At 40.6% G+C, this 44,266-nt stretch carries 43 protein-coding genes, 3 tRNA genes, 2 pseudogenes and 2 riboswitches; of the genes and pseudogenes, 37 read left to right on the top strand and 11 right to left on the bottom strand.

The features are described from left to right. Together AC4E92_RS06220 and AC4E92_RS06215 are read left to right on the top strand one after the other, a co-directional pair. Positions 1-336: phosphopantothenoylcysteine decarboxylase domain-containing protein (locus AC4E92_RS06220; protein WP_490239731.1), on the top strand; the 336-nt coding region annotated here is incomplete at its 5' end. Then, on the top strand, positions 272-1,474 hold the full coding sequence (locus AC4E92_RS06215; RefSeq protein ID WP_490239730.1) for a L,D-transpeptidase family protein: 1,203 nt from the start codon (positions 272-274) through the stop codon (positions 1,472-1,474). The genes AC4E92_RS06220 and AC4E92_RS06215, both read left to right, overlap by 65 nt. Here the strand turns inward: AC4E92_RS06215 and AC4E92_RS06210 are convergent. Continuing rightward, positions 1,471-1,839 carry a S1 RNA-binding domain-containing protein gene (locus AC4E92_RS06210; protein ID WP_490239729.1) on the bottom strand — a complete coding sequence of 123 codons (369 nt, stop codon included), beginning with the start codon at positions 1,837-1,839 and terminating at the stop codon, positions 1,471-1,473. The two genes, AC4E92_RS06215 and AC4E92_RS06210, sit on opposite strands and share 4 nt — an antisense overlap. Positions 1,840-1,871: 32 nt before the next feature. Then, positions 1,872-2,087, bottom strand: coding sequence for a 50S ribosomal protein L31 (gene rpmE, locus AC4E92_RS06205; protein ID WP_490239728.1), 216 nt, complete (start codon positions 2,085-2,087; stop codon positions 1,872-1,874). Between the two features lie 213 nt (positions 2,088-2,300). Between rpmE and AC4E92_RS06200 the strand changes: the two genes are divergently transcribed. Next, a tRNA-Pro gene (locus AC4E92_RS06200) sits at positions 2,301-2,378 on the top strand. A 74-nt stretch (positions 2,379-2,452) separates the two neighbouring features. Beyond that, positions 2,453-2,528: transfer RNA gene (locus AC4E92_RS06195), tRNA-Glu, on the top strand. 211 nt (positions 2,529-2,739) lie between these two features. On the opposite strand, the gene AC4E92_RS06190 is transcribed toward AC4E92_RS06195, so the two are convergent. Then, complete coding sequence (locus tag AC4E92_RS06190) at positions 2,740-4,047, bottom strand: alpha/beta hydrolase family protein (protein ID WP_490239727.1); 1,308 nt, start codon at positions 4,045-4,047, stop codon at positions 2,740-2,742. Positions 4,048-4,338: 291 nt separating this feature from the next. Between AC4E92_RS06190 and AC4E92_RS06185 the strand changes: the two genes are divergently transcribed. Genes AC4E92_RS06185 through AC4E92_RS06175 form a run of 3 tightly spaced genes read left to right on the top strand, consistent with a single transcriptional unit; the run spans position 4,339 to position 7,390 of the window. Next, positions 4,339-5,604, top strand: coding sequence for an ABC transporter substrate-binding protein (locus AC4E92_RS06185; protein ID WP_490239726.1), 1,266 nt, complete (start codon positions 4,339-4,341; stop codon positions 5,602-5,604). A 44-nt stretch (positions 5,605-5,648) separates the two neighbouring features. After that, on the top strand, positions 5,649-6,542 hold the full coding sequence (locus AC4E92_RS06180) for a carbohydrate ABC transporter permease (protein WP_490239725.1): 894 nt from the start codon (positions 5,649-5,651) through the stop codon (positions 6,540-6,542). 8 nt (positions 6,543-6,550) lie between these two features. Further along, positions 6,551-7,390 carry a carbohydrate ABC transporter permease gene (locus AC4E92_RS06175; RefSeq protein ID WP_490239724.1) on the top strand — a complete coding sequence of 280 codons (840 nt, stop codon included), beginning with the start codon at positions 6,551-6,553 and terminating at the stop codon, positions 7,388-7,390. A 10-nt stretch (positions 7,391-7,400) separates the two neighbouring features. On the opposite strand, the gene AC4E92_RS06170 is transcribed toward AC4E92_RS06175, so the two are convergent. From AC4E92_RS06170 to AC4E92_RS06150, 5 genes are all read right to left on the bottom strand, one after another. After that, positions 7,401-7,919, bottom strand: coding sequence for a hypothetical protein (locus tag AC4E92_RS06170; protein ID WP_490239723.1), 519 nt, complete (start codon positions 7,917-7,919; stop codon positions 7,401-7,403). A 31-nt stretch (positions 7,920-7,950) separates the two neighbouring features. Continuing rightward, entirely contained in the window at positions 7,951-8,466 is a 516-nt protein-coding gene (locus tag AC4E92_RS06165; RefSeq protein WP_490239722.1) for a chromate transporter, read from the bottom strand. 1 nt (position 8,467) lies between these two features. Then, positions 8,468-9,001, bottom strand: coding sequence for a chromate transporter (locus AC4E92_RS06160; protein ID WP_490239721.1), 534 nt, complete (start codon positions 8,999-9,001; stop codon positions 8,468-8,470). Between the two features lie 318 nt (positions 9,002-9,319). After that, on the bottom strand, positions 9,320-10,453 hold the full coding sequence (locus AC4E92_RS06155; RefSeq protein ID WP_490239720.1) for a lysoplasmalogenase: 1,134 nt from the start codon (positions 10,451-10,453) through the stop codon (positions 9,320-9,322). A gap of 82 nt (positions 10,454-10,535) precedes the next feature. Continuing rightward, a tRNA-Met gene (locus tag AC4E92_RS06150) sits at positions 10,536-10,612 on the bottom strand. A gap of 133 nt (positions 10,613-10,745) precedes the next feature. Here AC4E92_RS06150 and AC4E92_RS06145 point away from each other — a divergent pair. The 9 genes from AC4E92_RS06145 to argF all read left to right on the top strand — a co-directional run bounded on the left by AC4E92_RS06145 (position 10,746) and on the right by argF (position 20,601). After that, positions 10,746-11,093: a cupin domain-containing protein gene (locus AC4E92_RS06145; protein WP_490239719.1), complete on the top strand. Its 348-nt coding sequence runs from the start codon at positions 10,746-10,748 to the stop codon at positions 11,091-11,093. Between the two features lie 59 nt (positions 11,094-11,152). Next, positions 11,153-13,159, top strand: coding sequence for a methyl-accepting chemotaxis protein (locus AC4E92_RS06140; protein WP_490239718.1), 2,007 nt, complete (start codon positions 11,153-11,155; stop codon positions 13,157-13,159). 151 nt (positions 13,160-13,310) lie between these two features. Next, positions 13,311-14,504 (top strand): metallophosphoesterase family protein, encoded by a 1,194-nt coding sequence (locus AC4E92_RS06135; RefSeq protein WP_490239717.1) that lies wholly within the window; start codon positions 13,311-13,313, stop codon positions 14,502-14,504. A gap of 10 nt (positions 14,505-14,514) precedes the next feature. Beyond that, positions 14,515-16,149 carry an arginine--tRNA ligase gene (argS, locus tag AC4E92_RS06130; RefSeq protein WP_490239716.1) on the top strand — a complete coding sequence of 545 codons (1,635 nt, stop codon included), beginning with the start codon at positions 14,515-14,517 and terminating at the stop codon, positions 16,147-16,149. A gap of 4 nt (positions 16,150-16,153) precedes the next feature. Continuing rightward, positions 16,154-16,648 carry a hypothetical protein gene (locus AC4E92_RS06125; protein WP_490239715.1) on the top strand — a complete coding sequence of 165 codons (495 nt, stop codon included), beginning with the start codon at positions 16,154-16,156 and terminating at the stop codon, positions 16,646-16,648. Continuing rightward, positions 16,587-17,879 (top strand): adenylosuccinate lyase, encoded by a 1,293-nt coding sequence (gene purB, locus AC4E92_RS06120; RefSeq protein ID WP_490239714.1) that lies wholly within the window; start codon positions 16,587-16,589, stop codon positions 17,877-17,879. Before AC4E92_RS06125 ends, purB begins: the two co-directional genes overlap by 62 nt. Positions 17,880-17,911: 32 nt before the next feature. After that, positions 17,912-19,114: an adenylosuccinate synthase gene (locus AC4E92_RS06115; RefSeq protein ID WP_490239713.1), complete on the top strand. Its 1,203-nt coding sequence runs from the start codon at positions 17,912-17,914 to the stop codon at positions 19,112-19,114. 13 nt (positions 19,115-19,127) lie between these two features. Then, entirely contained in the window at positions 19,128-19,646 is a 519-nt protein-coding gene (locus AC4E92_RS06110; protein WP_490239712.1) for a nitroreductase family protein, read from the top strand. 13 nt (positions 19,647-19,659) lie between these two features. Further along, positions 19,660-20,601 carry an ornithine carbamoyltransferase gene (gene argF / locus AC4E92_RS06105; RefSeq protein WP_490239711.1) on the top strand — a complete coding sequence of 314 codons (942 nt, stop codon included), beginning with the start codon at positions 19,660-19,662 and terminating at the stop codon, positions 20,599-20,601. 42 nt (positions 20,602-20,643) lie between these two features. On the opposite strand, the gene AC4E92_RS06100 is transcribed toward argF, so the two are convergent. Both AC4E92_RS06100 and AC4E92_RS06095 read right to left on the bottom strand, forming a co-directional pair. Next, positions 20,644-20,847 carry a cold-shock protein gene (locus AC4E92_RS06100; RefSeq protein ID WP_490239710.1) on the bottom strand — a complete coding sequence of 68 codons (204 nt, stop codon included), beginning with the start codon at positions 20,845-20,847 and terminating at the stop codon, positions 20,644-20,646. Between the two features lie 123 nt (positions 20,848-20,970). Beyond that, a complete protein-coding gene (locus AC4E92_RS06095) occupies positions 20,971-22,131 on the bottom strand; it encodes a MalY/PatB family protein (protein WP_490239709.1) in 1,161 nt (386 codons plus the stop codon). 211 nt (positions 22,132-22,342) lie between these two features. Between AC4E92_RS06095 and AC4E92_RS06090 the strand changes: the two genes are divergently transcribed. The 13 genes and pseudogenes from AC4E92_RS06090 (at position 22,343) to AC4E92_RS06030 (ending at position 37,319) form a co-directional block, all read left to right on the top strand. Beyond that, positions 22,343-23,392 (top strand): GntR family transcriptional regulator, encoded by a 1,050-nt coding sequence (locus AC4E92_RS06090; protein WP_490239708.1) that lies wholly within the window; start codon positions 22,343-22,345, stop codon positions 23,390-23,392. A gap of 26 nt (positions 23,393-23,418) precedes the next feature. Continuing rightward, on the top strand, positions 23,419-24,744 hold the full coding sequence (locus tag AC4E92_RS06085; RefSeq protein WP_490239707.1) for an extracellular solute-binding protein: 1,326 nt from the start codon (positions 23,419-23,421) through the stop codon (positions 24,742-24,744). 44 nt (positions 24,745-24,788) lie between these two features. Further along, positions 24,789-25,691 (top strand): carbohydrate ABC transporter permease, encoded by a 903-nt coding sequence (locus AC4E92_RS06080; protein WP_490239706.1) that lies wholly within the window; start codon positions 24,789-24,791, stop codon positions 25,689-25,691. Further along, a complete protein-coding gene (locus AC4E92_RS06075; RefSeq protein WP_490239705.1) occupies positions 25,666-26,487 on the top strand; it encodes a carbohydrate ABC transporter permease in 822 nt (273 codons plus the stop codon). The genes AC4E92_RS06080 and AC4E92_RS06075 overlap by 26 nt, the downstream gene beginning before the upstream one ends. A 13-nt stretch (positions 26,488-26,500) precedes the next feature. Continuing rightward, entirely contained in the window at positions 26,501-27,574 is a 1,074-nt protein-coding gene (locus tag AC4E92_RS06070; RefSeq protein WP_490239704.1) for an ABC transporter ATP-binding protein, read from the top strand. After that, complete coding sequence (locus AC4E92_RS06065) at positions 27,561-28,811, top strand: CehA/McbA family metallohydrolase (protein ID WP_490239703.1); 1,251 nt, start codon at positions 27,561-27,563, stop codon at positions 28,809-28,811. The genes AC4E92_RS06070 and AC4E92_RS06065 overlap by 14 nt, the downstream gene beginning before the upstream one ends. A 2-nt stretch (positions 28,812-28,813) precedes the next feature. Next, positions 28,814-31,309 (top strand): glycoside hydrolase family 38 N-terminal domain-containing protein, encoded by a 2,496-nt coding sequence (locus tag AC4E92_RS06060; protein ID WP_490239702.1) that lies wholly within the window; start codon positions 28,814-28,816, stop codon positions 31,307-31,309. Then, positions 31,310-31,462: pseudogene (locus tag AC4E92_RS06055) on the top strand (methyl-accepting chemotaxis protein); the annotation flags it as partial. Between the two features lie 301 nt (positions 31,463-31,763). Beyond that, on the top strand, positions 31,764-33,008 hold the full coding sequence (locus AC4E92_RS06050) for a sensor domain-containing diguanylate cyclase (RefSeq protein ID WP_490239701.1): 1,245 nt from the start codon (positions 31,764-31,766) through the stop codon (positions 33,006-33,008). After that, positions 33,007-33,068: riboswitch (Fluoride riboswitch) on the top strand. Its footprint overlaps the gene before it by 2 nt. A gap of 23 nt (positions 33,069-33,091) precedes the next feature. Continuing rightward, on the top strand, positions 33,092-33,802 hold the full coding sequence (locus AC4E92_RS06045) for a DUF6062 family protein (RefSeq protein WP_490239700.1): 711 nt from the start codon (positions 33,092-33,094) through the stop codon (positions 33,800-33,802). Continuing rightward, positions 33,769-34,716 (top strand): AAA family ATPase, encoded by a 948-nt coding sequence (locus AC4E92_RS06040; RefSeq protein WP_490239699.1) that lies wholly within the window; start codon positions 33,769-33,771, stop codon positions 34,714-34,716. Before AC4E92_RS06045 ends, AC4E92_RS06040 begins: the two co-directional genes overlap by 34 nt. Continuing rightward, positions 34,706-35,986, top strand: coding sequence for a DUF58 domain-containing protein (locus AC4E92_RS06035; protein ID WP_490239698.1), 1,281 nt, complete (start codon positions 34,706-34,708; stop codon positions 35,984-35,986). Before AC4E92_RS06040 ends, AC4E92_RS06035 begins: the two co-directional genes overlap by 11 nt. Continuing rightward, positions 35,967-37,319, top strand: a complete 1,353-nt coding sequence (locus AC4E92_RS06030) for a hypothetical protein (protein ID WP_490239697.1) — start codon at positions 35,967-35,969, stop codon at positions 37,317-37,319. Before AC4E92_RS06035 ends, AC4E92_RS06030 begins: the two co-directional genes overlap by 20 nt. Before the next feature lie 11 nt (positions 37,320-37,330). On the opposite strand, the gene AC4E92_RS06025 is transcribed toward AC4E92_RS06030, so the two are convergent. Further along, positions 37,331-38,167: a VIT1/CCC1 transporter family protein gene (locus tag AC4E92_RS06025; protein ID WP_490239696.1), complete on the bottom strand. Its 837-nt coding sequence runs from the start codon at positions 38,165-38,167 to the stop codon at positions 37,331-37,333. Positions 38,168-38,271: 104 nt separating this feature from the next. Here AC4E92_RS06025 and AC4E92_RS06020 point away from each other — a divergent pair, with 104 nt between their 5' ends. The 8 genes and pseudogenes from AC4E92_RS06020 to AC4E92_RS05985 form a co-directional block, all read left to right on the top strand. Continuing rightward, on the top strand, positions 38,272-38,613 hold the full coding sequence (locus AC4E92_RS06020) for a ferritin family protein (RefSeq protein ID WP_490239695.1): 342 nt from the start codon (positions 38,272-38,274) through the stop codon (positions 38,611-38,613). A 1-nt stretch (position 38,614) separates the two neighbouring features. Then, complete coding sequence (locus tag AC4E92_RS06015) at positions 38,615-39,403, top strand: family 1 encapsulin nanocompartment shell protein (RefSeq protein WP_490239694.1); 789 nt, start codon at positions 38,615-38,617, stop codon at positions 39,401-39,403. Positions 39,404-39,502: 99 nt separating this feature from the next. Then, positions 39,503-39,605: riboswitch (purine riboswitch) on the top strand. Between the two features lie 46 nt (positions 39,606-39,651). Next, positions 39,652-40,119 (top strand): 5-(carboxyamino)imidazole ribonucleotide mutase, encoded by a 468-nt coding sequence (gene purE, locus AC4E92_RS06010; RefSeq protein ID WP_490239693.1) that lies wholly within the window; start codon positions 39,652-39,654, stop codon positions 40,117-40,119. 12 nt (positions 40,120-40,131) lie between these two features. Continuing rightward, a complete protein-coding gene (gene purC / locus AC4E92_RS06005) occupies positions 40,132-40,836 on the top strand; it encodes a phosphoribosylaminoimidazolesuccinocarboxamide synthase (protein ID WP_490239692.1) in 705 nt (234 codons plus the stop codon). A gap of 10 nt (positions 40,837-40,846) precedes the next feature. Then, positions 40,847-41,101 (top strand): phosphoribosylformylglycinamidine synthase subunit PurS, encoded by a 255-nt coding sequence (gene purS / locus AC4E92_RS06000; protein ID WP_490239691.1) that lies wholly within the window; start codon positions 40,847-40,849, stop codon positions 41,099-41,101. Next, positions 41,098-41,802: a phosphoribosylformylglycinamidine synthase subunit PurQ gene (gene purQ / locus AC4E92_RS05995; protein WP_490239690.1), complete on the top strand. Its 705-nt coding sequence runs from the start codon at positions 41,098-41,100 to the stop codon at positions 41,800-41,802. The genes purS and purQ overlap by 4 nt, the downstream gene beginning before the upstream one ends. After that, complete coding sequence (gene purL / locus AC4E92_RS05990; protein ID WP_490239689.1) at positions 41,789-43,963, top strand: phosphoribosylformylglycinamidine synthase subunit PurL; 2,175 nt, start codon at positions 41,789-41,791, stop codon at positions 43,961-43,963. The genes purQ and purL overlap by 14 nt, the downstream gene beginning before the upstream one ends. Continuing rightward, positions 43,963-44,266: pseudogene (locus AC4E92_RS05985) on the top strand (amidophosphoribosyltransferase); the annotation flags it as partial. The gene purL and the pseudogene AC4E92_RS05985, both read left to right, overlap by 1 nt.

Here is a 44,266-nt window from a genome sequence, read left to right as displayed (position 1 = left end):
AGCGAGAGTAAAATAAAAAAGAACTCAGAGCAGTTGAGCATACCTTTGAAAAAAACTGTCGATATTTTGAAATATCTGGGAGAGAGAAAGCAAAACAAAATTCTTGTCGGGTTTGCCGTTGAAACAGAGTCCATCGAAGAATACGCTCAGGAAAAACTGAAAAAAAAGAACCTTGATATGATAGTCGCAAACAGGGTCGAAGCAATGGGAAGTGATCAAAACAGCGTGATCATTTTCAAGAAAGACGGGACGGTAAAGAGAGTTGGGACCGATGAAAAGAGTCGTATTGCTCTTGCTATTCTTCTTGAACTTGCTGAGCTTTGGAATAGACCATGAACTGTCGGTACTGTCTTTTGAAAACGAAAGACTCTCATTATTTGTAAAACCTCTGTATTCTACATCAGATTCATTCAAGGGTTATATTCTCACTCAAACTGGGCACAGACTGCCAGTGGAAAGCTCAAAGCAGGTTATAACCTTCGACGTATCGAGAACAGACTGGATCGTACCAGAAGTTTTTGGACAGAACATCTTGCAAAACATCATGAAAGGTACAGATCCATCTATCCTGCGAGTATCTTCATACAGAGCCCAGCCGGAAATTTCTCTGTTCACCGATATTGAAAACAACAAAAGATTGTATGTTATTATAAAGAGTCCCAAAGATTGGAAACTGAAGAACTGTCAACTGCAAAATGCCTCGTTCAGATCTTTCACCTACTCAGATATTCTCTATCTCTATACCGATGACAAACTCAAAGATGGTATAGACAAAATCACTTTCGAATTTGAATTGCCCTATGGATTGAAAAAGAAAGTACAGAGAGATATTTTCATTCTTGCAGGGGTCGCCAATTTTCTCAGGGGGAATACCGCTCCTTTTGTCATAGAACAGGTTCCACCTTATCAACACACCGTCAAGCCCGGCGAAACTTTATGGGAAATAGCCAACAATTACAAACTGAGAATGGCAGATCTTGAAATTGTAAACGGCTTGGAAGATTCGAATAAATTGATCGCCGGCACTGTTCTGAAATTAGCCAGAGTGAAATTCAACAGCTCTTTGACAACAATAGTCATAAACACATTGACAGCGCGCCTTGCACTGTACTACAACCAGATCCTGATCAAAACCTTTCCTGCTGCAATTGGAAAAAGCGACACGACACCACCTGGAATCTACTGGATCACAAAAAAGGAAGTAGATCCCGCACTTTACTGGTATGGAGAGTATATACCGCCACGTTCACCTATAAACGGTCTGGGAACGAGATTTTTGCAGCTTTCGGATCCAACATATGGCATCCACGGTACAACAAAACCATGGGAGATCGGAAAGAGAATCTCCCATGGTTGTGTGCGCTTGCTCAATCAAGACGTAGAAACTCTGGATGCTTTAATAGACATTGGAACCAAAGTAATTGTAGTCAGAAACACAGAACCGTTTCCAGAGAAACTTGAGGATCTTCTTTAGAACCTCCCACCCTTTTTCTCGACCCTTTTGCGGTACTCCGCCATTTTTCTTTCGCTTTCCTTCATGAATTTTGCGAGTTTCTTCTCAAACTCGGCTTTGCTTGTTCCTTTTTGATCCTCTGAACCCTTTTCCGGTCCTTTTTGTTCCTTCAAAGACAGTTCCCACTTGCCATCCTTAGTTTTGCCGATGACCCTTGCGGTTACTTCCTGACCCTGCTTGAGAAAATCCTCGACGTTTTTCACGTACTGGTTGGCTATCTTGGAAATGTGAATAAAACCTGCTTCTCCACTCTCGAGTGTAACCATTGCACCAAACTTTGTAATTTGAGTTACTTTGCTCTTCACAACATCTCCGACCTTTGTCACAAAATGCCCCTCCTTGAAGAATGTATTGCTCTTCAGTATTGTTTGTCTTTATACTTGCGGCGGAATTTTTCTATTCTACCTTCCGTGTCTATTACCAGGCTTGCACCAGACAGACCTTTGTACAATGGGTGGCAATTTGAACACACATCAATCCTGACATTTTCACGAGTTGTATAAAATTTGTGTTCTGCGCCACAAGCACATTTCACCGAAACAAGCTTCATCTCGGGATGAATTTTTTCTTTCACTTTTCTATCACCTCTCCAAATTTCTTGTTTACCTTATCAATCATATCACACAATTCATAACAGTCAACTAAATTTGATAACACTGAAAACCTTACAGCCACAGGTTAGAATTCCTATATATAAGTTCTGTGTTTCCAATAAATCCGCACTTTTTGGAATTTTGAGTTATTTGTATCTTGAAATACTCGTGCTCAAGTGGTATTATTAGTTACGCGGGGCGTGGCGCAGTTTGGCTAGCGCGCTTGCATGGGGCGCAAGAGGTCGCTGGTTCAAGTCCAGTCGCCCCGACCAGGCGGCGCTTGCCGCCTTTATTTTGAAAACCTCTTGACCAAATCCAACTGATAGTGTAATATAACTTGTGTTGTGCCCCCATCGTCTAGCGGCCTAGGACACTGGCCTTTCAAGCCAGAAGCAGGGGTTCGAATCCCCTTGGGGGCGCCACCTAATTTTATGAATTTTGGCTTTGAACAGCGCCAGCTACTCACCCAAAGGTGGAAAAATTCCACCGTTTTTTGTTTTTTATAAAGAGCATTGCGGCGTGACATGCCATATTTGATTACCAAAGAAACCTATTTGCATTGAAAAAAGTGAATTGCCATACGACTGATAGAAAAATTACAGGGCGAATCCGCCCTGTAATAAACTCAAAGATTCATGGTGCTTTTTCAGGATCAACAAACCTGAATTCCATTCCCACCTTAGTTCGTGGTTTGAAACCGGGCCAGTTTCCAGCAGTGACATTGAGGTATTCTCTTGCCGTTTCATCACCTTTTAGATAGAAATCAAAAAATGCAGTCACAAAATGCTCGTTTATGTTATTTATTTTCCATACATCCCAGACAGGATCTGCAAAGCGATAGTAATCATCAAATTCTACTGCTTCCGCTGGTGCTGGGTGAGGTGCTACATTGTGCAGAGCATTCAGATAAGTCAAAAGGTAGCGTTTAGAATTAACCGCTGAATTGAATAGGTTCACGATTCCTCTGTAACCGGCAACATCATCTTCAGAGCCAGCAATCCACAGTGTTGGAACATTTATTTTGGCAAGAGAATCTTTATTCCACACTCCCGTAGGATCTGAACCAACTGCACCACCCCACGGAGCAAAAAGAACACAGGCTTTCATAAGAGGATCGCCTTCATCGGAAGGTTTGGCGAACAACTTGGAAGCAAATACTCCAAAATACCTGTTAACAATCTCATTATTATCCAGTCCTGCCCCGAGAGTCATTAGCGCACCAAATGCTCCCATGGAATAACCTATGATTCCAACTGCGTCAGGGTTACACATGTCCTTCCAGACTGGCATCTTGAGTATCTCACGTATCACAAACTTCTGATCGATAGTACGGTTGACAACAGTACTCACAAAACTCGAAGAACCACTGACATCTTTGTAGGTAGAATCTGTATGATCTATTGAAACGACCACGTAGCCTTTGGAAGCGAGATTTTCCCCAAGATACGCAAGCAGATAGCGTGAACCTGGATATCCATGGGATATTATTACAAGCGGATAAGGAGCATCTTGTGTGTTTGGTAAAGCGTTAAGAGTGGCTCTACCCAAAAATGTGTAAGGTCTCAGAGTACCGGGTTTATCGGCTCTCCCGAGAAAATCACTGTACAAAGTCAATTGAACCTGTCCAGGCTCAAGTATTGCAGGGTACCATATTTCAACTTTAAGGGGTCTGTCATAGACAACCACAGAATTCTCCGCTATGGTTCTGAGAATATCGATCTGTCCAGGATTGATTAATTCAAGGGTTTGTACACCGACTAAATATTTTCCTCTTAAAGCTAATGCGGGAGCGTCAGGTAGCGGATCACCCCAGATGGAACCCACAGGATATTTTGAGTAAACAAAAACGTCGTAAGTCTGAAAGCTGTTCGAATACTGACAGAAAACAGTAGTAACCCCCAAAAACACAGACAGGATAAAAAACATCAGCTTGTTTTTCATTCCACCACCTCCCAAAGATAGATTCTCAATCCAATTGTAAAGAAATTTGACTACATTCAGAAGTTCATCAAGAATGTGTGAGTTTTTCACTCATCAAGACGCAAAGTTGAAAGAAATTGTAAATTGACCTTGGTCAACTTTTGTGACACTCTCCTTCTTTAAGAATATTCTACAATAAATTTAAGTTTGAGTATAACGCGTTCAAAAAAACCTTATTTTTTCAGAGCCTTATGTGGTATTATTTTCTTGTGATTCGTCTTTTACTCAAAAATTTTTAAAGGGGGTACTGGTATGAGGTGGGTTACACTGGTTATGGCGTTCTCATTAGCGGTAATGGTCTGTGCTGCTCAAATCGAGTTAACTATCTGGACTCATGAGGATCCAAACAGAACTCCTTTGGAAGAGCGGTATATTCAGGAATTTGAGAAGATGTATCCGAATGTCAAAATCACACGCGTGACTTATCCATCAGCAAAGATCAGAGAAGTGGTGCTCACGGCATTCGCAGCACACAAAGGTCCTGACATTTTCAACATAGAGATACAGGATGCATACCCGTACATCGTCAATGAAAGAGTTGCTCCGGTGGATCTGAATGCACTCGGTTTGAAAAGTTTTGACGAACTGAAAGACTGGTATATCGAAGGTGCTCTTGATGCAGTCACATATCAGGGTAAGATCTATGGTTTACCTTTAGAGCTCACAAACTGGTGCGTCTTTATCAACAAAAAGTATTTCAAAGAAGTAGGGCTTGATCCAGAAAAAGATTATCCAAAAACGTGGGAAGAAATGGTACAGATCAGCGAGAAACTGGTAATAAGAGAAGGGCAGATCATAAAAAGAAGGGGTTTTGACTTTCGATACCCATATTATTTAACTTTCTTCTTGCCAATGGTCGAACAGCTTGGAGGAGCACTGTTCAGCGAAGATTTAAAAACAGCGATTGTAAATGATGAAGCATGGCTAAAAGCACTGAAATTCATGAAAGACTGGGGACCAAATGGAAAGAACCTCGGTTCCCCAACCTACAACCCTGCAAGAAAAGAATTCAATAAAGACAACAACACCGTTGCAATGTGCCTGTCTGGCTTGTACCAGATAGACAGAATCAAAGCAGAAAATCCTGCCTTTTACAACAGCAAAGAATGGATGGTCATACCATTCCCTGTTTTCAAAGATGCCGTCAGGGATGTCAGATGCAATTATTATGGACATTATTACATGGTCAACAAAGAAAGCTCAAAAGAAAAGCAACAGTGGGCATGGAAATTCATAAATTACATGCTGAGCCACCCGCAGGATTACTTGCTGAATGTTGGTCTCATACAGCCAAAGAAATCTCTGATCGAATCCGATACATTCAAAAATTATCCGTATGCAGAAGTTTTCCTTCAGGATATGGAAAAAGCTCATATTGTTCCACTTCATCCAAAAGGACCACAGTTTGAACAACTGATCAAAGAAGCTGTCGAATCTGTGATGTTGACAAATACAACACCAGAGGAAGCTTTGAAAATTCTCAAAAAGAAAGCAAATGAACTTCTCCAGGAAGAATAAACAAAAAAGGTGGGTTATACCCACCTTTTTCTGAGGTGGTAGGTTTGCGAACCTTGGAAAGGAAAAAAGCACTTTGGGGATTTGTATTTACTCTGCCTGCTATAATTTTTTTTGCAATCTTCAGTTTTTATCCAATGGCAAACGCATTTTGGACGAGTTTTTTCAAAAAAGAACTTTTGTCGCTCAAACCACCAAAGTTCGTGGGTTTTAATAACTATCTATATCTTTTCAAATCGGAGGCTTTCTGGAACTCGATCAAGGCAACATCTATATTTGCTTTTGGAACCTTTGTACCGATGGTTTTATTCAGTCTGGCTTTTGCGGCTTTGATCCTCACCAGAAAAAGATTTCAAAAATTCTTGCAGATGGCATATTACTCACCTGCAGTTTTGTCATCAGTCGTAGCGGCATCGATCTGGCTTTTGATTTTCGACCCAAGGGGATTGTCCAACCAGTTTCTGAACTTTATTTTCAACACAAAAGGAATCGATTATCACTGGCTTTCAAATGAGAATATGCTGAGGCTCGCAACGATAATAGTTTACTTTTGGAAATACGTTGGTTATTTCACGATAATTTTTGTTGCCGGTATGGCGAGTATCCCAAGATCTGTTCACGAAGCTGCCATAATAGATGGAGCAACCAAATGGCAGGATTTTTGGTACATTACCCTGCCACTGATAAAGCCAACCACACTTCTGGTCTCAGTTATGTCAATGATTCAGTGTCTGAGAACCTTCAGCACACAGTATCTGTTTGTTCAGGGAGGTGCACCGCTCAAGCCAATTGACGTTATCACACTCAGCATATACAACACAGCCATCAGAGACCGGCAGATCGGACGAGCAAGCGCGATGAGCGTGATTCTTTTCCTGATAATCATGTCTTTCAGTTATCTGCAGATCAAAATTTCAAAGACTGAAAACATCTCTTACTGAGGTGAATTATGAAACAGTCGATAATTGTAGACATCATTATATGGTTTTTTCTGATTTCGTTTGCCATCTTCATTCTGGTACCGATTGTGTTCATGTTCACAGCCTCTGTCATGTCTTCAAAAAACATAATGAGAATACCGTATCCATGGATCAGTGGAGAGTTCAAATTGCAGAATTACTGGCAGGCTATAAAGGGAAATGATGGGAAATTCTTTTATCTGAGAAGTATCTGGAATTCCTTTTTAGTAGCATCTTTGACGACAGTTGGAACTGTGCTGTTGAGTTCTTTAACTGGCTATGGTCTTGCAAAGTACAGATTCAAAGGTCGAAACTTCGTGTTTATGATGATCCTGAGTACCATGATGATTCCATTCGAAGCGATAATGATCCCACTGTACCTCATCGTAACAAAAATGAACATGCAAGACACATATACCGGATTAATCGTGCCTCTTTTGATGAATGCCTTCGGTGTGTTCATGATGAGACAGTATTTGCTGACCTTTCCAGACGAATTGATTGACGCTGCCAGAATAGATGGAACAACTGAATTTGGTATATACTGGAAAATCGTTCTACCCAACAGTCTTCCGGCCGTTGCCACACTTGCTATTTTGACATTCAGATCCCAGTGGGATAACCTTCTGTGGCCCTTGCTCGTGGTGCAGAGCCCTGAAAAGAAAACCATACCGCTGTACATCATCCAGTTTGCAACAGAAAAATACACCAACGAAGGTGCTTTAATGGCGGCAGCGGCAATTGCCAGTATACCGATGTTTATACTGTTCTTTACACTGACAAAATACTTCCTATCAGGTGCAGAACTCTTTGCCGCAAGAAAAGATTAATCAATCAAGGCTATCTTGTTTGAAAATCAACAAGCTCAAAGGTGTAATCGGCTTCATAGATAGTAGATTTCAAAACAAGAGGTACCTGTTTGTTTACAACCCAGCTCATCAGTGGTTTGTCGTCCACAAAATAAGTGAACTTTTTTCCTGTGTACTTTCCAACTTTTTCTTCGCCATCGTAGGTGATCTTGATACCGTACATGTTCATGGTTGTTGGATTGTCCAGATCGATCATGCCAAAAAAACTCGTATAAGCCGGATTGTAGGCAAATGCAAACACGGCTGACAGATATGATGTAGCAAAATAGTCATAACTCAATTCTTCATCCTGTTTAACAGCAAATTTCGACCAGTGCGTGATCTCATAGCCATCTTTTGTTTTATCACTTGTGAAACCAACCAGAATTTCCTGACCCTGAGTGAAAACTTTGTAAGTGAACGATTTGAAATTGAGCAAATTCAGGGTAGCTTCATAAGCAAAAAGACAAACACATACCGCTAAGATGATCCCGGTTAATGTTTTTTTCACCATAATCCCCCCTTGTTGATCCTATTATACATTAAAAAACACCATAAACGACAACACCCACAAACCCACTTAAAAAGATCAAAATGAGTGGATGAATCTTGAATTTTGAAATACAGAAAAACACAGCCGCTGCGATTAATATCATCAACAGATCATTTATCTTTGGTGCAACCAGTGAATATATGGTCATACCAACCATTACTGTTGTGATACCAGTCAGTGCTCCGGACCATCTTTCTTTGTCAACTTTGATGCGTTTTGCCAGCAAAAACAAAGCTGAAATTATCAAAATTGGAGCAAGCAAAAAGGCAAAGGTGTTCACTGTGGCACCAATCAAGCCAAAATATTTGTAACCGGTGTATGTAGCGAGATTGATCGCAACAGGACCTGGAGTCATCTGTGCAATCGATACTACCTGAGCAAATTCTTCAACAGAAAGTACACCATTTGATACCATTTCATTTTTCAAAACTCCTACAATTGCCCAGCCGCCACCGAATGCGAAAAAACCTATTTTCAGGAAAATCAAAACCAGTTTTGCAAGCATTCTACTTCACCCCCTTGTAGTACAAAATGCCAACGACACCGAGAAAAACCAAGATGAGAAAGGAAGAATTTAAAACAAGCAATAAAACACCAGCTGATACGACTGCGAGTCTGAAAACATCCCACTTTTGGCGCCTGACAAGACCATAAAAAACATTGAAAACAAGTCCTATGACGGCGGCATAGCAACCTTTTAGAAAACTCTGAACGTAGATGTTGTTCGAAAATGGTCTTATCAAACTTGCAACAGCCACTATCGCGAAAAACGGCGGCAGAACGATAGCCAGTCCTGCCAAGAAAGCTCCAAAAATACCACATACCCTTTTACCGATCACAACAGCGGTGTTGAACGCAATTGGACCCGGTATAGATTGAGCAAGCGAAAGATCCCTGTAAAACTCATCCTCGCTGACCCATCCAAGCTTCTTTGCTTCCCATTGCATGACAGGGATCATCGCATAACCTCCACCGAGTGTGAAAGTGGATATCTTCAGAAAGGTGAAAAAGACCCTGTACAGCAGCCTGGAATTTTTCATCTCAATCAACTCCTACTTGGAGAATTACAATTGTTATTCTATCGAACATTTTGATCCTTCTGTGAAAGTTTAACAAAACTGTGCGCAAAAAATTTCTGATTCCTGACTTACTCAACATCAAAAGAAAAAAACTGGGGCTGTAAACCCCAGTCTCGCGAGAAGGTGTTAATCTATTGTGAGAGGTTGCTGGTTGCCAGAAAGTCAGATACTCCTTTCAGAAAATATGATACCTTTTATCAGAGCAAAAAAGGCAGGTGTAAGAAAATTTTTCGTGAATTGTTTCACTATTATCACAAAGCGATCTGATTTTTTGATTTTCTAAAAAATCGTTGACAGTGAGATGATCAACTGAGATGCAAAATACGTTGCAAGAATCAACAGATTGCGAAATGGCACTTTTCTCACAAATTTGTCAACGGCTATGAGAAAATCAGAAGCCACAAAAAGCCCGCCTGCAACAGGTAACAGCGCCCTAAGATAATAAATCCCACTGTATATGGGAGAAAACGAGAAAGCGAACATGGTTCCTATCGCTATAAGATATATGAATATGGGAAATCTCATACCTGCCAGATGTTTATACAGAACTGTAAAATACAAAGCCAGCAGTACCAAAAATACAGTTACGAAAATCCAGACTGGAGGGACAGCAAACTTCAAACCCAATCCAACTGAATACAACAAATGAGCTGATAAAAATGCGAGCATACCATGAATGAATTTTTCAGGTCTTTCCAAAAATGCATCACCAATTGCGCTAAAGATCAATCCAGAAACAATCAACCATTCGACACCATTGAAATTCACAGCCGCTATTGCAGCAGCACAAAGTGTTGTGAAAACTTTTATCATAGTGACCTTTTTGTGTCTGCTTTTAAAATAAATGGTGAAAGCTGCCAGAAAAATCATTGCTGTACACAAAATCAAAGTCAATTTCAACCGCACATTTTCTTTCCAACTGTAAATTTTTTCGACATCCTGTCTTGTTCCGACAAGATCACCCTGTCTGAAAGAAATGTATTGAGTATTAGCCATCGACTTGTTCGAAAACATGTGATTCCATGTGCTCACATAAACAACTACTGCGTCATCGACTTTCTCAAATTCGTCGATTGAAATCTCTGCCTTATTATGTAAATTTTTCAACTGATAGTAGGACTGTGAATCACAAAAATCATCTTCAAAGAGCACACGGTCCTTTAAAACAAAAAAGGTCTCGATGTCGTAAAACCTGCCCCATCTGAAGAAGCGATAGATATCATACACAAAATCCGTGAATGGATTGGGATGATCCTCATCCCAGAAGACAACAGTTATTTCCTTTCTATCACCATGATCGTATGAGTAAATACTGTGCACAGAGTTGTTTTTGTCAAAGGCTGGCATTCTTATTTCAACGGCAAAGGCAAAAAAGTACAGAAAGCTGATAAAAAGAACCGCATATCTTCGCACTCCATCCACCCCCAGAAAAAACAAAGAGCACGAGTGTGCTCCTGTTAAAAAATGAACTGCATGCACTTTTAAAAGATTTTTCTGGTGGCGGCGGTGGGATTCGAACCCACGACATAGTGATTATGAATCACTCGCTCTGACCATCTGAGCTACACCGCCATCGCATTATGTATGATACCACACCGATGTTTTCTTTTCAAGTGATCAGAAAAAAATAAAATACGTGTTAGTATATATTATATATGATGAATACTTCTTCCCTTTTAAAAGGGTCAACAGCGGGGGTGAAATCATGGTAATAAACCCACAGTCTATGCGAACAGAGAAAATCACCAGCATGCGCGGCGGCAAAGGAGAAGTCGATATACTTCATCTGATAGAAAAACAAGCCCTTTTGGGAAAAGCAAGACTTTTTGCAAAACTGTCTGTTAAGCCAGCTTCATCCATAGGAGAACACAGACACGAGAACGAATTTGAGATATTTTACATTCTATCGGGCAGAGGTTTATTCAACGATAACGGTCGCAGTATACCTGTTCAGGCTGGTGATATCTGTTTTACAGCGCCCGGAGAAACTCATTCAATCGAAAATACATCGCAACAAGATCTTGAGCTTTTAGCCATAATAATACTCATGTGAGTTGTGTTAGAATTACAATAGAAAAATAACAACATGTTTTTTAAAGGAGGGATTGTTGGATGAAATCTGTAAGATCAAGAATACTATTCTGGTTTTTAACAAGCACAATCACATTGCTTGTTATTTTAGGAATCTTTATTTATTTCCAAACGCAGAACACGGTCTTACCTCTCACCAAAGAGTTGAGCGCCGAAGTGGTGCGGGGCAATGCTGCGATGGTGAGCGAGTGGATCAACGGTAGATCTCTTGAACTGAAGGCTATCGCTCAGAGCAGTACGATGGATTTTCTTGTAACAGCCACATACTGGGTGGCTCAACAACTCTCAGAGAAGCTCAAAGACAGAAAAGAGGTATTTGAAACCTATTTCGTCTGTGATTACAAAGGTCAAATGTGGGAAACAGATAGTGCCAGCATAGTATCTTTCGATGCGAAAGATAGGGAATTTTTCAAAAAAATCGTCGGACAAAATCAACCAACTTTCATAGGAGAAATTCACCAATCACCACTGACCAAAAAGAACGTCTTTATAATTGCACATAAAGTTTTAGACAGCTACGGGAACGTGGCAGGTGTTTTTGGAGGTACTATTTCTCTGGACAAGTTGAGTGAAATGACCTCACAGATAAAGATGGGACAGGTAGGTTATGGATGGATTGTGGATGGAACAGGGCTGGTACTTGCCCATCCAAATAAAGATACAGTTCTCAAATTGAATGTTCTGAATAGCTCGCAGAAGGGTTATTCTGGTCTTGAAGAACTTGGAAAACAGATGGTCCAAGCCAAGACAGGTAATGGTTTAATCACTCTGCCAGACAAAAGTAAAGCATTTGTGTTTTTCACACCAATCAATTCAAGTCCCAACTGGACACTTGGCATGTCGATCCCAGAGAGTGATTTGATGGCTCGCGCAAATACCTTACTGAGGATCATGATCATCGTTATAGCCATAATAATTGGTATAGTGATATTCGTTTCCTTCGTCGTTGGTAACACGATCTCAAAGCCTATTAAAACTCTGGCAAAAGGTGTTGAACAATTTGGTAGTGGCGATCTGACAACACAATTTCAGTCAAAGGGCAAAGACGAAATAGCACATATGGCATCTGCTCTCAATTCAATGGCTGTCTCGTTAAGAGAATCCATGCGTTCAGTGAAAAATTCAGCCGACACGATAGATAACTTTTCCAGAGAACTTGAACAGATCGCACAGCACAGCAGTGATATAGCAAATAAACTTTCACTGAGAGCAGAGGAAATAAACAGAAACGTGCAAAATGCTTCTGCCTCAATACAGCAGGTCAGCTCTGGTGTTGAAGAGGTTGCGGCAAGTGCTCAAAATGTTTCAAAATCAACCCAGCAGTTAAGTGAGAGAGCAGAGAGAGTCACAAATTCTGCAAAAGAAGGTGAAAAAGCCATCGAGAAAATTGTCGAAATCGTAGCCAGAGCAAAGGAAAGAGCAGATCTCACCACCAGAACTGTCGGAGGCTTGACAGAAGACGCGAAAAACATTGCGACTATCGTTGAAACGATAAATTCAATAGCCGAACAAACAAACCTGCTGGCACTCAATGCGGCAATCGAAGCTGCAAGAGCTGGTGAAGCAGGTAGAGGTTTTGCAGTTGTTGCGGATGAGATAAGAAAACTCGCAGAGCAGAGCAAATCTGCCACTGAGAACATAGCCAATATATTGCGAAAAATTCAGCAAAGCGCGAAAGATGCCGACGAACAAACCAATCAAACGGCAAAGGTCGTGGAAGAAGCAAGTGAACAGGCATCTGTCGTTGGTAAACGTCTGAAAGATATCCTGTTTGAAGTAGAATCCATGGGTAGCATGGTCGAATCAACCGCTGCAAGTGCGCAGGAGCAAAGTGCAGCAACCCAAGAGATGGCAAGTGCAATGGATAACGCAACAAAAGCCGTAACAAGCATTGTGCAGCAAATTGAAGGTATGATGGAGCTGGTCAAAGATCAAACCGATGGTGCACAGAAAGTGAGCAAAGCAAGTGAACAGCTGATGGAAATGTCAAGAAAATTAATCGATGCACTCGCAAAATTCAAAATCTGAGCAGGGACTCTGTCCCTGCTTTTTTGTCCCGCATTAACAAATTCCTCGCAAATTTTTTCCGTACCTCATAATACAAAGTCAATTATCCGTTTTAAAACACGGTGTATAATCAGAAGTTGAAAGAAAACACAGCATTGTGAGGTAGAAAACGGTGAAAAGACTTTTTCTGAGCGATCTTCACATCGGAGACGGTTCAGCAAAAGACGACTTTGAATTCGATGCCGAACTTTCGAATTTGATAACTGATTTTGCACAGCACTCAGACGCTGAAATTGTTATCGTAGGGGATGGATTTGAGATACTCGAAAGTCGAGCTGTGAAAGAAATCGGTCTGGTACCTTTCAACAAGCTCAGTGAACAGCTCGATGGATCAGTTATAGATGACATAGCAAAAAAACATCCACTTGTTTTCGATGCTTTCAGAGAATTTGCAAAAAATCACAGTGTGTTTTACATCGTGGGAAACCATGATTACTATCTGTTATCAAACAAATCATTGCAAGAAAGGCTATCTGAATTGTTGAACGTCAAAATTGTGCCTTATTACTACGATCCCGACACAGGTATACTGGCAATCCATGGTAACCAGTTTGACATAATAAACAAATTTGGATACGACAAAAAGAACAAATCACTCGTTCCACCGCTTGGTGATTACATAGCAAGATACATGATGTTTTACTTTGATGAATATATTCAATCTCTTGTACCTTTTGAAGTGATACGAGATTACGACAACGTCAGACCCACCCTGGATGTTTTTCACTGGTTTGAAAGAGCTGTTGAAGTCTATGATGTTGGCATTGACGTACTCGAATTGTGGATAAGCACTTTCTTACAGATGATGAGAACATCAGAGGCAAAGTTCTGGATGAAGAAAAATTTTCCCGTGATGCACTGCTTTTCAAAGCTTTTTCTCAACAGAATGGGAGGAATGAGCTTAGGATCATTTCTGGTCAGGACAACTATGAAAATCAGAAATTTCAGAAGAACAGATTACCTTTACAAAGTAGCCAAAAACCTGCTTAAAGGTAAGAAAGTGTTAAACAAAGAAGATCTACTTGGCTATTGTGAACAAAAGCCTGAGATAGAAAAGCTCAATGGCGTCATATTTGGACATATACATCACAACTGTCTTAGAATTATTCCTCACGATGGACAGAACAAGTTCTACATCAACTGTGGTTCCTGGAGACCTGTGGTAGAAAAAGTGAACGGGAAAAAAAGATATGGTTTTCAAAGAAAGGCAGAGCTTTTTTACGCAATTATCACAGACAGCCAAAACAGCGATCTTGAGATAATAACAAGTGTCACAAACAAAATGAACCGCAACAGGACAATGTGAGGTGATTTTTTTGCTCAGAGAACTTTTAAAAGCGGAGCTTAAAAATGTCGTTGAAAGGATCGTCGGGTACAATTACAATTTCGAGGTGGACATCGCACCAGAAGGTTTTGGAGATTTTGCAACAAATGCCGCATTGATTGGGGCAAGATATGCCAGAAAACCTCCAATGCAGCTGGCAGAACAGTTGCGGGATGAATTAAAACACAGCGATCTGTTTGAAGCAATAAAGATTGCAAAACCAGGCTTTATAAACTTTGTCATGAAAAAATCTGCACTGCTGAAAGTGCTTTCAAAAACAATAGAACTCGATGAATATCCTTTGAGCAAGGTTGAACCAGAAAAGATCCAATTTGAATATGGCAGTGCCAATCCAACGGGACCATTCACCGTCGGTCATGGTAGACAGCTCGTCATAGGTGATGTTCTGGCAAATATCTTCACAGAACTCGGATATAAAGTGACAAGGGAGATGTACATAAACGACGCAGGAAGACAGATAAAATTGCTTGCAAAGTCTTTGTGGGTTCGATACAATCAGATTCTTGGTGTAAAAGACATCGATATTCCGGAAGATGGTTACCGCGGACAGTATCTAATAGAAATCGCCAGAAAGCTTGTTGAAGAACAGAAGGATAAGTACAAAGAAAAGTGGGATGAGCAGATTTCACTATTTTTTGAGCGATACGCCGTCGAGAATATTCTGCAGGACATGAAACACGATCTTTCAGAGCTCGGGTGTCATTTTGATGTCTACTTTTCTGAAAAATCCCTGATAAAGGATGGAACAGTCGATCAGGTACTTAAAATCCTTCAGGAAAAAGGCTACACTTACTGGAAAGATGGTGCTTTGTGGTTCAAGGTTTCTGAGTTTGTGGACGAGGATGACAAAGTATTGATAAAAAAAGATGGAAGTCTCACCTACTTTTTGACAGATATCGCATACCATTACAACAAGTACAAAAGAGGTTTTTCAAAAGTCTACGATATCTGGGGCAGTGACCACCACGGACATATTCCAAGAATGATGGCAGCGATGAAAGCCCTTGGTATAGAAGATGGGTTTTTCAATGTGATTTTGCACCAGTTTGTCACCCTAAAGCGCGGTGAAGAAATAGTGAGAATGTCAACAAGAGCCGGTGAGTTTGTAACCCTGCAAGAACTCAGAGAAGAAGTTGGAGTTGATGCCACAAGATACTTCTTTGCGATGATAGATCCAAACACCCACATGATCTTTGATTTAAATCTTGCAAAAGAAAGATCATCAGACAATCCTGTGTACTACGTTCAGTACGCCCACGCCAGGATTTGCAGTCTTTTCGAACAGGCAAAAATCAAATCGATCCCGTTCAAAAAAGGACAGGACATAGAATTACTGGATGATAAATCGGAGATCGATTTGATTAAAAAAATAGATGCATTCGAAGATACACTCAAAGATGTCGTAAGAACCATGTCTCCAAGCAAATTGACACAGTACCTTGAACAGCTCGCGTACGATTTTCACAGCTTCTACAATAAGTGCCTTATAGTAGATCAGGAAAATCTTAAACTTTCAAATGCGCGCTTGAATTTATCCTATGCGACGATGATTGTGCTCAGAAAAGGTTTGACATTGCTGGGCATAAGCGCGCCTGAAAAGATGTGATATCATGGCAAAATTGCTGTTTTCCTTTGCTGCGGTAATTTTACTCTATCTGTTGAAATTCAGCGCACGGAACATTTTGATCTTTTCGGCTTTTGCGATCCCAACATCTGTTTATTTTTCCATTAGAAAATTCAGAAAAACAGACATACTGCACACCGTCACTTTGATCCTAACAGTCGCGGTGATGATACTGCCCAAACTCAGAGGAATTGAAACTATACAGATTACACCGTTTTATACTGCTCTGATTATAAGTGTTTTATACGATTTAGCGTATTCCACAAAACTCTGGTATCCTGCCTGGATCGCATTCTGGGCCATTACAGGTTGGGGGCTTTTTGAGGTTGCAAAAATAAAACTGGAGAATAAATCATGGGTGATTTTTCTGGTAGTTGCCCTGATAGGTCTGAGAGATCTATTCGAGAGGAGGAAGTCTTGTGGTGGAAAGGTATGCCCTCTCACCGATGAAAGAGCTATGGGACCAAAGAACAACACTTGAAAGATGGCTCGAAGTTGAGCTGGCGGTGATGCAGGCTTACGAGGAATTTGGAATCATACCACCGAAAATCACAGATCGGGCAAGAAAAAACGCAGTGATAGACCTGAAACTTTTCAATGAATATGAAAGACAAACAGATCACGAAGTCATAGCTTTTGTAAAGATGGCGACAAGTAAAATGGGAGAAGAAGCTCGGTTTTTCCACTACGGATTGACTTCTTCCGATGTCATAGATACAGCGCTTTCTTTAACACTCACAAAAGCCTGTGAAATTCTCCTGAACCAGATGAAAGAATTGCTCAAAGCACTGTGGAAAATGGCTTTAGAACACAAATACACCCTGACAATAGGCAGGACACACGGGGTTCACGCAGAACCAACCACCTTTGGTTTAAAAGTGCTGAACTGGTATGCTGAGACAAAGAGAAACTACGAAAGATTGCTTTTTGCAAAAGAACAGATCAATTTTGGTAAGATAAGCGGTGCGGTCGGCAATTACGCAAACGTCCCACCGGAGATTGAAAAATCTGCGCTGGAAAAACTCGGTTTGAAACCAACACCAGTGTCAAGTCAAATTGTCAACAGAGATCATCACGCATTTTTTGTGATGACACTCGCACTCATAGCCAGTGGAATTGAACGGATGGCAACCGAAATAAGGCATCTGCAAAAAACAGAAGTGCTTGAAGCACAGGAACCATTCAAAGAAGGACAAAAAGGCTCGAGTGCCATGCCGCACAAACAAAACCCAATTCTCTGTGAGAGATTGTGCGGTCTGTCCAGAATAATGAGATCTTTTGTAAACACCGCGATTGAAAACAACATACTCTGGCACGAAAGAGACATATCTCATTCATCGGCTGAAAGATACATTTTGCCGGATGCAACTCAAACGCTTTATTATATGCTGGTAAAAGCCAAGTATCTGATCGAAAATCTCGTCGTGTACAAAGATAACATGATGAGAAATATCAACATAACAAATGGGTTGATATATTCTCAGAGATTGATGCTCGCACTCATTAACAAAGGTCTTTCGAGAAATGAAGCATACGATCTTGTTCAGTCTCTATCACTCAAATGCTGGCAAACAAAGGAAAATCTCAAAGATCTTGCAAAAAGCAATCTCAAAATTTTAAAAGAAGAAGAAATAGAGTCGATCTTTGATCCAAATTACTACTCAAGACATGTCGATGAGATCTACAAAAGATTTGAGCAGGAGTATGTCTAAAAAATCAACGCCCGAAGGGAGGAAAACATTCAGTGAAAACAGCGGTGATAGGACTTCAATGGGGCGATGAAGGAAAAGGAAAGGTCGTCACTTATCTTTCAAGAAATTACGATTGTGTGGTCAGATATTCTGGTGGGAGTAACGCAGGGCATACTGTAGATTACGGAGATTTCAAAGTAGTACACCATCTACTACCATCTGCCGATTTGAAAAAACAGAAAATGATGTACATCGGTCCGGGAGTTGTTGTGGATTTCGATGTGTTGATTGAAGAAATCCAGCAGATTGATCATATTCTACCATACGCAAGATCTTTGCTCAGAATTTCCAGACAGGCTCATATTGTACTTCCCATTTACAGGGAGCTTGATGAAAAAATAGATAAATCGCGCCTGACTGCAATAGGTACAACCAGAAGAGGTATAGGTTTGTCGTATGCAAACCGGGCTCTCAGGTGTGGCTTGAGGATACAGGATCTGAAAGATGTCTCCAGAACAAGAGATTTCATAGAGGAATTATCGCGTATATGGAAGATAAAAATCGATGTGCAAAAGACCCTGGACGAACTGATGAAAAAATACTATTCCATTGAGGATCTTCTGATTGATAGTTCAAAAGCCGTCAGAAACCTAAAAGAGAAGGATCTTTTATTCGAAGGCACTCAGGGTGTTCTGCTTGATGTAGATGTGGGCACATATCCGTATGTAACCTCCACAAACTGTTCAAGTACAGGTGTACAAACTGGCTTTGCCTATCCAATCAAACTGGATCAGATTTTTGGCGTTATGAAGGCGTACACCACAAGGGTGGGTGAAGGACCATTCCCCACCGAACTGAAAGGTGAAGAAGGAGAAAGACTCCGTAAACTCGGTGGAGAATACGGTGCCACAACCGGCAGACCAAGAAGATGCGGCTGGCTTGATCTTGTTTTGCTCAGATATGCCGTTGAATCCAGTGGATGTACCTCACTTATTCTGACAAAAGCGGATATTCTGTCAGGTTATGAGAAAATTCCAGTTTGCGTTGCCTACAAAATCAAAGGCAAAATTTTTGAAGCGCTGGACAACCTTGAACTCATAGATCAAGTTGAACCGGTATATGAATTGCTCGACGGATGGAAATCTCTGCATTCAAAAGAATTCGAGAAATTCACAGTGAAAATTGAAAGAGAAATCGGTGTAAAATTCTCTTACATATCAACAGGTCCAAGGGTTGATGAGATAATAAAAATCTGAGGGGGTGATCCCATTGGAATTACTCGAAGCAATCAAAACAAGAAGGAGTATAAGACATTATGAACCAACCGATGTACCAAAGGACATTGTAATGCAAATTTTGCAGCTTGCTTTGAACGCTCCAAGTGCCGGCAACAAGCAGCCTTGGAGAATACACGCTGTACACAATGCCACCTTGAGAAAGCATCTGTGTGATGCCGCTGGTGGTCAGTTATTTTTATTGGAAGCTCCCTGGGTCATCTGCATAATAGCAGTTCCCGAAGAGAGTGCAACCAGATATGGTGAAAGAGGTAGAAACCTTTATTGCATTCAGGATACCGCAGCGCTCATAACTCACATCATGCTCATTGCAAGAAACTTTGGACTTGATACCTGCTGGGTGGGTGCATTCGACGAAAAAAAGGCTGGAGAAATTCTTCAGCTACCAGCCGGTCAAAGGTGTGTTGCGATGATTCCCCTTGGATATGCAGCTGAACCAAGAAAAGACCGTCCAAGAAAGCCATTGAATGAAATAGCGGTATTTTACGAGTGAAGGAGGTAAAAACATGGCGGTTAATTTGACAGGAAGATCGCTGTTAACACTGCTCGAGTACACTCCAGAAGAGATCAGTTTCCTGCTTGATCTTTCGGCACAGGTAAAAAGAGAAAGCAGGGCAAAAGTCATTCACAGAAGATTTCTGGGTAAAACACTGGCGATGATTTTTGAAAAGCGTTCTACAAGAACAAGACTTGCCTTTGAAACGGCTTTTGCAGAAGAAGGTGGACATCCAATTTTCCTGTCTATCCAGGATATTCAACTTGGAGCAAAAGAATCAATTGAAGACACAGCAAGGGTACTTGGACGAATGGTCGATGCAATAATGTTCCGCGGTTACAAGCAAGAGACTGTTGAGGCACTGGCAAAATATTCTGGTGTTCCTGTCTACAATGGTTTGACCGATGTGTATCATCCAACGCAGGTCCTTGCAGATCTAATGACAGTTCAGGAAACCTTTGGAAAACTGAAAAATATCAAGCTGGTTTTCATGGGTGACGGAAGAAACAACATGGCAAACTCGCTGATGATAGGCTGTGCAAAGATGGGAATGCACTATGTCATCTGCTCTCCAAAGGAACTCAGACCCGAAGAGAATCTTCTCAAAACCTGCCTTGACGTTGCTCAGCAGACAGAGGCAAAGATTGAGATAATAGAAGATCCAGAAAAAGCCGTTGAAGGTGCCGATGTTATCTACACAGATGTCTGGGCATCAATGGGAGAGGAAAGTAAACAACAGGAACGCGAGAGACTGCTCAGACCTTATCAGGTGAATGAAGCTCTGATGAAAAAAACCGGTAAAAAAGAAACCATCTTTCTGCATTGCTTACCCGCTGTAAAGGGTCAGGAAGTCACATTCGATGTCATTGAAGGAAAACAGAGCCGTGTCTGGGATGAGGCAGAAAATAGAAAACACACGATAAAGGCACTCATGATCGCCACGCTGTTGTAATAAAAAACGGAGCCGTCTGGCTCCGTTTCAATTTTGTTCGATTCAGTTTATTGGAACTACGTTAACCGCTTGGGGTCCTTTGCTTCCCTGCTGAACTTCAAACTGAACTCTCTGACCTTCTTTGAGTGTTTTAAAACCATCGCTCTTAATCGCAGAGAAGTGTACGAATACGTCCTCTCCACCTTCCTTGGTGATAAAACCGTAGCCTTTCTTTGAATCGAACCACTTAACTGTACCTTTGAACATACTGATTCCTCCTAAACTTCTGGCGGTCATCCGCCTGCGTTGATTTCATGATAGCACAGCTTTGAACTCAAAACTCAAAAAAACAGAGAAAAAATGACTTCGCCATTGTATTGTTACAGGCAATCAGCCAAAAGACACATTCTTCTTCATGCCCAGCGAATCATAAGCCAGTTTCATTCTTTGCATTATCTGCTCAAGTGATTTTCGCGAGCAGGCAATATTCAACCTCACCGAGTTTGGATCGCCGAAATCTGCACCGTCGTTCAAATAAACCCTGGCATTTTTGAGAAAAAACTGTTGAGGATTTTCCAATCTCAGCTTTGAACAATCCAGCCACATCAGGAAAGTTCCCTCCGAAAGTGTGAGATCTATCAAAGGCATATTCTCTTTCACAAATTCATAGACATAATCTCTGTTGGACTGCAAAAAGTCTATCAATTCATTCAACCATTGCTCTGCTTGGGAATAAGCCACATGAAGAGCGATTATACCAAAGATATTTGCAGTTGTTAATTCCAATCTCTCGATGGCTTTTTTGTAAGAATTTCTCAATTTTTCATCCGGTATTATTCCATAAGAATTTGTCAAACCCGGCACGTTAAAAGTCTTCCCTGCTGAGTTGAGCACTATTACGTTCTTTTGACCTATTCTGAGCAATGAAGTGAACCTGGCAGGTTTGTAAACTATATCGGCGTGTATTTCATCGCTGATGATGATCAGATTGTGTTTTAGTGCTATAGAATAAAGCATTTCAAGTTCTTTTTGGGTCCATACCCTGCCAACAGGATTGTGTGGATTTGAGATGATGATGAGTTTTGTCTTTTCATCAATTATTCTTTCCAAGTTCTCAAAATCCATTCGATAGGTATTTTCAATTCTTTTGAGCCGATTTTCAAGAATTGTCCTTTCATTTTTCTTTACAACTGCAAAAAACGGCGGGTAAACCGGCGGTTGAATTATGATCTTATCACCTGGCTGTGTGAGAACATTGACCAGAATTGCGATCATAGGGACAACACCGGGTCCATCTACGATCCAGTTTTTTTGAATTTCGCAATCGTACCTTCTTTCATACCACTTTTGTATCGCTGCGTAATAATCATCACAGCGAAAGGTGTACCCAAAGACACCATGTTCAATTCTTTTTGAAAACGCTTCGAGTATCTGTGGGGCTGTTTTGAAATCCATATCTGCAATCCAAGCTGGAATCACATCCTGACCATATTTGTTGATGATAAAATCATACTTCACAGAGTTTGTGTTGATTCGATCGACACAATCCAATTCATATCCCACCTTTCAACAGCAAAATCCTTTTTGATTTTAACAAAAATCAATCGCTGAAACAAAAGCCTTGAATCACAGAATAAACTGATCATCTTATGAGACACCACCACAATGACAATTCTCACGCCTTTTGCGAAAATCTTTAAGTATGGTATTGACACTACTGAAATAATATGATATAACATGTAATGACAAGTGGGGGCGTACAATGAAAAACAAACCTATGTATGCGGTTGTAAAAGAATATATCCTCTCAAAAATCAAGAAAGGTGAACTTTTTCCAGAAGACCGTATACCTTCAGAAAGAGAATTGATGGATTTATTTCAGGTAAGCAGGATTACCGTCAGAAAAGCTATAGATGAACTGGCTATCGAAGGTTATATTTATAGACTGCAGGGTATAGGTGCATTTGTTCAAAAACCTTCTCCAAAGGCACAGGCGGTTTCTTCAAAATTAGTTGGAGTCTTCCTAACAACGGCTTCTGACGTGTTGAGTGTTGGTATTCTCCGGGGTTTGGAAGAATATCTTTCTGTGCTTGGTTTTCACCCTGTAGTTCAATTTTCTGACAACGATGAAAACTCTGAGAAAGAAAAGCTCGATAGATTGATTCAACTTCAGGTAGCAGGCTTTATAATCCTTCCACACCTTTGTTCACTTTCGGACCAAACATTGCTGGATTTGGTGAAACAGAAAAAACCCCTGATTTTCGTCGATAGGACAATCGAGGGTCTGGAATACCACAGCGTTCAATCAGACAATCAAAAAGGGGCTTACGATATAACAAGGCATCTGTTAGAGACTCATGGTTATAAAAAAATAGCCTTTGTCTCATGGGAAAGCACAAAAGTCAGCAGCGTTAGAGAAAGATTATACGGTGCTAAGAAAGCCTGCGATGAATTTGGAGGGAATCTTCAATTAATTCAAATAGAGAAAACGCAAATAAAAGAATTGCATCAGCTTGTTAGGAAATTCGACGCAATTTTCGCCTGTACAGATTTGCTCGCCATAGAAATTATCTCGCACCTGCAGGCGTATAAAATAAGAATACCAGAAGACATAGCTATCGTTGGTTTTGATGACAGGCCTTTCAGTGAATTCATTCAACCAAGGCTCACAACTGTCAGACAATATCCCGAGAAAATCGGTGAGAAGGCAGCGGCCGCTCTTGTCTCTTTGATGGCTTGGAATAGCACTGAAAAGCAGATACATTACATTCCAACAAAACTCGTCGTTAGAAATTCTTGTGGTTGCAAATAAACACTTTACAAGGGGGAGGTGTTTTTATGAAAAGGTGGATCTGTTTATTGCTTGTATTTGCATTGACTATCTTTGTGGTTGCAGAGAAAATAACTGTCATCGCAAATGCTATCAAGGGTGGAAAAAACACCCAGGTTGTTGAATGGTTTGAGAAGTTTCTCCCTGATATTGAAAAAGAACTCGGTATCCAGGTTGAATTAATTCAAACTGGTATAAAAGATGAAGATTTCAAAGCCAGAATTGTGCTCGACATCAAAGGTGGAGGAGGAGCAGACATACTTTGGATCGATGGTTTCTGGGTACCAGAGTTTGTTGAGGCTGGATATTTAAGACCTATTGATGACATTCTCGAGTCAATTCCAGCGTGGAAATATTATTACGATTCTATGAAAGCCATGGGCAGTTACAAGGGAAAGACATATCTTGTACCAGCCTCTACAGATGTAAGGATGATCTACTACAACAAAGAACTCTTCAAAAAAGCTGGAATCTCAATTCCATGGCAGCCGAAAAGCTGGGAAGATATTATCAAAACTGCGAGAATAATCAAAGAAAAACTTCCCGGTGTAATACCACTGCAGATCAACGCAGGTACAGAAATGGGAGAAGCAACGACCATGCAGGGATTTTTCATGGTTTTACTTGGAGCTGGCGGAAATCTTTACGATTGGGAAACCGGAAAATGGATTGTAAACAGTAGTGCATTGAGAGACACGCTGAATTTCTACAAGCAGATATACGTTGACGAAAAACTGGGCGACGCCGAACTTCAAGTATCACCTGGTGCTCGCGAAAAAACATTTGATCTGTTCAGGCAGGAAAAGATTGCTATGTATGTCGAAGGAACCTGGATGTACACATCTGTTCTCAATCCAAACAACCCATCGTGGGGTTTCCCTGACAGAGACGAGAGAATTGGCTGGGCTGCAATGCCTGGTAGAGGCAAACCCGGTGATCCGGAATTCGTTTCCATATCCGGTGGAACGGGGTTTGCTGTGAATCCAAATACGAAAAATCCAAAACTTGTAGCAGAGGTTCTGAAGAGAATTCTTTATATCGAACCACAACTCAGTTATTTTGCACTCAAACCTTTTGTCTCTCCAAGATCTGATCTTGCCGATTCATGCTGGGCAGTAAATAGAGACAAATTCATAGCCGAAACGAGCAGAGCATTGGTAAAATACACCACATTTAGGCCCGCGTTCCCAGTTTACCCAGAAATTTCATTCCAGGCGCAGCTGTTAACCGAAAGAGTTATCACAAAGCAAATGACAGTGGAACAAGCCCTCAAAGAATTTGCAGCCGAAGTTACGCGCATAGTTGGGAAACAAAACATCATCGAAAAGCCATGAATGTAGGGGGCATTCTTGCCCCCGTTTTCTGGGCGGTGGGTATTTTGCAGAGAAGATATCTCATGGGTAAAAGAGCCGTTGTGTTTCTACTGGTTCCAGCTTTAATCCTCATATCCATTTTTCTCATATTTCCAGCCATTTGGGTTTTGAAACTTGGGATGACAAATGAAACATTGACTGGTGTCAAAGCAAGAGAGCCTGACTTTGTAGGACTCGAAAACTTCTTCAGGGTTTTTTCTGACCGTTTTTTCTACAATGCTTTGAAGGTAAGCCTCCTATTCGTTTTCGGTTCAGCAATAATTGGACAAGCCGGATTGGGAATGACTTTAGCCATGCTGACGTACAGAAAAAGCCGCAAGTTGAAAACACTTGTTCAATCAATAATTATACTTGCCTGGATCATTCCAGAAGTAGTTGTCGCTTATCTGTGGATTGCATTTTTGGACAAAGATTTTGGAACTTTGAATGTACTATTATCGAAGTTGGGTTTTGAAAAAGTCAACTGGTTCTACAATCATCCTATTTTGACTATCATTTTATTCAACACCTGGAGGGGAACTGCCTATTCTATGCTGCTGTTTTCTGCAGCCCTTGAAACTATTCCACCTTCCTATCTTGAGACAGCTGACATAATAGGGACATCATTCTATAGAAAATTCAAAGACATAATTTTGCCTAACATAAAAGGATACATCTTTACGGATTTTATTTTAATAACACTCTGGACTTTTAATGTTTTCACGCCTTATCTTTTAACAGGTGGAGGACCTTCTTTTAAAACAGAACTTCTACCAATCTACATATACAGAAATGCATTTAAATACTTCAAAATAGGCTATGGGTCTGCAATATCAACGATCATCTTACTCATAAATTTTCTTTTGGCAATCTTTTACATAACGCTATCGCGGAGGAAAAAACATGAAGGATCCAAGAGGATTAAGTAAGGTTATAAACTATATAATCCTTGCACCAATATTAGCTTTCTTCGTTGCGCCAATCCTTTGGCTACTGATAACTCCTTTCAGTTCAAGGCCATCTTTGTTCATATCGGTTTCAACTCCAACATTGAACAACTTTGTAAGAGTTTTTCAGAACAAAACTGCAATCAATGCATTCAAAAACAGCTTGATCATCTCGGTGGGTGTAGTATTTCTGGTCACGATCTGTGCACTTTTTGCTGCTTACGTTCTTTCAAGGCACTATTTCAAAGGCAGAGATATCTTACTTTACATTCTGGTTCTTTTCTCGAGCATAGTCACTGGTGTGGCAGCAATGGTCCCAATATTTATGTTGAATCTGAGATTAGGTCTAATAGACAAAGAAATTGGAGTTGTTTTAACAATGGCTGGGGGCATGCTACCAACATCGATATTCATCCTGAGAGATTTTTTTGATTCCATTCCAAAAACTTTCGAGGAAGCAGCGCTCGTAGATGGAAGCTCACCATTACAAGTCATGTTCAGAATTTTCTTGCCACTTTCAAGCAAGGGGATAATAGTCATTGCTATGCTTGTTTTTGCGCAATCATGGAGCAACTTTCTCATTCCCTTCATTTTACTGAGAACACACACGAAATATCCTGTTTCGATAGCAATATACACATTTTTCAGCGAAGTTGGAATACCTGATATCGGCATGATATCTGCATACGCATTACTTTACACGGCACCTGTGATAATCATGTATTTTTTGGTCGAGCGTAAATTTGGCTTTTCATTCTACGGCGGCATAAAAGGTTAAAGGAGGTAGTATTGTGCCCTGGTTAGAGTTCATAAATGTCGTCAAAAGATTCTCTGATGTTACAGCCGTCAACAATGTGAGCTTCTCAATAGAGAAGCAGGATTTTTTCACATTGCTTGGTCCTTCAGGTTGTGGCAAAACGACTACTCTCAGGCTCATAGCAGGACTTGAATTACCGGACGAAGGAAAGATTTTCATAGCAAACCAAGATGTCACATACAAACTTCCAAAAGAAAGAAATGTTGCCATGGTATTCCAAAACTATGCCCTTTACCCACATATGACTGTGAAAGAGAATATTTCATACCCACTTATTGTAAGAAAGATACACAAGCAAGAAATAGAAAAAAAGGTTCGTTTTGTTGCCGAAAGCCTTCAAATAAGTCAATTGCTTGATAGGTATCCACAACAAATAAGTGGTGGGCAACAGCAAAGAGTTGCCTTGGCTCGTGCCATGATACAAACACCCACCGTGTTTTTACTCGATGAACCTCTGTCCAATTTGGATGCGAAACTCAGGCTTGAGGCGAGAAGTTTCTTGAAACACTTATACACCGAATTGGGTACAGCTGTAGTTTACGTTACACACGATCAAGCAGAGGCGATGGCTCTGTCAACAAAAATTGCCGTAATGGATAATGGGAGTATCAAGCAAATGGGCTCACCCAGACAGATCTATGATCAACCCAGCAATATCTTTGTTGCTTCATTCATAGGAAATCCCCCGATGAACATAATTCCATGTAAAATCTCAGATGGATATTGTTTTATTGGTGAGCAGAAATTTCAAATAGCACATTTACAGGATATAAATCAGAATGCGTATCTTGGAATCAGACCAGAAAATATACAAATAGATCCAGCGCAGGGAGATCTCTGCGCACAGGTTTTTGTGATAGAACCTCTCGGAGTAGAGACGATAATCACGTTGAATGTTGATGGTTACCAACTCAAATGCCTTATTTTTGAGGATGCACCATACACACCGGGTGATAAAGTCTGGATCAAGTTGAAAAGAGACAAGATACACATATTTGACAGAAACGGTGAAAGAATACGAGGAAGTGAGAAAGTTGATAGTCATTGAAGGCAAATTAACTGTAGAAGATTCAAAAAAAATATTGTTTCAAGAATTCAAAGTTCCACAAGATACAAGTGCGGTGAAAATACAATTTGATTACACACCAGCCTCAATAGGACCTATTCAGAATCATGTGAATCTTCTCATTTATGACTCGATGAACAGGTTCATGGGGCGGTATGACCGGGGAACGGAGCAGCTCATAATTGGAAATCAGGCAAGCTCAGCAGCACAGAAAACCCTCCCATTACCAGGAAAATGGAAAATTTGTTTTGAGAATCATTATCTTTTCACAGATGTTTCCTACAGGCTGTCCATAACCTTTGAAAGCGGTTTGACCTGCAAGGCATTCACCGGCGAGTTGCACACTCACACCGTTCATAGTGATGGTTCTTTCAGTGTAAAGGGACTTGCAGATTACCTGAAAGATCTTGGCTTCGATTTCTTCTTCTTAACAGACCACAGCAATGTAACTGGTTGGAGAGAAATACCTGATATCGAAAGCATAATGTGTTTTCAAGGGCAAGAATTGAACACCTTTAATGGCCATGCACTTGTTCTGGGTTGCAACACGTTCATAGACTGGAAAGATCCCGATGGACGTAAAAAAGAAATAACTCAAATAATTAACCAAGTACATCATCAATACGGATTGATAGGAGCCGCACATCCATTTGCACTTGGGGATCCTTTGTGCGTTGGGTGCAAATGGACCTATGATTTTGATCCATTCGAGATGGATTTTACAGAAGTTTGGAATGCAGATCTGAGCCGTACAGAACTGAACTTTGAAGCTATTGGCAGGTGGATTGAAAATCTCAAAAAAGGTAAAAGAATCACAGCCACGGCAGGCAGGGATCTGCACAGAAAATCTGAAACAGACTGGCTAAAAACAATTGTGTTCACAAGAGAACTAAGCCTCTCAGAGGTTCTTTTCGCAATCAAAACTGGTAGAGTGATCTTGAGCTATACAGATAAAGTTTTCTTCATGGTTGAAGGCAAAACAAGCGGAGAAGTAATATGTCCAAAAGATAAAGTGAATGTCAAAGCCTCGTTTGGTCAAATGGATCAAAGAACCGTGCTTGTCATTACCAGAAAGGATGCGAAAGATCTTGGCAGAATCAATGAGTTAGACATGAACATCGATATAGAATCCGACGATTTCATTTTACTAATGGTTCTTGGCAAAAATGACCTCCCGCTGGTTATTACAAATCCTGTTTTTGTGAAAAGAGGTGACTGAGCTTGAAAAAAGTCTATGTGGTAACACACACTCACTGGGATAGAGAGTGGTACACAACCTTTGAAATTTTCAGAGAAAGACTGACGCTCTTACTCGAGAAACTGACCAATCACATGAAATCAAACGATTCATTCAGACATTTCCATCTGGACGGACAGACCATAGTGCTTGAAGATTTTGAAGAAACCACAGGTATGAAACAAGAACTTCTGGAATTAATAAGAGATGGCAGAATCAGTGTTGGTCCTTGGTATGTCTTGGCAGATGAATTTCTCATAAGTGCAGAATCCTGGATTAGAAATTATCTTTATAGCCAAAGAGTTGCCAGCAAATTTGGTGTAAAACTTTCCAGTGTAGCCTATCTGCCAGATATGTTCGGACACAACGCTTACATGCCAGCGATAATCAAGGGACTTGGATTAAAATGGGCTGTCGTATGGCGTGGTGTTGATGGTGTCGAGGATACAACTTTCATCTGGTCAACACCTTTTGGTGATTGCGTAAATACAGTTTATCTGATTCACAGTTATTCAAACGCAGCACACTTTGGCAGTGATGAGCAATCATTGAAGAGAAAATTTATCGAAGAAACCAACAAACTCCTGAGCATAACTTCACATAACCCACCGCTTTTAATGAATGGAACAGATCATGAGATACCGTATTTTGATATAGATAAAATTCTCCAGGAAATCTCTACAAACCAGATTAGATTCATCCAGACAGGATTAGAGCAATACATTCAAGAACTTGAACAACCACAGATCCAGCTTGCTGGAGAGCTGAGATCACCCAGAATCGTGCCGGTTCTGAAAGATGTAACCTCTGCGAGGGTATGGGAAAAGATATTACATCATCAAGCGGAGAAATTCTATATTCATTACCTGGAACCAATTCTCGCTATCTCCAAACTCACAGATGATTCCATACCAGTTAATTCTATCTGGTACGGATGGAAACAGATTTTGCAATGCCAGCCACACGACAGTATTTGTGGATGTAGCATCGACGATGTACACAGGGCTATACAGGTGAGATTAAAAAATGCAATCGATCATGGAAAAGCTCTTTTTGCAAAGACTTTTCTTAAAATCACCAACAAGCGCATCAGTGACATGGGCGTTACGGTTTTTAATACGCTTGAAAATGAGTTTCGCGGTGTTGTTGAAGTTTATTTGAACCTGGAAAAAGGAGAGTATCAATTTGTCGATGAACATGGAAATCAGATAGAAGCAGTTATGGTAGAGTCCACCAAAGATCTGCAAAAGGATCTGCAAAATGATATGAGTACGCTCGTAAGATTCTACGAAAGTGATACCACAAAGGTTATTGAAAATGATCCAAGAAAAACATACAAATGTTTCTTGAACATTTCAGTACCGAGTTTTGGCTTCAAATCGTTCAGCATCGTACGCTCAAAATGTACAAAAGGATCCTTTGATCAACCTCACCAGATAAACGAAAACGGAACATTGACTTTAAAATGCAAAAAGGGAACCTTTGAAAATCTATGCTATCTCGAGGACATAGAAGACGTGGGTGATGAATACAACTATAGCTGGTCATCAAAAGAGATCTTCACTTCACTTAAAACCAAGGCTGATATAAGAACATACATCGATTCTTCCTTCATAAAGAAAATAATAGTCACAAACAATATGCAGATACCAGAATCAATACAGAGTGATAGAAAAAGTCGTTCGAAAAAATTAGTGGATCTGCCGTTTGAAATTGAATATACATTTTACAGAGACTTACCCAGAGTAGATGTAAAACTTCTATTCACCAACTATACGAAAGATCACAGGCTATCTGTAGTTTTTCCGTTCGGAAACCTTTCAGAAATCATCAGTGATGGTTATTTTGGTCCTGTCCAGCACAGAATAGAAAAATTCTGTGGCGATTACTCAAAATGGGCAGAGTTGCCAGAAAACAATTTTGCAATGTACTGGTTTGTGACCATCCCACAGATTGGCATGACAATTTCGACAAAAGGGCTCAGAGAAGTACGCGTTGAAGATGGTAATCTTAAAATAACTCTGTTGAGAAGCGTTGAATGGCTTTCAAGGAATGATCTTGTCACAAGACCGGGTCATGCTGGTCCTGGTATCAGAACACCAGAAGCACAGGGAATTGGTGAACATGTTGTGCAGTTCTCAATAATCCTACACGACAGATGGGATATTGAAGATGTCTATAAGTGTGTTAGAGATTATCAGATAACCCCTATTGCGATCCAAGGTAAATTTGAAAAACTTCCAAAAGTAGAACTGACGATAGAAAAAGGATTTTTGAGTGCTTTCAAGCCTTCAGAAGATGGCAAAGGAGTGATAGTCCGGGCTTTTGATCCCAAGGGAAATGAGCCGATTATCAACTGCCCCTATAAAAAAGTAATCGAGGTAAACCTTATGGAAAAACCGGTTCAAGCCTCAGAAAGACTTAAAAATGTACGAAACTGGTTCATAGAAATTACACCACAAAGACTGCATACAAATTGACAGAACGCAGAGGAAATCACAAATGCCGTCAAAGAGGTCAACGCCAGAGTTCAAACGATCAGCGCCAGCACAGAAGAGATCACCAGTAAGGTGCATGCCATCAGGGAAAACGCGCAAATGCTCAAAGAGATCGTTGCCAGATACAAAATTTGAGCGACCTTCAAAAAGCCCTTCTTATCGGAGGGGCTTTTTTTAAAACTGCGTTGTTGTTTTTATGATGAACTACCATCCACCTAAAGAGGTAGAGGTTTTATGAGAAGTTTGACAGCAATTTAGCTGCCCTTATTCTCACAGGGTGGTTCACACACCCACTACTGGTTATCTGCTTTGTCACAGACTCACCAGATACCTCCAAAAATGTTATACCATACTGTTAGCAATTCATCTTCATCTTGTAGAAGATGGAGTCTTCTTGCTTATTTTTTTGATAAAATCAAAAAAGGTGATATCTTTGATGTTTTCAACAAAATACTTTCGTACTGTTTTTTATGTTTTGGTTTTTTCAGGGCTGTTTTTGCTTGCACGGCAAAATTATCTTTTTTATCACAGTATAATAGAATTTTTTGCGATATTCACAGCTCTGTCGATCAGTCTGATTGCACTGTCTACTGTAGAACTCACAAGCAACAAAATATTCGTAAAATTCGGCGTACTATACTTTTTCGTAGCCATCGTCGATTTTCTCCACATGCTTTCCTACAAAGGCATGGGCGTTTTTCGAAACTGGACGGCGAACCAGCCAACTCAGTTCTGGATCATCGGAAGGCTGCTTGAAACGATTGGTTTTTGTACTATCGTGTTTTTTCCAAAATTCAAGGTGCGAACGGTCTTTGCCATTTTCAGCTCTCTGAGCGTGTTTTTCACAATGGGTGTATGGCTTGGATTTTTTCCAGACTGCTTTGTTGAAGGTTCTGGCTTGAGCGTTTTCAAGATCGGTGCGGAATATGCCATGGTAATTGCGCTTGTATTTGTTCTGTTGAAGATAATCAAAAGCACAGATCCATCAATTGCCGCTTTTCGAAAATCACTTGTGCCAGCAATAGTTTTCACGGCGCTTGGTGAGATATCTTTCACTCTCTACAGCGATGTTTATGGTTTTTTCAATTTTCTCGGACATGTGTTCAGATTCATTTCCTATCTTTTCATCATGAATGGGGTTATTGTGAATTCTTTGAAAAATCCCGTGCGAACTTTGCTGAACCAACTGGAAAGAGAAAAACAGCAACTCAAGCAGGCTGCTCAGTGCGACCCGCTCACAGGTCTATACAACAGAAATTTTTTCAACGAATGGATTAAGAACAGAACTTTGCTCAAAACTCCTCTCTCGTTCATCGTTTTTGATGTGGACAACTTCAAGCAGATAAACGACACATACGGACATCTTGTGGGAGATGAGGTTTTGAAGTTCATCGCCAGCAGTATTTCAGAGTGCGTTCGTGCATCGGATATAGTTGCAAGATACGGGGGAGATGAATTCGTCGCGGTATTGGACAATGCGGATGAACAGCAGGCGGTTCAGGTGGCAGAGAGGATAAGAGAAAAATTGAAAAATTCGAAAAAATTCGACTTCAGTTTGGATATAAGCTACGGTATAGCACAGTTTGATGCGACTGAAAACTACATCCGCAAGTTGTACGAAGCAGATATGAAGATGTACAGTATGAAAAAACAAAAAAGTGGTATGATATCAACGAACTGAATACCACGGCAATGGGGTCTGCCGTATTTGCCTGTAAGGGCTGATGACTCCTGCTTTTAAGGCAGGAGTTTTTTCTTTTTGAGGTGAGTAAATTGAAGCCAAAAGATCTGGTGGAAATTAAAATACTTGACATAATGTCTTTGAATGATCAGTCATGTCCCGTATGTGAGCTGATAAACGAAAGTACGGAAAAACTCATTCATACCATTTTGTACGAGTTTGTGAATGATCCACAGATAAGATCCAGTTTGAGAACGATGGGTTTTTGCAAAAAGCATGCACAGATGATTGAAGAACATCTTCAGAAACATCCTGAGCTTGGGTTATTGGGTATAGCTATTATATATGAAGACATGCTTGATCAGAGTATCAAAATCCTGCAAGATGGTGAATTTTCGGCTTTAAAAGTGGAAAATTGCTATCTGTGCGAGCGTGAAGAGCAAACAGAAAAAATCTACATAAATTCCTTTGGTAAAATCTTGAGTGATGTCGAAGGCATGACGCTTTTTTCGCAAAACAATTTTGTTTTCTGCCTTGATCATTTCATCAAAATATATCAACTTGTTGATGAAACTGCAAGAAGGCGTTTCAAGGAGATTCAAATTGAAAAGTTAAGCCGTTTGAAAGATCTGCTGACCATTTTCATTGACAAGCACGATTATCGAAACAGAGAACCTTTTGGAAAAGAAGCAACTGTGTACAAATTAGCTGATAAATTGCTGGCAAAACCGTTAAATTTGAACAACAGGAGGAATCACAGATGGCGACTCTGGAAGAATTTGCAAGAAAAATAATAGAGAATGTCTCAAAAGTGATCGTTGCGAAAGAAACCGTCGTGGAAAAGATACTGGCTTCCATGCTGAGTGACGGTCACGTGCTTTTAAACGACGTGCCCGGTGTTGGTAAAACCATGCTCGCCAGAGCACTTTCAATTTCCGTCGGTTTGGATTTCAACAGAATCCAATGCACACCAGATCTACTACCATCGGACATAACGGGCTTGAATATCCTGGACACAAAACACAATGAATTCGTTTTCAAAAAAGGTCCTGTCTTCACCGATATTCTTCTTGCAGATGAAATAAACCGTGCGACTCCAAGAACACAATCTGCACTGTTACAAGCCATGGCAGAAAGGCAGGTAACAGTTGATGGAATCACATATCCGCTGAGCAGGCACTTTTTCGTAATAGCCACACAGAACCCTGTGGAATTCGAAGGGACTTTTCCACTTCCTGAAGCTCAGCTTGACAGATTTGCAATCTGTGTATCGATTGGCTATCTGAGCAAAGAGAGCGAAATGGAAATGCTACGCAGGCTCGAAAAAACCCATCCAATAGATTCACTCAAGCCCGTCTGCGACAGCCAGGAATTGGACCAGGCAAAGCAGGCTGTCAAACAGATTTACATCGATGATTCCATACTGGACTACATAATAAGGATCGTTTCAAGAACGAGAGAACACGAAGATATAGCACTTGGATCGAGTTCAAGAGGTGCCATTGCACTCATGGAAGTTTCCAAAGCCCTGGCTGGTTTGAGAGGAAGAGAGTACGTCCTGCCGGATGATGTCAAAGAAATAGCAATAGACACACTGGCACACAGAATAATTCTGAAACCCGAAGCAAGACTCATGAGAAAAACCAAGCAGGAAATACTAAACCAGATTCTTCAAATGGAGGAGGCACCAATAAAAAGTGAAACTTGAATTGCGAAAAATAAGCTCTTCCAACCACATGCTCTCTTTGATCACAGCGCTATCTTTACTCTGGCTTTTAGTAAATTTCAATGGTTTTTCAGTGCTTGTGTGTATCTGCTGTGGATTTTTATGGTTCAACTACCTATCCACGAAAAAGATGATGGGAAAGTTCGATATCGAAAGATGGACTAATCGAACACGAACTTTCACAAATGAAGATGTGACGATCTACCACAGATTATGCAACTCTTATGGAAGTTTTGGCATAAACGTTCTATCACAGATAAAAGTAGCCGGACTTTTGACTTACAACCTTTTAGACCAGTATGTATTTATAAAAAAATCTCAGCCAGTTGTTCTGCAGGCTAAGACGTCATTTTCAACCAGAGGCAGGAAAATTCTCGGTGATTTTTTAATAGTCTATGAACATCCACTTGGCTTTTTCAAACACTGGGCGTACTACTCTGCCGAGCAGGAAATACTCGTTCTGCCAAAGATAATGAATCTGGAATTTTTTCCTTCCAGATTGAGAGAACTTCTTGTAGGAACCAGATCAGATTTCAAATTACTCGAAGATGCGACTCAGATAAAAGGTGTCAGAGAATATTCCAGTGAACCATTGAACAAAGTCCACTGGAAAATATCTGCCAAACTGGGCGCGCTGTACGTGAAAGAACTCGATTTCACCGCTGTAAGCAACACCGTTGTTTATCTGGATTTGAATCTCTCAAAGGATATATTTGCAAAAAATGTCTGGGCACAAATAAGGAAAAATTACGAGGAAGAAGCGGTGCTTGCAGCATCATCCATCATTTACTGGCTGACAAACCACGGAAATCGTGTAGACATCGTTGTCGTGGCAAAGGAAATCTTGAAAAGAAATTACGGTTCCACATCCGATTGGGTCAGTGCTGTGGAACTTCTTGCAATGGCAGAGGGTGATGATAACGGACCACAGCTTGCCGATGAACTGGCAAAAAATCTGTACAGATTGAATCCATCTAACACATTGGTGATAATATCCATGTACCTGACCGATTCACTTCTTCCACTGCTCATAAGTGCCAGAGCAAAAGTTTCACGGGTGATCGTGCTTTTGATTCCATACGGTTTTAGAGATCCAAGGTATAAACCTTCAAAAACATACGAAATGTACCCGCTGGATATGCAAAAACTGAATCAAAAAGCAAAATCACTTGAAAGAGAACAAATAATCGTCAGGATAGTCAGACCAAATCAAACATTGCAGGAGGTATTTGATGAAATCCAGGGCTATTGAAAGACTTTTGACCATTGTTTTACTCTCATTGGTGAGTTTTTACCTGTTCAGCTCATCTATGCCAGTCTGGGCAACTTTGGTATTTGTCGGTTTGACGCTGCTGGCATTTATTCTTCTAAGTTGGGACCTGGGCTGTTCAATGGTCTTCATCTTTCCAGTCATTTTGCTCACCAGTTTCATACTGGCTGGTATTATCAAAATCGAGTTTTTGAGCTCGATAATGTTCGCTTTGCTGGCAACAGCACTTGTTCTGACATTTGCCTCAAATGGTCTGATTTCCATATCTTCTCTCATCTTCATCGGAGTATATCTGAGCCTGGCAAAACCACACGGAACAGTTATTGACCTTTTGTATTTCGGATCTGTGCTGGGAATATGGTATCTGAGCAAATCAAAATTGTTCAATCTCAAAATCATATCAATATATGTACTATCAGTTCTCATAATTGCCGCTGTGTTCTACGGCATTAATTTTGTGCCACTTAAACCCGTTCTGTCATCGATTTTGGCTCATCAGGAACAGCAGATTCAAAAACAAAACCAAGAAACAGGACAAATTTTTTCAATGAGAACATCTCAAAAACAGTACAATTCCAAAAAAAGTTTCCTGACAGAATTCATAGACAAAGTATGGTTTCCAGTAACACTCTTACTTTTTGGATCTTTGTTATTCATCTTCTCTTTGAACAACTTTGGAATCAAAGGAACGCTGAAATTGTTCGTGTTTGGAATGCTCATTTTCACTGTTCTTATGAGTTCTCTGTCCTTATTTCTCAGGTTCATCAAGCCGTCTGAGAGTACTTTTCAACAAATCACCCAGCAAGAAAGCACTGAACAACATCAGGAAGTTTACCAGCCGCTGAGCTCTGCAACAATAGTGGTTGAAAACTCACAGACAGAAAAATCAAAAATAAACATCACACCGATTCTTGACGTCATAAGCACATCAGCCCTTTTGCTTGTAACTTTCATACTGGTTTATTCGATACTGAAAAACATACCGCAGAAAGGTTCTTATGAACAAAAATCCCATGAAAACATACCGCAAGACATCGAATTCTACCCGCTGGAATCTATTCCTGAGTACGAACCTTCTGAGAGATTCATACTCGGTGCTTACTGGTGGTTGAGAAGAAAGTATTTTCCTCAACACCATCATTTAACGCCGTTTGAGATACTTAAAGTGGCTGAAAAGCAGGAAAATCTGTCTGTTATGACAAATACGTATGTGAAACTCAGATATGCGAAACAAACTTTATCAGAACAGGAAATGAAGGCTTTCTACGAAAATCTGCTCGATTTTGTCCAGCAAAGACAAGACCACGATGCATAAAAACCACGATTTTAAATATCAATGTTGAAAAACTTTCTGACCAAAAGACCTATGAAAAATGAAATCGCTGCTATTCCTATGCTTATAGATAGCATCTCTAAAAAGTTCTTTCTAAAGCTTTGATCTTTTACCACAGCCACGAAAAAAGTGAAAATAAAGATCACAAAAACTGCATTGAGCACGGTCAAAGAAAGTGCAACAAACGGGTTTTTCAAAACAAGATATGGAAAGGTCAAAAACAAAACGGTGAATATATAAGTGATACCCGTGTAAAAAGCGGATTTTAGAGGTTTTTTCTCGCTGTCTTCTGATTTTCTTGATAGATAATCAGATGCAGCCATGGAAAGAGCGGCAGCTATACCGGTTATTATTCCAGAAAGTGCCACGATGGTCGTTTTCTGTATAGCCAGTGTGAGCCCGGCAAGGGCTCCGGTTAATTCAACAAGTGCATCGTTCAATCCAAGAACCATCGATCCTATGTAATCGAGCTTCTCTTCATCTATCAGTTTTAAAAGCCTTTCTTCATGAGTTTTTTCATCAGCCATCAATTCTCTCAACAGATCTTCTTCTGCCATTGAGTAGGCTTTTTGAGCCTTTTCTTCTGCTCTTTCCATCAGTTTCAGCGCAAAGGTCAATCCAAGAATTCTTGCAAGAAAGACATACCAAAAAACCTTAAACCAGTTTGGTTTTAATTCAACTTTAGTTATTGAACGGATTTTTTCATAGTGAGAGAGTTCTTCAAAAGATATGTCGGCTAAAATCTTTGAATTTTCCGATTTATCGTACTTTGCAAGTGTTTCATAGACGACATGTTCGGTGATCTCATTTTTCTGAAACTTGACCAGCATGCTTTTTCCTCCGTGAAAATAGTATAACTTAAACTAAAGTCTATTGTGCGAAATTGGTCTTCTTTTAGTTCTTCAGTGATAAAATAATCTTAGGAGGTGGAATTATGCCAGAATTTGTAAATCCATTCAGCGGGAAAGTTCCTGACAGGAAGCTAACTCTTGCAGAATTAATAAGGGCTATCAGACTCAATATCGCCGCAGAACATGAGGCTGTTCATCAATATCTTTCTCATGCCGATGCGACTGATCATCCTTTGGCAAAAAAAGTACTCACTGAAATCGCGAAAGAAGAGAGAGTTCACATTGGAGAATTTACAAAGCTTTTAGAGATACTCACAAAGGACGAGGCACAGTTTATGGCACAGGGAGCAAAAGAAGTCGAAGACATCGTTAAGCAAATAGGTGATGAAGAACCCACAGTTGGTTCTCTAAAGGATGGTGAGTGATATGGCAAACAAATACCTGATGAGAGAGGATGCACCTTTATCATCAGAACTGTGGGAACTTTTTGACAAAACCATGGTTGAAGTTGCAAAAAACCAGCTCACAGGCAGAAAGATTCTTCCAGTCAAAGGACCCTTTGGTTTTGGTGTAAGACAGGTATCCCTGGCAGATGTTGAAATCGAACCCGGAGTTTTTTCAACAAAAATTCTTCCGTTGACTTATATACACAAAACTTTTTCAATCTCCAAAAGAGACCTCGCTGCTTACGAAAAAGAGTCAGTCTCAATTGATCTTTCTTCGCTTATCGAAGCTACCAGAAAATGCGCTGAAATTGAGGACAGATTGATTTTTGAAGGAATAAATTCCAAAGGGCTACTCAACTCAGATGGTGTGCTCAGTGTAGAGCTCAAATCATGGAAAAATGTCGGACAGGCAGTTGAAAACGTTATCGAAGCAGTTACTCGTCTTGACGAAGCAGGTTTTCACGGACCTTATTTGATGGCTTTATCTGCTGAAAGGTACAACTTGCTTTTCAGAAGATACGAGAGCGGAAATCAGACCGAACTTGAACATCTCAAAACCATAGTTAAAGCAATCCACAAAGCTCCTATTTTGAAAGACTGCGGCATTTTGCTGCAGGAATCAGATGCATACGCTTCGATAATAATTGGTCAGGATATGTCAATAGGCTTTATAGGACCTGTAGGAGAAAAACTCGAATTTTCAATTTCTGAAAGCCTTGCACTTGCTCTGAATACACCTTCTTCTGTGTGCGTAATGAGATCAAAGTAAGAGATTTGTTTTTAAAATCAAAGTAAAGTACTTTTACCTATTTTGAAAATCCATGAATGAATTTCATGGTATCATTAGGATGTACAAGTGAATAATTTCCCTCCCACGGGGAAATGCCCTTGTATAATTCCGAGAATAGGGCTCGGAAGTCTCTACCGGACAGCCGTAAACTGTCCTGGCTACAAGGGCCTTATCTTTTATCGGTAGAGACTTTCGCTACCGATTTTTTTATTTCTGGAGGTGTTCATGTGAAGGTCGCGGTTGTTGTGGGAAGTGAAAGTGATCTAAACCATGCTCAACAAGCCTGTGAAGTACTCAAATCCTTTGAACTTTCATACCAAGTTTTTGTTCTCTCTGCGCACAGAACCCCACTTGAAACAATGGAATTTGCAAAAAATGCAGACAAAGAATTCTCGGTGATCATCGCTATGGCTGGTAAAGCCGCACATTTACCGGGAGTCATAGCATCCATGACTACACTGCCGGTGATCGGTGTACCACTCTCTGTATCTCTAAATGGTCTTGATTCGCTTCTTTCCATTTCACAGATGCCGACAGGTATACCCGTGGCAACGGTGGCTATAGATGGAGCAAAAAATGCGGCACTGCTCGCTGTAGAAATTCTGGCTCTGAGCAATCAGAATCTCAAAGAAAGACTCATGCAGTATCGAGAAAATCTGAGAAGGTCTGTCTTGGACAAAAATAAAAATTTATGAAAGGATGAGACCATGGAAAAAAGGCAAATGATCTATGAAGGAAAGGCAAAGAAAGTCTATCAGACTGACAATCCGGATCTTTTAATCATCGAGTATAAAGACGACGCAACTGCTTTTGATGGTAAAAAACGCGGTTTAATACCAAACAAAGGCATTCTGAACAACAAGATTTCATCGATCTTCTTTGAACTACTTGAGAAAAACGGTATCAGAACACACTTTGTCAGGATGTTGAGTGAAAGAGAGATGCTTGTCAAATCGGTGAAAATAATACCAGTAGAGGTTATCGTCAGAAACATCGTGGCTGGTAGTCTTTCAAAGAGATTGGGTTTGAGTGAAGGAACACCGTTGAGTACAACTGTTCTTGAATTTTGTTACAAAAGCGATGAACTTGGAGATCCAATGATAAACCACTACCATGTGCTTGCAATGAATTTAGCATCCAAGCAAGAGATTGAAAAGATCGAACAAATGGCATTGAGAATCAATGATATTTTGAAGGATTTTCTGCAAAGCAGAAACATAGTCCTGGTTGATTTCAAACTGGAATTTGGAAGATCAGGTGATCAGATACTGCTTGCCGATGAAATCTCACCAGATACCTGCAGGTTCTGGGACAGCTCAACCAAGGAGAAGCTGGACAAAGACAGATTCAGAAGAGATCTTGGCAATGTTGAAGAAGCTTACTGGGAAATATACAGAAGAGTGAGCAGTTAGGAGTGATCGTGTGTATAAAGCAAAAATTCAGATTACTCTAAAAGACGGTGTGCTTGATCCACAGGGTAACGCAGTCAAACAGGCACTGCATCATCTGGGATTTGCACAAGTCCAAGACGTGAGAATTGGCAAATTGATAGAGGTCTTTTTTGACTCAAATGATCAGGATCTGATCAAACTCAGAGTGAAGGAAATGTGCGAAAAGCTCCTTGCAAATCCCGTTGTTGAAAGATACTCCATACTGTCTGTGGAGGAAGTAAGATGAGATCGGCTGTCGTTGTTTTCCCCGGTTCAAACTGCGATTCAGATACTTACCACGTTTTAAAAAATGTCGTGGGCTTTGACTGTCAGTATGTCTTTCACAAAGAAGAATTCTCACCACACGAATTTGATCTGATTGTACTGCCGGGTGGTTTTTCTTATGGAGATTATTTGAGAGCCGGTGCAATAGCGAGATTTTCACCTGTTATGAAAAGCGTAACACAGGCAGCAAAGGAAGGCGTGCTTGTTCTGGGTATCTGTAACGGTTTTCAAATACTGACCGAAGCCGGCTTGCTGGACGGTGTACTCATGAAAAACAAGGATCTGAGATTTCACTGTCATGATGTCTATCTTCGAGTTGAAGATAATCAGACACCATTCACACTGATGTACCAGCCTGGAGAAATCGTCAGAATGAGCATTGCACATGGGGAAGGAAATTATTTCATCGACGATCCTGAAAAAATAAGTTCTCAGGTGATATTCAGATACTGCAGCAAAGATGGGGAAATCAGTTGTGATTCCAATCCAAATGGTTCTTTGCAAAACATAGCCGGTGTGGTCAACAAAAACAGAAATGTCCTTGGTTTGATGCCGCATCCGGAAAGATGCTCTGAGAAAATTCTCAATTCAATCGATGGAAAAAGGATTTTCGAATCAACCGCTCTTTATCTGGAACGGAGGAAATCTCATGCACTCATATAGAGAACTTGGTATCAGCGATGATGAATACAAGAGGATAGTTGAAATATTGCACAGAGAGCCAAACGAAGTTGAAATTGGAATGTTTTCGGTGATGTGGTCAGAGCATTGCAGTTACAAACACACAAAGCGTCTTTTAAAAAAATTTCCAACAACAGGTGAAAGAGTTGTCCAGGGACCTGGGGAAAACGCAGGTGTGGTCGACATAGGTGACGGTCTGGTGGTTGTTTTCAAAATGGAAAGTCACAACCATCCGTCAGCCGTAGAACCATTCCAGGGTGCTGCAACTGGGATAGGCGGTATTGTGAGAGACATATTCGCAATGGGTGCAAGACCGGTGGCTTTACTCGATTCGCTCAGATTTGGCGATCTGAAAGATCCAAAAACAAAATATCTGTTTTCGGGTGTTGTCTCTGGCATTGCGCATTATGGAAATTGTATAGGTGTTCCCACAGTCGCCGGTGAGATATACTTCAACAACTGCTACGATGACAATCCTCTGGTGAATGTAATGTGTGTTGGAATAGCCAGAAAAGAAGATATCAAGTTTTCCAGGGCAACTGAAACTGGCAGTTCGGTAATGCTCGTTGGCAGTTCAACGGGAAGAGACGGCATACACGGTGCGAGTTTTGCATCGGAAAATCTCAGTGAGCAATCAGAAAAGAAAAGACCATCTGTTCAGATAGGGGATCCATTCACAGAGAAACTTTTGATAGAAGCATGTCTTGAAGCAAGCAAGCTCGATTGCGTGCTGGCAGTTCAGGACCTTGGTGCCGCGGGCCTTACTTCAGCCTGTTCAGAAGTAGCTTCAAAGGGTAATAAAGGTATAGAAATAGAGCTTTCGCTCGTACCACAGAGAGAAGAAAAAATGACAGGTTATGAAATAGTTCTCTCAGAGTCTCAGGAAAGAATGCTGCTCATTGTCAAGCCGGGTTTTGAGCAAGAAGTCAAAAAGATTTTTGAAAAATGGGACCTTCATGCACAGAACATAGGCAGGATAACAGATGACAATCTTTTCACAGTAAAGATGAACGGCAGAATTATTGCTCAACTGCCGGTGAAAGCCCTTACAGAACAGGTACCAGTTGTCGAGCTCAGAGCAACTGAATGGAACAATTGCTGTGAAGTAGATTTCCCGAAAGTAGAAAATATACAACAGGCTTTTTTTGCACTCCTTGCAAGCGAGAATATCTGCAGCAGAAGGTCTGTATATGAACGATACGATCACAGGGTAGGGACAAATACCGTGGTACTACCCGGTGGTGATGCATCGGTCCTGAGAATAAAAGGTCTGAACAAGGCAATAGCGGTCACAACAGACTGTAACAGTTTTTACTGCTATCTGGATCCATACGAAGGTGCAAGAATCTGTGTTGCAGAGGCTGCGAGAAATCTGGTCGTTACGGGTGCAGAACCGGTTGGTATAACAGACTGTCTCAACTTTGCAAATCCAGATGATCCAAAGATTGCATACCAGATAGAGAAAACCATACAGGGCATAGCCGATGCTGCGCAAAAACTGCACATACCGGTTGTGAGTGGCAATGTCAGCCTTTACAACGAAAGCCATCGCAGAAAAATCTACCCGACTCCTGTCATAGGAATGGTCGGTGTGATAGATGATCTGAATATTTGCACAGCCGATTTCAAAGATAAAGGGGACCTTGTGGTACTTCTGGGAAAATGCGATGTCCAAACAAGAGCCTGTGAATACACAAGAAATATTTTGAAGATCGAATCTGGTAAACCACCATTCTTGGACCTTGAAGAAGAAAAAAGATTACACAGAGCATGCCCGAGATTGATCAGAGAAAAAATCATAAAATCAGCGCATGACATTTCCGATGGAGGTCTTGCCATATCTCTTGCACAATCCTGCATTCTGGGTGGCTTGGGGGTTATCTGTGATTTGAAAACAAATACAAGAGCAGACTTTGCACTGTTTGGTGAGGATCAATCAAGGATCATCGTGAGTCTTTCAAGAGAAAAGCTCAGCTCTCTTGAAAAAATCTCACGTGAAGAAGGTGTACAGGTTACTTTAATAGGTGAAGTAGTTGAAAAAGATTTTGTGATAAGCGTTAATGAAGAAAAGGTCATAGACACCGACGTAGATACGATCAAAAACATATACGAAAATTCACTCGAAAAGCTGGTGAATGGATAATGCCGATCAAAGAAGCGTGCGGATTGCTGGGCATATACTCTTCACAGTTTGATGAATCAATAGCAAGAACTGTTTATTACGGTCTTTTTGCCCTGCAACACAGAGGGCAGGAAAGTGCGGGTATAGCTGTGAGTGATACCAGATCGATCAGATATCACAAGGGGCTTGGACTTGTATCTGAGGTTTTCAATGAGGAAGATCTTCAAAACCTTGGTGGAAAGATAGCCATAGGTCATGTTAGATACTCAACGACTGGCAGTAACTGCCTGAACAACGCACAGCCCTTGGTTGTCAAGTACCATT

It is taken from the genome of Pseudothermotoga sp. (assembly GCF_031962025.1).
Taxonomy (GTDB): Bacteria; Thermotogota; Thermotogae; order Thermotogales; family DSM-5069; genus Pseudothermotoga_B.
The sequence above is the reverse complement of the archived record's forward strand: the minus strand, read 5'-3'. Positions and strand labels throughout refer to the sequence as shown.

Excerpts from the sequence above, each read along its gene's own strand:
- AC4E92_RS06215 (WP_490239730.1), top strand. The coding sequence starts at position 272 with ATGAAAAGAGTCGTATTGCTCTTGCTATTCTTCTTGAACTTGCTGAGC.
- AC4E92_RS06190 (WP_490239727.1), bottom strand. The coding sequence starts at position 4,047 with ATGAAAAACAAGCTGATGTTTTTTATCCTGTCTGTGTTTTTGGGGGTT.
- AC4E92_RS06185 (WP_490239726.1), top strand. The coding sequence starts at position 4,339 with ATGAGGTGGGTTACACTGGTTATGGCGTTCTCATTAGCGGTAATGGTC.
- AC4E92_RS06175 (WP_490239724.1), top strand. The coding sequence starts at position 6,551 with ATGAAACAGTCGATAATTGTAGACATCATTATATGGTTTTTTCTGATT.
- AC4E92_RS06165 (WP_490239722.1), bottom strand. The coding sequence starts at position 8,466 with ATGCTTGCAAAACTGGTTTTGATTTTCCTGAAAATAGGTTTTTTCGCA.
- AC4E92_RS06160 (WP_490239721.1), bottom strand. The coding sequence starts at position 9,001 with ATGAAAAATTCCAGGCTGCTGTACAGGGTCTTTTTCACCTTTCTGAAG.
- AC4E92_RS06145 (WP_490239719.1), top strand. The coding sequence starts at position 10,746 with ATGGTAATAAACCCACAGTCTATGCGAACAGAGAAAATCACCAGCATG.
- AC4E92_RS06140 (WP_490239718.1), top strand. The coding sequence starts at position 11,153 with ATGAAATCTGTAAGATCAAGAATACTATTCTGGTTTTTAACAAGCACA.
- AC4E92_RS06125 (WP_490239715.1), top strand. The coding sequence starts at position 16,154 with ATGGCAAAATTGCTGTTTTCCTTTGCTGCGGTAATTTTACTCTATCTG.
- argF (WP_490239711.1), top strand. The coding sequence starts at position 19,660 with ATGGCGGTTAATTTGACAGGAAGATCGCTGTTAACACTGCTCGAGTAC.
- AC4E92_RS06100 (WP_490239710.1), bottom strand. The coding sequence starts at position 20,847 with ATGTTCAAAGGTACAGTTAAGTGGTTCGATTCAAAGAAAGGCTACGGT.
- AC4E92_RS06090 (WP_490239708.1), top strand. The coding sequence starts at position 22,343 with ATGAAAAACAAACCTATGTATGCGGTTGTAAAAGAATATATCCTCTCA.
- AC4E92_RS06085 (WP_490239707.1), top strand. The coding sequence starts at position 23,419 with ATGAAAAGGTGGATCTGTTTATTGCTTGTATTTGCATTGACTATCTTT.
- AC4E92_RS06075 (WP_490239705.1), top strand. The coding sequence starts at position 25,666 with ATGAAGGATCCAAGAGGATTAAGTAAGGTTATAAACTATATAATCCTT.
- AC4E92_RS06050 (WP_490239701.1), top strand. The coding sequence starts at position 31,764 with ATGTTTTCAACAAAATACTTTCGTACTGTTTTTTATGTTTTGGTTTTT.
- AC4E92_RS06040 (WP_490239699.1), top strand. The coding sequence starts at position 33,769 with ATGGCGACTCTGGAAGAATTTGCAAGAAAAATAATAGAGAATGTCTCA.
- AC4E92_RS06030 (WP_490239697.1), top strand. The coding sequence starts at position 35,967 with ATGAAATCCAGGGCTATTGAAAGACTTTTGACCATTGTTTTACTCTCA.
- AC4E92_RS06025 (WP_490239696.1), bottom strand. The coding sequence starts at position 38,167 with ATGCTGGTCAAGTTTCAGAAAAATGAGATCACCGAACATGTCGTCTAT.
- AC4E92_RS06020 (WP_490239695.1), top strand. The coding sequence starts at position 38,272 with ATGCCAGAATTTGTAAATCCATTCAGCGGGAAAGTTCCTGACAGGAAG.
- AC4E92_RS06015 (WP_490239694.1), top strand. The coding sequence starts at position 38,615 with ATGGCAAACAAATACCTGATGAGAGAGGATGCACCTTTATCATCAGAA.
- purC (WP_490239692.1), top strand. The coding sequence starts at position 40,132 with ATGGAAAAAAGGCAAATGATCTATGAAGGAAAGGCAAAGAAAGTCTAT.
- purQ (WP_490239690.1), top strand. The coding sequence starts at position 41,098 with ATGAGATCGGCTGTCGTTGTTTTCCCCGGTTCAAACTGCGATTCAGAT.
- purL (WP_490239689.1), top strand. The coding sequence starts at position 41,789 with ATGCACTCATATAGAGAACTTGGTATCAGCGATGATGAATACAAGAGG.